The 52376-nt window shown below is 71.7% G+C and carries 51 protein-coding genes and 1 tRNA gene (1 of these 52 only partly in view); 31 read left to right on the forward strand and 21 right to left on the reverse strand.

What is annotated here, in order from left to right; all coding sequences use genetic code 11:
• From IEY73_RS20615 to IEY73_RS20625, 3 genes are all read left to right on the forward strand, one after another.
• Nucleotides 1–466: the 3' end of a GDSL-type esterase/lipase family protein gene (locus IEY73_RS20615; protein WP_189080903.1), read on the forward strand. The gene continues 2114 nt to the left of window position 1, outside the view; 466 of the gene's 2580 nt are visible here — the last part of the coding sequence; its start codon lies off the left edge, out of view; it ends in the stop codon at nt 464–466.
• A gap of 103 nt (nt 467–569) precedes the next feature.
• Nucleotides 570–863, forward strand: a complete 294-nt coding sequence (locus IEY73_RS20620; RefSeq protein WP_189080904.1) for a hypothetical protein — start codon at nt 570–572, stop codon at nt 861–863.
• Complete coding sequence (locus tag IEY73_RS20625) at nt 860–1255, forward strand: type II toxin-antitoxin system VapC family toxin (RefSeq protein ID WP_189080905.1); 396 nt, start codon at nt 860–862, stop codon at nt 1253–1255. Before IEY73_RS20620 ends, IEY73_RS20625 begins: the two co-directional genes overlap by 4 nt.
• Nucleotides 1256–1352: 97 nt before the next feature.
• Here the strand turns inward: IEY73_RS20625 and IEY73_RS20630 are convergent, their stop codons facing one another.
• The 8 genes from IEY73_RS20630 to IEY73_RS20665 all read right to left on the reverse strand — a co-directional run bounded on the left by IEY73_RS20630 (nt 1353) and on the right by IEY73_RS20665 (nt 8043).
• Nucleotides 1353–2015, reverse strand: a complete 663-nt coding sequence (locus IEY73_RS20630) for a response regulator (RefSeq protein WP_189080906.1) — start codon at nt 2013–2015, stop codon at nt 1353–1355.
• Nucleotides 2012–3259, reverse strand: a complete 1248-nt coding sequence (locus IEY73_RS20635; protein WP_189080907.1) for a sensor histidine kinase — start codon at nt 3257–3259, stop codon at nt 2012–2014. Before IEY73_RS20635 ends, IEY73_RS20630 begins: the two co-directional genes overlap by 4 nt.
• Nucleotides 3260–3348: 89 nt before the next feature.
• Nucleotides 3349–4293, reverse strand: a complete 945-nt coding sequence (locus IEY73_RS20640) for a D-alanine--D-alanine ligase family protein (RefSeq protein WP_189080908.1) — start codon at nt 4291–4293, stop codon at nt 3349–3351.
• The gene (alr, locus tag IEY73_RS20645; protein ID WP_189080909.1) at nt 4290–5402 is read right to left on the reverse strand and encodes an alanine racemase; all 1113 of its coding nucleotides are present in this window, start codon (nt 5400–5402) and stop codon (nt 4290–4292) included. The genes IEY73_RS20640 and alr overlap by 4 nt, the downstream gene beginning before the upstream one ends.
• An 86-nt stretch (nt 5403–5488) precedes the next feature.
• Complete coding sequence (locus tag IEY73_RS20650; protein WP_189080910.1) at nt 5489–6358, reverse strand: AraC family transcriptional regulator; 870 nt, start codon at nt 6356–6358, stop codon at nt 5489–5491.
• Between the two features lie 341 nt (nt 6359–6699).
• The gene (locus IEY73_RS20655; protein ID WP_189080911.1) at nt 6700–6843 is read right to left on the reverse strand and encodes a hypothetical protein; all 144 of its coding nucleotides are present in this window, start codon (nt 6841–6843) and stop codon (nt 6700–6702) included.
• Nucleotides 6844–6927: 84 nt separating this feature from the next.
• A tRNA-Arg gene (locus IEY73_RS20660) sits at nt 6928–7000 on the reverse strand.
• 23 nt (nt 7001–7023) lie between these two features.
• Nucleotides 7024–8043 carry an alpha/beta hydrolase gene (locus IEY73_RS20665; protein WP_189080912.1) on the reverse strand — a complete coding sequence of 340 codons (1020 nt, stop codon included), beginning with the start codon at nt 8041–8043 and terminating at the stop codon, nt 7024–7026.
• Between the two features lie 232 nt (nt 8044–8275).
• On the opposite strand from IEY73_RS20665, the gene ssb reads away from it, so the two are divergent.
• The 8 genes from ssb (at nt 8276) to IEY73_RS34155 (ending at nt 16739) form a co-directional block, all read left to right on the forward strand.
• Nucleotides 8276–8983 carry a single-stranded DNA-binding protein gene (gene ssb, locus IEY73_RS20670; protein WP_189080913.1) on the forward strand — a complete coding sequence of 236 codons (708 nt, stop codon included), beginning with the start codon at nt 8276–8278 and terminating at the stop codon, nt 8981–8983.
• Nucleotides 8984–9053: 70 nt separating this feature from the next.
• Nucleotides 9054–9521, forward strand: coding sequence for a hypothetical protein (locus tag IEY73_RS20675; RefSeq protein ID WP_229716005.1), 468 nt, complete (start codon nt 9054–9056; stop codon nt 9519–9521).
• Nucleotides 9514–10482 carry a cobalamin biosynthesis protein gene (locus tag IEY73_RS20680; RefSeq protein WP_306661516.1) on the forward strand — a complete coding sequence of 323 codons (969 nt, stop codon included), beginning with the start codon at nt 9514–9516 and terminating at the stop codon, nt 10480–10482. Before IEY73_RS20675 ends, IEY73_RS20680 begins: the two co-directional genes overlap by 8 nt.
• Nucleotides 10479–12029, forward strand: a complete 1551-nt coding sequence (locus tag IEY73_RS20685; RefSeq protein ID WP_189080915.1) for a cobyric acid synthase — start codon at nt 10479–10481, stop codon at nt 12027–12029. The genes IEY73_RS20680 and IEY73_RS20685 overlap by 4 nt, the downstream gene beginning before the upstream one ends.
• The gene (locus tag IEY73_RS20690) at nt 12019–12687 is read left to right on the forward strand and encodes a uridine kinase family protein (RefSeq protein WP_189080916.1); all 669 of its coding nucleotides are present in this window, start codon (nt 12019–12021) and stop codon (nt 12685–12687) included. The genes IEY73_RS20685 and IEY73_RS20690 overlap by 11 nt, the downstream gene beginning before the upstream one ends.
• A 61-nt stretch (nt 12688–12748) precedes the next feature.
• Nucleotides 12749–13825 (forward strand): M48 family metallopeptidase, encoded by a 1077-nt coding sequence (locus IEY73_RS20695; RefSeq protein ID WP_189080917.1) that lies wholly within the window; start codon nt 12749–12751, stop codon nt 13823–13825.
• Nucleotides 13826–13843: 18 nt separating this feature from the next.
• Nucleotides 13844–15196 carry a dipeptidase gene (locus tag IEY73_RS20700; protein ID WP_189080918.1) on the forward strand — a complete coding sequence of 451 codons (1353 nt, stop codon included), beginning with the start codon at nt 13844–13846 and terminating at the stop codon, nt 15194–15196.
• A gap of 1 nt (nt 15197) precedes the next feature.
• On the forward strand, nt 15198–16739 hold the full coding sequence (locus IEY73_RS34155) for an FAD-dependent monooxygenase (RefSeq protein ID WP_189080919.1): 1542 nt from the start codon (nt 15198–15200) through the stop codon (nt 16737–16739).
• 62 nt (nt 16740–16801) lie between these two features.
• Here the strand turns inward: IEY73_RS34155 and serS are convergent, their stop codons facing one another.
• The gene (gene serS / locus IEY73_RS20710; RefSeq protein ID WP_189080920.1) at nt 16802–18094 is read right to left on the reverse strand and encodes a serine--tRNA ligase; all 1293 of its coding nucleotides are present in this window, start codon (nt 18092–18094) and stop codon (nt 16802–16804) included.
• A 228-nt stretch (nt 18095–18322) separates the two neighbouring features.
• Between serS and IEY73_RS20715 the strand changes: the two genes are divergently transcribed.
• Complete coding sequence (locus IEY73_RS20715) at nt 18323–19906, forward strand: ATP-dependent DNA ligase (protein WP_189080921.1); 1584 nt, start codon at nt 18323–18325, stop codon at nt 19904–19906.
• A 748-nt stretch (nt 19907–20654) separates the two neighbouring features.
• On the opposite strand, the gene IEY73_RS20720 is transcribed toward IEY73_RS20715, so the two are convergent.
• Complete coding sequence (locus IEY73_RS20720; RefSeq protein WP_189080922.1) at nt 20655–21098, reverse strand: hypothetical protein; 444 nt, start codon at nt 21096–21098, stop codon at nt 20655–20657.
• Nucleotides 21099–21107: 9 nt separating this feature from the next.
• Complete coding sequence (locus IEY73_RS20725) at nt 21108–22010, reverse strand: SURF1 family cytochrome oxidase biogenesis protein (protein ID WP_189080923.1); 903 nt, start codon at nt 22008–22010, stop codon at nt 21108–21110.
• Nucleotides 22011–22204: 194 nt separating this feature from the next.
• Here IEY73_RS20725 and IEY73_RS20730 point away from each other — a divergent pair, with 194 nt between their 5' ends.
• Nucleotides 22205–23620 (forward strand): cobyrinic acid a,c-diamide synthase CobB, encoded by a 1416-nt coding sequence (locus tag IEY73_RS20730; RefSeq protein WP_189080924.1) that lies wholly within the window; start codon nt 22205–22207, stop codon nt 23618–23620.
• 52 nt (nt 23621–23672) lie between these two features.
• The gene (locus IEY73_RS20735) at nt 23673–24293 is read left to right on the forward strand and encodes a TIGR03086 family metal-binding protein (protein ID WP_189080925.1); all 621 of its coding nucleotides are present in this window, start codon (nt 23673–23675) and stop codon (nt 24291–24293) included.
• On the opposite strand, the gene IEY73_RS20740 is transcribed toward IEY73_RS20735, so the two are convergent.
• Nucleotides 24262–26406 (reverse strand): transglycosylase domain-containing protein, encoded by a 2145-nt coding sequence (locus tag IEY73_RS20740; protein WP_189080926.1) that lies wholly within the window; start codon nt 26404–26406, stop codon nt 24262–24264. The genes IEY73_RS20735 and IEY73_RS20740 overlap by 32 nt on opposite strands.
• 83 nt (nt 26407–26489) lie before the next feature.
• Between IEY73_RS20740 and cobC the strand changes: the two genes are divergently transcribed.
• From cobC to IEY73_RS20760, 4 genes are read left to right on the forward strand one after another with little or no spacing between them, the layout of a single operon-like run.
• Complete coding sequence (gene cobC, locus IEY73_RS20745) at nt 26490–27548, forward strand: Rv2231c family histidinol phosphate aminotransferase CobC (RefSeq protein WP_229716006.1); 1059 nt, start codon at nt 26490–26492, stop codon at nt 27546–27548.
• A gap of 10 nt (nt 27549–27558) precedes the next feature.
• Nucleotides 27559–28611, forward strand: a complete 1053-nt coding sequence (cobT, locus tag IEY73_RS20750) for a nicotinate-nucleotide--dimethylbenzimidazole phosphoribosyltransferase (RefSeq protein WP_189080928.1) — start codon at nt 27559–27561, stop codon at nt 28609–28611.
• Nucleotides 28608–29852, forward strand: coding sequence for a uroporphyrinogen-III C-methyltransferase (gene cobA, locus IEY73_RS20755; protein WP_189080929.1), 1245 nt, complete (start codon nt 28608–28610; stop codon nt 29850–29852). Before cobT ends, cobA begins: the two co-directional genes overlap by 4 nt.
• A 20-nt stretch (nt 29853–29872) precedes the next feature.
• Nucleotides 29873–30247 (forward strand): VOC family protein, encoded by a 375-nt coding sequence (locus tag IEY73_RS20760; protein WP_229716007.1) that lies wholly within the window; start codon nt 29873–29875, stop codon nt 30245–30247.
• Here the strand turns inward: IEY73_RS20760 and IEY73_RS20765 are convergent.
• Together IEY73_RS20765 and IEY73_RS20770 are read right to left on the reverse strand one after the other, a co-directional pair.
• Nucleotides 30205–32643 carry an ATP-binding protein gene (locus IEY73_RS20765; RefSeq protein WP_189080930.1) on the reverse strand — a complete coding sequence of 813 codons (2439 nt, stop codon included), beginning with the start codon at nt 32641–32643 and terminating at the stop codon, nt 30205–30207. The genes IEY73_RS20760 and IEY73_RS20765 overlap by 43 nt on opposite strands.
• 9 nt (nt 32644–32652) lie before the next feature.
• Complete coding sequence (locus IEY73_RS20770; RefSeq protein ID WP_189080931.1) at nt 32653–34050, reverse strand: alpha,alpha-trehalose-phosphate synthase (UDP-forming); 1398 nt, start codon at nt 34048–34050, stop codon at nt 32653–32655.
• A 107-nt stretch (nt 34051–34157) separates the two neighbouring features.
• Between IEY73_RS20770 and IEY73_RS20775 the strand changes: the two genes are divergently transcribed.
• The 5 genes from IEY73_RS20775 to IEY73_RS20795 all read left to right on the forward strand — a co-directional run bounded on the left by IEY73_RS20775 (nt 34158) and on the right by IEY73_RS20795 (nt 38262).
• Entirely contained in the window at nt 34158–34667 is a 510-nt protein-coding gene (locus IEY73_RS20775) for a hypothetical protein (RefSeq protein WP_189080932.1), read from the forward strand.
• Between the two features lie 120 nt (nt 34668–34787).
• On the forward strand, nt 34788–36464 hold the full coding sequence (ettA, locus tag IEY73_RS20780) for an energy-dependent translational throttle protein EttA (RefSeq protein WP_189080933.1): 1677 nt from the start codon (nt 34788–34790) through the stop codon (nt 36462–36464).
• A gap of 8 nt (nt 36465–36472) precedes the next feature.
• Nucleotides 36473–36892 (forward strand): acyl-CoA thioesterase, encoded by a 420-nt coding sequence (locus IEY73_RS20785; RefSeq protein WP_189080934.1) that lies wholly within the window; start codon nt 36473–36475, stop codon nt 36890–36892.
• Nucleotides 36892–37551, forward strand: coding sequence for a DUF8185 domain-containing protein (locus IEY73_RS20790; RefSeq protein ID WP_189080935.1), 660 nt, complete (start codon nt 36892–36894; stop codon nt 37549–37551). Before IEY73_RS20785 ends, IEY73_RS20790 begins: the two co-directional genes overlap by 1 nt.
• Before the next feature lie 129 nt (nt 37552–37680).
• Nucleotides 37681–38262 carry a type III secretion system chaperone family protein gene (locus tag IEY73_RS20795; RefSeq protein WP_189080936.1) on the forward strand — a complete coding sequence of 194 codons (582 nt, stop codon included), beginning with the start codon at nt 37681–37683 and terminating at the stop codon, nt 38260–38262.
• 80 nt (nt 38263–38342) lie between these two features.
• Here IEY73_RS20795 and IEY73_RS20800 read toward each other — a convergent pair whose 3' ends face one another.
• The 4 genes from IEY73_RS20800 to IEY73_RS20815 form a co-directional block, all read right to left on the reverse strand.
• Complete coding sequence (locus IEY73_RS20800) at nt 38343–39617, reverse strand: PKD domain containing protein (RefSeq protein WP_189080937.1); 1275 nt, start codon at nt 39615–39617, stop codon at nt 38343–38345.
• Between the two features lie 93 nt (nt 39618–39710).
• Nucleotides 39711–40148 (reverse strand): globin, encoded by a 438-nt coding sequence (locus IEY73_RS20805; protein WP_373292829.1) that lies wholly within the window; start codon nt 40146–40148, stop codon nt 39711–39713.
• Entirely contained in the window at nt 40148–41524 is a 1377-nt protein-coding gene (locus tag IEY73_RS20810; RefSeq protein WP_229716008.1) for an MFS transporter, read from the reverse strand. The genes IEY73_RS20805 and IEY73_RS20810 overlap by 1 nt, the downstream gene beginning before the upstream one ends.
• 201 nt (nt 41525–41725) lie before the next feature.
• A complete protein-coding gene (locus IEY73_RS20815) occupies nt 41726–42781 on the reverse strand; it encodes a mechanosensitive ion channel family protein (protein ID WP_189080940.1) in 1056 nt (351 codons plus the stop codon).
• A gap of 172 nt (nt 42782–42953) precedes the next feature.
• On the opposite strand from IEY73_RS20815, the gene IEY73_RS20820 reads away from it, so the two are divergent.
• The gene (locus tag IEY73_RS20820) at nt 42954–43499 is read left to right on the forward strand and encodes an HNH endonuclease (protein ID WP_189080941.1); all 546 of its coding nucleotides are present in this window, start codon (nt 42954–42956) and stop codon (nt 43497–43499) included.
• Here IEY73_RS20820 and IEY73_RS20825 read toward each other — a convergent pair.
• Nucleotides 43464–44324, reverse strand: coding sequence for a class F sortase (locus tag IEY73_RS20825; RefSeq protein WP_189080942.1), 861 nt, complete (start codon nt 44322–44324; stop codon nt 43464–43466). The genes IEY73_RS20820 and IEY73_RS20825 overlap by 36 nt on opposite strands.
• A complete protein-coding gene (locus IEY73_RS20830) occupies nt 44321–44809 on the reverse strand; it encodes a hypothetical protein (protein ID WP_189080943.1) in 489 nt (162 codons plus the stop codon). Before IEY73_RS20830 ends, IEY73_RS20825 begins: the two co-directional genes overlap by 4 nt.
• A 199-nt stretch (nt 44810–45008) precedes the next feature.
• On the opposite strand from IEY73_RS20830, the gene ctaJ reads away from it, so the two are divergent.
• The 3 genes from ctaJ (at nt 45009) to IEY73_RS20845 (ending at nt 46454) form a co-directional block, all read left to right on the forward strand.
• A complete protein-coding gene (gene ctaJ / locus IEY73_RS20835) occupies nt 45009–45305 on the forward strand; it encodes an aa3-type cytochrome oxidase subunit CtaJ (RefSeq protein ID WP_189080944.1) in 297 nt (98 codons plus the stop codon).
• Nucleotides 45292–45762: a DUF5130 family protein gene (locus IEY73_RS20840; RefSeq protein ID WP_229716009.1), complete on the forward strand. Its 471-nt coding sequence runs from the start codon at nt 45292–45294 to the stop codon at nt 45760–45762. Before ctaJ ends, IEY73_RS20840 begins: the two co-directional genes overlap by 14 nt.
• A 134-nt stretch (nt 45763–45896) precedes the next feature.
• Nucleotides 45897–46454, forward strand: a complete 558-nt coding sequence (locus IEY73_RS20845; protein ID WP_229716010.1) for a Uma2 family endonuclease — start codon at nt 45897–45899, stop codon at nt 46452–46454.
• 2 nt (nt 46455–46456) lie between these two features.
• Here the strand turns inward: IEY73_RS20845 and pepN are convergent, their stop codons facing one another.
• Nucleotides 46457–49024 carry an aminopeptidase N gene (pepN, locus tag IEY73_RS20850; protein WP_229716011.1) on the reverse strand — a complete coding sequence of 856 codons (2568 nt, stop codon included), beginning with the start codon at nt 49022–49024 and terminating at the stop codon, nt 46457–46459.
• A 135-nt stretch (nt 49025–49159) separates the two neighbouring features.
• Between pepN and IEY73_RS20855 the strand changes: the two genes are divergently transcribed.
• The 4 genes from IEY73_RS20855 (at nt 49160) to IEY73_RS20870 (ending at nt 52270) form a co-directional block, all read left to right on the forward strand.
• Nucleotides 49160–49786 (forward strand): DsbA family protein, encoded by a 627-nt coding sequence (locus IEY73_RS20855; protein ID WP_189080947.1) that lies wholly within the window; start codon nt 49160–49162, stop codon nt 49784–49786.
• A 111-nt stretch (nt 49787–49897) separates the two neighbouring features.
• The gene (locus IEY73_RS20860) at nt 49898–50155 is read left to right on the forward strand and encodes a hypothetical protein (RefSeq protein WP_189080948.1); all 258 of its coding nucleotides are present in this window, start codon (nt 49898–49900) and stop codon (nt 50153–50155) included.
• A gap of 10 nt (nt 50156–50165) precedes the next feature.
• Nucleotides 50166–51356 carry a DUF1015 family protein gene (locus tag IEY73_RS20865; protein WP_189080949.1) on the forward strand — a complete coding sequence of 397 codons (1191 nt, stop codon included), beginning with the start codon at nt 50166–50168 and terminating at the stop codon, nt 51354–51356.
• The gene (locus IEY73_RS20870) at nt 51356–52270 is read left to right on the forward strand and encodes an alpha/beta hydrolase (protein ID WP_189080950.1); all 915 of its coding nucleotides are present in this window, start codon (nt 51356–51358) and stop codon (nt 52268–52270) included. Before IEY73_RS20865 ends, IEY73_RS20870 begins: the two co-directional genes overlap by 1 nt.
• The last annotated feature ends 106 nt before the right edge of the window (nt 52271–52376 follow it).

Consider the following 52376-nt stretch of genomic DNA (forward strand, 5'->3'; position numbering starts at 1 on the left):
CCTGTTCGACGAAGCGGAGATCAAGCGCGGCCACATCCGGTTCGCGGACATCGACGGCGACGGGTGCGCCGACCTGCTGCAGGTCGGCGACGAGGGCAACGTGCACGCGTACTTCAACGTGCCCAACGACGATCCGTTCACGTTGCCCACGTGGCGCATGAAGAAGAACTGGGCGCCCGGCGCGCAGGGCGGAACCCTCACCTCGCTGCGCTTCGGCGACGTCAACGGCGATGGCGCGGCGGACTACCTCACGGTCGGTTCGGACGGGTCGGTGCACGCCTATTTCAACAACGGCGGCCTCGACGCGGGAGGCTTCACGCCGCACCTCAATTTCGCGTACGCCTCCGACTACCCGCGGGAGTATGTGCAGTTCCACGACATCAGCGGCGACGGCAAGGCCGACTACCTGGTGGTCTATAAGGGGGGTGCGATCCGGGCCTGGCTCAACCGCGGTGGCAACCAGTGAACCCGTCGCCGCGCGGCGAGTCCGGGGGTGACCAGGCGCGCCGGGAGGGGCGAGATTCGAGGCCGGCTTGACCATGCATTCATTATGCATGCATCATGAATGCATGACGGTGACACTCACGGTCCGCGACGTACCGGAGGAGGTCCGCGACCTCCTAGCCGACCAGGCGCGCGAACGCGGCCAATCGCTGCAAGGCTTTCTCTTGACGGTCCTCGGCCGTCAGGCGGGATTCGGTCGTAACCGACAGATTCTCGCCGAGGTCATTCGGGAACTCGATGGCTCCGGGGGAGCCGACGAGGACGCCCCGGATGCATCCGACTTCCTTGCGAGCGCGCGAGCCGAGCGCGGCCTGCCCGACTCGGGGCCTTCTCCGCGGCACGGCCGAGGCGTCGCGTGATCGTGGTGGATGCCTCCGCCGTCGCGAGCATGCTGGTCTACACCGATGACCGCGGACGGAAGGCCCGCGCCGCGATGGGGCGCGATCCGGAATGGACGGCACCGGAACACTGGAAAGTCGAGGTGTTCTCGGTGATGCGAGGGCTTGCACTCGGCGGGAAGCTCACCGACGAACAGGCTTCCCGAGCGGTGGCCCGCCTGCCGCGCTTGGGTGTCGAGACCGTCCAGGTCGATGAACTCCTTCCGCGCATGTGGCAGATGAAGGCGAACATCAGCGCCTACGATGCCGCATATGTGGCGTTGGCGGAGCGGCGTGGTCTCACCCTGGTGACGGCGGACGCCAGGCTGGCTCGAGCCTCGACGGCATTCTGCCGCGTTGAGCTCATCGCCTAGCGCCGAGCAGGCCGACGGCCCCGCGGGACCGCAAGTGTGCAGTGCCGTGGCCGCAGATCCCCGAGCGGCGGCGGCCGGGCAAGCGAAACCGGGGACACTAGACCAGGCCGTGTTCGTGCGCGAACACGACGATCTGGACCCGGTCGCGGAGTGCCAGCTTGCGCAGGATGGCGCCGACATGGGTCTTGACCGTCGACTCGCTGGCGTAGACGGTGCCGGCGATCTCCGCGTTGGACAGACCGCGGGACACGGCGGTGAACACCTCACGTTCCTTGTCGGTGAGCCCGAGGAAGGCCGCCGGTGGCGTCGCCGGGGCGGGGAACTGCCGGTCCAGCAGGGTGGCCAGGTCCTGCGGGGCGAGTACGGCGTTGCCGCCGTGCACGGCGCGGATCGCATCGCGCAGCATCAGCGGCGTGGTGTCCTTGAGGAGGAAGCCGCTGGCGCCGTGGCGGATCGCGGTGGCGGCCCGGTCATCGAGGTTGAACGTGGTCAGCACGATCACCCGGACCGGCTTGGCGCGCCGGGCGACCCGTTCGGGTGCGAGGATCTGCCGGGACGCCTCGACGCCGTCCATCTGCGGCATCCGGACGTCCATCAGCACAACGTCCGGCCGCAGTTCCTCAACCAGGCGGACCGCCTCCACCCCGTCGCCGACGGCGCCGACCACGCGCATGCCGTCCTGCGCGTCGACGATGACACGGACGCCCTCGCGGAAGAGCTCCTGATCGTCGACGAGCAGCACGGTGATCTCGTCGCTCATCGCGCGCCGCCCCGCACCGGCACGACGGCGGTCACCCGGAAGCTGGTGCCGGCGGGTTCCGCGCGGCGTCGTACGTCCAGGTGGCCGCCGATCGATGCGAGGCGGCGCCGCATGCCGTCCACGCCGCGCCCGGTGCCGGCCTGCCCGCGACCGAACGTCTCGGTCATGTTGGTCACCTCGATGCGCAGGACGTCGGCGTCGCCGGGCTGGTGCGCCGACGGCCAGTGCCGTTCGGCCGTGATGGGCCGGTCGCGACGACCGTGCTTGATGGCATTGGTGAGCATCTCCTGGAGAACCCGATAGGCCACCGCCCGGCTCTGCGGCGACAATTCGCAACCGGTCCCCCGATCGGTGGCGATGATCTCGTGGCCGCTGTCGCGCACGCCCGCGATGAGCTCGTCGAGCTCACCGGTGTCACCGTCGTCCACCGTCGACTCCCGGGTCGAGGACAGCACCTGGCGTACGTCCTGCAGGGAGGAACGCGCCGAGGTCGCGATGGTCTGCAGGGTCTTCTTCAGCTTCGCGTCGTCGTCGAGGTACTGCCCCGACTCGGCCTGCGCCAGGATCACCGCGAGCGAATGGCCGACGACGTCGTGCACGTCACGTGCCAGGCGTGTCTGCTGATCGCGCAGGTCCGCGACTTCCCGGGCGTGCTCGGTCTCGCGCCGGGCACCGGCGGCGACATCCTCCGCCACCAGCATCGCGGCCCGCGAGTTCCGCGCCCGGACGAGGAAGCGCATCACCAGACCCGCCGGCCAGGGCGCGGCGACGACCAGCAACGCGATGAGCGACAGGACCAGCAGCAGGGCCGGGTCCTGGCGGAGGATACCGCCCAGCGGCGAACCACCCAGGAGCAGGCCGGCCGTGCTGCTGCCGCTCAGCACGTACGCGACGACGACCGCCAGCGGCACCGAGAGAGCGCTCGTCAGCACGGTCGGCGGTCGTCCCCACCGCGCACCGCCGAAGAACACGGCGGTCAACGCGAACTCGGTCAGCATGATCGGGGCGCCGGTCATCACGTGGAGCAGGCCCAGCCCCCAGACCCCGGCGAGTGCCGCGCCGGGAGCCCGGCGGCACAATCCCACCGCGCCCGCGACGACCAGCACCTGCGGCACCTGGGTCAGGCCGAAGGCGAGGCTTCCCGCCACCGCCGACAGCAGGACGGCCTCGGTGACGCCGACCACGAGCACCATGAGCACCGCGATCGCCTCGGGCAGCCAGGGGCGCCAACTGGTTTCGCTCATCGGATCATCCAGGTGAGTAGGGGTCGTCTCCTCGCAGGAAAGCACCCCCCGTCACGCGTGCCGCGCGGGTGACGGCCACCGGGCCGAGGTCAGGACGGCACCGCATCGCGCACCAGCAGGTCCAGCAGAGCCTCGAAGGGCATGCCGCTCGCCGCGAACATCCGAGGCACCTGCGACTGCGCGGTGAGACCGGGCATCGTGTTGACCTCGTTGAGGACCGGCCCCCGAGCGGTGAGGAAGAAGTCGACGCGGGCGACCCCGGCGCAGCCCAACGCGTCGTACATGCGCACGGCCGCCTCGGCGAGCCGGTCGCGGGCCGCGTCGTCCAGCGCAGCCGGTACGCGGAAGTCGGGTTCGCCGCTGTACTTCGCGGCATGGTCGAAGATCGCGTCCGCGGGCACCACGATCTCCAGCGCCGGCGCCACGACCCGCGACCCGTCCGGCCGGCCGAGCACCGCCACGTCGATCTCCCGCCCGGTCACCAGGTCCTCGACGAGGACCCGATCGTCGTACCCGAACGCGGCGTCCAGGGCCGGGCCGAGACGAGCGGCGTGGCGTACCAGGGTGACACCGCGGCTGGATCCGGCGGCGACCGGCTTGACCACGACCGGGTGGGTGAAGGTGTACGTGTCGGTGCGGGTGAGCAGACGGCCGGGCGCGGTGGCGATGCCGAGCGCCCCGGCGACGAGTTTGGTCACCCACTTGTCCATCGCCAGCGCGCCGGCGCCCAGCGGCGACCCCACGCACGGCACGCCGGCCAGGTCGCACAGCGCCGCCAGGGTGCCGTCCTCACCGTGCGGACCGTGCAGCACCGGGAAGGCCACCGCGCAGGAACCCAGCGCGCCGACCGCCGCGGCGAGACCGATCGGGTCACCCGCGCGGTCGCGCCACGCGCCGGCGGGATCGATGGTCAGGCGTACGGCCTGATGGCCCGCCCGCTCCAGGGCGTCGGCGACGGCCGTCGCCGAGGCCAGGGAGACGTCGTGTTCGCAGTTGCGGCCGCCGCCGATCACGGCGACGCGGGTGACGGTCATGCGGCGTTCCTTCGGTGCAGCCGGGCGCTGAGGCCGGTGACGATTTCGTGTTCGAGGGTTTCCGCCCACCGCGCCCATTCCGCCGTGGTGGGTTCGCCGTGGTCGCCCGGACCGAAGACGGTGACGGGATCGCCGACGGAAACGGCGGCATCCGCGCTCAGATCGACCACGGTCATGTCCATGGAGATCCGGCCCGCCACCGGACGACGCATGCCGGCTGCCCAGACCTCGGCACGGCCGGAGGCCAACCGGGGAAGGCCATCGGCGTAGCCGACCGGGAGCAGACCCAGCCGGGTCGCGCGCCGGGCCGTCCACGTGTGCCCGTAACCCACCGCCGTGCCGGCCGCCACGCTGCGGATGGTGACCAGGGGCGCGGTCAGGGTCAGGGCGGGCCGCAGCCGCACCGTGCCGGACTCGTCGATGCCTACCAAGCCCGCGCCGATGCGGCTCATGGTGTGGTGCGACGCCGGATCGCTGAGCGTGGCGGCCGTCGCGGCGAGGTGATGGTCGGCCGGGCGCAGACCCGCCGCGCGGGCCACCCGCAGGCCCCAGACGAACCGGTCCCGGCCCCGCGCGTTGGCGGCATGGCCGGGCCGGTCCGCGCAGGGCAGATGGCCCATGATCCCGACGACGCGAACCCGGCCGTGCCGTTCGGCCTCCCGCGCCGCGCGGCACAACAGTTCCCACCCGGCGGGTTCCGCGCCGTCGCGGCCCATGCCGGTGTCCAGATGCAGATGGATGCGGGCTCCGGGAGCGGTGCGGGCGATCGCGTCCAGATGATCGCGCCCGGGCACGCCCAACTCGATGCCCAGCCGCACGGCCGCGGCGAAGTCGGCGCCGGGCGGGTTGAGCCAGCTCAGGATCCGCTCGGTCAGGCCCGACTCGCGCAGCGGCCGGGCCTCGTCGAGGCTGGTGACACCCAAGCGGGTCGCACCACCGGCGAGGGCGGCCCGCGCGACATCGACCTGACCATGGCCGAAACCGTCGGCCTTGACCACGGCCATCAGCTCTCCGGCCGTACGGGATCTGATGGTACGAACGTTGGCGGTGACCGCGCCCAGGTCGACCCGGAGGGTTGGCCGCGGTCGCAGCGCCAGCAGGTTGGTCATGCCATCACTGTGGTCGCCGTGGCGATGTGGGCGCCTCCGCCTGAGGTACCGATGATCGGTACTCCAGGCGGTCCCGGACGACGCCGTCACATCGCTTCGACCGGTAGCCACAGCTCGGTGGTCGCGGTGCTGAAGTCGGCGGCGCGGTCGAGCACCGCGACGATCTCCGGGCCCGGCCGCAGCCGCCACCGGTTGGAGGGGAACCACTGCGTCGCGGTCGCCGCCCAGGTCTGCTGCAGGGTCTCGGGATAAGGCCCCGAGGTGCGGAAGACCACCCACGAGCCGGTCGGCACCTCGATGGTGTCGAGCCCGTCCGGCGTCGGTGCCTCGCCGGTGACGGCAACCCCGTGCAGGTACGTCAACTCGCTGCCTTCGGTGCGATCGGGGTCGAGGTCGTCGCTGACCGCGAGCAGACCGGCCGGCTCGGTGTTGCCCAGGGCCTTCAGCCGGAGATGTTCCTCGTGCGGCAGCGCGGCGATGTGCCGCTGAATGTGCGGGTTGACGCCTTGATGGATCAGCGGAACGCGGGCTGCGTGTCCGACGAGCCGGAACGGCGGGTGGTCGACGATGCGGGTGTCCATGGGGATCGTCCCTTCGACGGTCAGGCGGAACCTGAGCTGTGGTTGTGCGCGCAGGGGGCCACCGTCGCGACGTACCTCGCCGGGGCCGGCGCCGTGCACGGCCCGGAACGCACGCCCGAACGCCTCGGTCGAGCCGTACCCGTACCGCACCGCGATGCTGAGCAGATCGTCGCGACCGCTGACGACGTCGGCGGCGGCAACGGTCATGCGGCGGCGGCGCACGTACTCCGAGAGGGGCATGCCGGCCAACGACGAGAACATCCGGCGCAGGTGATACTCGGTCGTGCCGAGCGCGCCGGCCCACCCGTCGACGTCCATCTCCGCACAGAGGTGCTCCTCCACGAGGCCGACAAGCCGGTTGAGTGCCGCGATCACGGGGCCTCCCTTCGACATCCACTCTGGCGGCCGGCGCGAGGTTCCCGCCCGATCATCGCGGTCCGATTCGATCCGGGCCCCGGTGCCCGCGCCGTCGATCCGTTCGCCACATGGTCAACCTGACCGAGAATCGCTGACCTGCGGTCCGGCGCTTCAGCCCACCTCGAACCTGCCGGGCAAGCCTCCGAAGATCTTGAGAAGTGCGGGTCGAGGGCGCTGCCCCAGGTGTAGTGGCCGTCGCCGGGCAGCCGGAAGTAGCGGCTGATCTTGTATGACCAGCCGCCGGTCTCCTCGGACAGGTAGCTGTCGTGTCGGTGGTACCCGTTCTGGTAGCTCCCGGGTCAGAGCCGGTCCGTCCACGTGTAGGTCCCGGCCAGGAGGTGTCCCGTGTAGTTGTCGCACGTGCCGATCGCGGACGGGGAGACGTACGTGTACCAGCCGTATGTACCGGCCGCGAGGGTGATGCCGCGGCTGACCAGGGACATCGGCATCCCGCTCGTCGGTGACGCCGTCAGCCACATGCGGCGGTGCGCTGCTCGAAATGGGGATTGAGCTGGAGTTTTGCCGAGCGCGCCCGGCAGGATTCGAACCTGCGACCGGTGGATTAGAAGTCCACTGCTCTATCCGCTGAGCTACGAGCGCCTAGGGGTGCTAGCCAGCACATCCTAGGCGGTCGTCCGGGACTTGTCGTCCGCGTCGTCTTCCGGCGCGGTCGGTACCGGCGTCTCCGGCGTTCCGGGCGGCGGCACGTAGGCGTCCATCCATTGTCCGAGCTCACGGAACACGTCGGCGCGGACGTCCTTGCCGGACAGCGTGAGGTCGTGGAGGCCGCCGTCGAACCGGGCGATCGTCACGTGACGGCCCAGCATCGGCGCCCACCGCACGATGTGGTCCACGTCGAGCACCGCGTCGGTCACCCGTACGTCCTCGGTCCATTCCTTGCCGTGGAAGGTCCGCGCCGAGCATGCGACGAGGGCCGGCGCCTTGATCGCGAGCCCGCGCCGCAGCCGGGCCTGACCGCGCCGGATGGCGTGCAACCACCCCGCGGTGACGGGGAATCCGAGGATCGGCTTCCACGCCAGGTCGTACGTCCATTCGCCGCGGTGGTCGCTGTGCAGGCTTTCGCCGTACAGCCCGAGCGTCGCGGCCGGGATCTGCCGGTACGGGTTGCGCGAGTTCATGCCGACGACGACCGACATCAGCGGCCGGCGCACCAGCCACGAGGTGTTGAAGTCGAAGAAGGGGCTGTTCAGGAACAGGCCGTCGACCCAGCCGTTGGTGCTGCGGGCGTGTGACCAGAGCGCGGTGATCAACCCACCGGTGGAGTGCCCGGCCACCAGCATCTGCTCGTGGCCGTCCTGCTCGCGGATGATCCGCGCGGCCTCGTCCAGCTCGGGGAAGTAGTCGGACAGGCTGCGGGCGAAGTTGGGCGTCTGATGCGGCAGCAGGCTGCGCCCGTACTTGCGCAGGTCGATGGCGTAGAAGTCCCAGCCGCGCTCGACGAAGAAGTCGGCGAGGTGCGTCTGGAAGAAGTAGTCCACGAAGCCGTGGACGTAGAGCACCGCACGGCGTGCCGGCCGGTCGGCGCGGCGGCGCACCAACGTGGCGATCACCGGGCCCTCGTCGTCGCTGCCGAGATCGATGGTGTGCCGCTCGTAGGGCGGCCCCAGGACGTCCGTCTCCACGGAAGTCAGATTACTCACGAGCGCGCCGTTCGCCACCGCAGTTCGCCAGGTCCGCTGCCCCGCTAGCACATTCCGGCGGCGGTCCGCGCCGTCGTCCCCAGCGGGCGCTCGTCCACAGGCCACGCCGGAAAACCGGGCACGCCGCAAGCGGGCCGGGCACGCTGCTGCGCACAGACGCGCCGCTTCCCGGGCATGCGGGTACCGGCGCACGGCACCGACGTGAGGAGACGCAGTGTTCGACACCAACATCGTGATCATCGGGAATGTGCTGACCGCGCCCGAGTGGCGGCGCACCGGCAGCGGCACCCTGGTCGCCAATTTCCGGGTCGCCTCGACCGCCCGGCGCATCGACCGGGAGAGCGGGCGCTGGATCGACGGCAACAGCCTGCGGGTGCGCGTCACCTGCTGGCGGCGGCTCGCCGAGGGCGTGGGCGCCTCGCTGACGGTGGGCGACCCGGTGATCGTCTCCGGTCGCCTCTACACCCGTGACTGGAGTGACGCGGACGGCAACCCGCGGGTGTCCTACGAGATGGAGGCGGTCGCCGTGGGGCACGACCTGGCCCGGGGCAAGGGCCGGTTCTATCGGCGAGCGGCGCAGCCGACAAGCGCGGTGGAGGACGAGCAGACCGACGGCCTGGTGCGCGGCGAGGCCGCCGCGCAGGTGAGCGACGAGGACGTTCCGGTGGCGTACGGCGACGGCGTGCCGGACGGCGAGGAACCGGTGCTTACCGCGCCGGTCGACGAGGAGGATGAGGAATCCGGCATCGAGATCTCGGTGGAGCCGCTGCACCCGGACCCGGCCGACGAGCAGAATCCCGCGCAGGTCGAGGCGCAGACCGCCGATGAACCCGCCGGTCAGCCCGACGACCGGCCCGCGGACCGGCCGGCCGGGCCGGGCCGTCGCAGCCGCCGCACCCGGCGGGAGCCGGTGCCCGCCTGACCCATGACCGCCGCCGCGCCGGTGTCCCCCTTCGATGCCCGGCGCGGCGGCACCCGGCAGACTGGGACGCGTGCTGCTACAGGAGATCCGGGAAGTGCCTCAAGGCTCGATCGTGCTGCGACCGGACGATCCGGACGCGGAATTCGAGAACACCTGGTGGCTGGGTGCCTCGCCGCAGGAGCGCTTGGGACTGTCGGTGGACGAGGTGGTCGCGGCGTTCGAGGAGACCGCCGGCATGGTGCGTCGGCAGGTCGACGCCATGGGCTACCGCGGCACCGCGACGTTCTATGTCTGGCATGACGGTGACGCGGGCCAGTTGCGGTGCTCGACCCGTTCCTGCCCGCCGACGAGGTTGCCCTTCGACGGCGACTACTTCACGACCCGTGACCTGGGCACGATCGTGACCGAGTTCCTCAGCGACGGGGAGCCCGGGTTCGTCCGGGATCTCAAGCCGGCCGACCTCGTGGCGCCGAGTCCGCAGGCCCCGCTGCCGGTGTGGACCGTCGACGTGAGCGTGGCGACAGCCGCCGGTGGCTGAGCGGGTGACGGCCGCCGGGCCGGACGCCGTGGGGCTGCTGGCCGGCTACGCACTGGACGCGGTGCTCGGCGACCCGGCGCGGTGGCATCCGGTCGCCGGATTCGGGGCGCTGGCCGCTCGGCTGGAGCGGCGGTGGTGGATGCCGTCACGGCTGCGGGGGGCCGTGTTCACCACGGTGGCGGTGGGTGCGCCGGTGCTGGGCGGGGTGGCCGTGGCGGTGGCGACCCGGCGCCGTCCGGTGGCACGAGCGGTGCTGACGGCCGCGACCACCTGGGCGGTGCTCGGCGGCCGCACGCTGCGCCGGGAGGCGACGCTCATGCACGGTCATCTGGACGGCGACGATCTCGCGGCGGCCCGCGGCCGGCTGAACCACCTGTGCGGGCGGGACCCGTCGGCGCTGGACGAGTCGGAACTGGCCCGAGCCGTGGTGGAGTCGGTCGCCGAGAACACCTCGGACGCGGTGGTCGCGCCCCTGTTCTGGGGCGGCGTGGCCGGGCTGCCGGGACTGCTCGGATATCGCGCGGCGAACACGCTGGACGCCATGGTCGGGCATCGTTCGCCGCGACACGCGCGGTTCGGCACGGCGGCGGCCCGGCTGGACGATCTGCTCAACCTGGTCCCGGCGCGGCTGACCGGGTTGCTCACGGTGGCCGCGGCACCGCTGGCCGGCGGGCGGCCCGCCGAGGCGCTGCGGGTGTTCCGGCGCGACCGCAACGACCATCCGTCGCCCAACGCCGGGCAGTGCGAGTCCGCGATGGCGGGGGCTCTGGGGGTGCGCCTGGGCGGCCGCAACCGTTACTTCGGACGGGTGGAGACGCGTCCCCTTCTGGGTGACGGTCCGCGCCCGACCGCCGGTCACCTGCGGCGCGCGGCCCGCATCTCCGGCGCGGTGGGGCTGGCCGCGGCGGCCGGTGCGGCCACGCTGGCAGCAGCGCGGCGGCGAGTGGGGGCGCGGCGGTGAGCGGGGGCCTGCTGGTGGCCGGCACCACGTCGGACGCCGGCAAGAGCGTGCTCACCGCGGGGATCTGCCGGTGGCTGCACCGGCGTGGAGTCCGGGTGGCGCCGTTCAAGGCGCAGAACATGTCCAACAACTCGATGGTGGTGCTGGGCGCCGACGGGCGGGCCGGCGAGATCGGTCGCGCGCAGGCGATGCAGGCGGCGGCGTGCGGGCTGGAGCCGGACACCCGTTTCAACCCGGTGCTGCTCAAACCGGGCAGCGACATGTCCAGCCAGGTCGTGGTGCGGGGCGTGGCGGTGGACACGGTGACCGCGGGCGGCTTTCGGGCCATGCGTCGCCGCCTGGCGGGGGAGGCGTTCGCGGCGCTGGCCGAGCTGCGCCGCGAGCACGACGTGGTGATCTGCGAGGGCGCGGGCAGTCCGGCCGAGATCAACCTGAGGGCGGGCGACTTCGTCAACATGGGACTGGCCCGGCACACCGGATGGCCCGCGATCGTGGTCGGTGACATCGACCGTGGCGGGGTGTTCGCCGCGTTGTTCGGCACCGTCGCGCTGCTCGATGCGAAGGACCAGGCCCTGATCAGCGCCTTCGTGATCAACAAGTTCCGTGGCGACCCCGGGTTGCTGCGGCCCGGCCTGGACATGATCACCGCCGCCACCGGGCGTCCGGTGCACGGGGTGCTGCCGTTCCGCCCGGACGTCTGGCTGGACGCGGAGGACTCCCTGGCGTACGGCTCGGTGCTGGGCCGGCCCGGCGCCCCGATCGGCGGTGAGTGGCTGCGCGTGGCGGTGATACGCCTCCCGCGCATCTCCAACGCGACGGACGCGGAGGCGCTGGCGGCCGAGCCGGGCGTGCGGGTGCGGCTGACCGCGGAGCCCGCCGAGGTGGCCGCCGCGGACCTGGTGGTGCTGCCCGGCTCCAAGGCCACCGTCAGCGACCTGACGTGGCTGCGGGAGACCGGGCTGGCCGACGCGGTGTGCGCGCATGCGGCGTCGGGCAAGCCGCTGCTGGGCATCTGCGGTGGTTTCCAGATGATGGCCACGACGCTGCACGACGAGGTGGAAAGCCGCCGCGGGACGGTGCCCGGGCTGGGCCTGCTGCCGGTGGAGATCGCCTTCCGGCCGGACAAGACGCTGGCGCGCTCGCGCGGGGTGGCGGGCGGGGTGGCGGAAGGCGTGCCGGTCTGCGGGTACGAGATTCATCACGGTTACGTGGCACGGGGCACGCCGGAGCCGCTGCTGCGGTACGCCGACGGGCGTCCCGAGGGTGCGGTGGCGGGGAACGTGTGCGGCACGCATTGGCACGGCGCGTTCGAATCGGACGAGTTCCGGCGCCGGTTCCTCACCGATGCGGCGCGCCGGGCGGGGCGGCACGGCTTCCGGGTGGCGCCGGACATCCGGTACGCGGCGCTGCGCGAGCACGCCTTGGACGCGCTGGGCGACCTGGTGGAGGAACATCTGGACACCGAGGCGCTGTGGCGCCTGATCGAGTCGGGGCCGACCCCGGGACTGCCGTTCCTGCCGCCGGGCGGTGACATCGGTGGGGAGTGACCCGGAACCCGGCCGCCGGACGGAGACGTTCGCGGCGCTGGCCGCGCGGATCCGGGACCGGCCGCCCCGGCTGGGCGGTGGCCGGCAGGGCGGCGGTGTGCGGCTGGTGGCCGTGGACGGGCCCAGCGGATCCGGCAAGACGTGGTTCGCCGGACGGCTCGCCGCGGCGCTCGCCGCGCCCGTGGTGCACACCGACGACCTGCTCGACGGCTGGGACGACCAGTTCACCTTCTGGCCGCGGCTGGAACGGCAGGTGCTCGAACCGATGCGGCGCGGAGAAACCGCCACGTATCGGCGATACCTGTGGCATCGCGGCGCGTTCGGCGGCGTACCGGTGGTCATCGAACCGCCCGCGACGCTGATCGTGGAGGGTGTCAGCGCCGCCCGCGCGGCGATCCGGCCGGAGCTGAGCATGTCCGTCTTCGTGCTCGCGCCGCCGGCCCTGCGCCTCTCACGCGGGCTCGCCCGCGACGACGGCGGTGACCCCGTTGCGTTCGCGGCGTACCTTGAGCGCTGGCGTGTCGCCGAGGACCGGCACTTCGCCGCGGACGACACGGCCGCCTACGCCGACCTGTTGGTCGACGGTGCGGCGGAGGCGCACGACGACCGGTACCTGCGGCTGGACCGGTCACCGGAGGCAGCCCGGACGGGCCGGTGAGGCGCGTGGTCCGGGCCCGCACCTGCGAGACGCCGCCGAGGCGGCGGGAACGGGACGAGCGATGACGACGGACGACAACCGGCCCGCGCGGCGCCGGACCACGCTGACGCAGATCAGCACCCGCGCATGGGAGCACCCGGCCGATCGCGGTGCGTTGACCGCGTTGCGCGAGCTGCGCGGGTTCGACGACGTCGTGAAGTCGTTCTTCGGCATGTGGAACGAGCGCGGCTTCCGGCTGTCCTTCCTGGCCGGCTCGATCCGAGTCGATCACCGGCAGTACCCCCGCGTCTACCAGATCTTCGCCGAGGCAGCGGCCACGCTCGACGTCGCCGAACTGCCGGAGCTCTACGTGCGGCAGTCCCCGGTGATCAACGGGCAGGCGATCGGCGTCGACAAGCCGTTCGTGGTGATCACCACAGCGGCGGTGGAACGGCTCGACGACGAGGAACTGCGCGCCCTGCTCGGGCACGAGATCGGTCACGTGCGCAGCGGCCACGCCGTCTACAAGACCATCATGATGATCCTGACCCGATGGGCGGCCAGCCTGAGCTGGCTGCCGGTGGGAGCGATCGCGTTGCGCGCGATCATCGCCGCGATGTTCGAGTGGTGGCGCAAGGCGGAACTGTCCGCGGACCGCGCCGGCCTGCTCGCCGGACAGGACCCGGCCGCCTCGCTGCGGCTGCTGATGAAGCTGGCGGGCGGCGGTGACCTGTCACAGATCGACACCGCGGCCTTCCTGGAGCAGGCCGCCGAATACGAGAGCGGTGGCGACCTGCGGGACAGCATCCACAAGATCGGTATGACGGCGTGGAGCACGCATCCCGTCCCGGTGGCCCGCGCCGCGGAACTGCGCCGGTGGGTGGACGACGGCGGATACGCCCGGATCCTGTCCGGTGACTATCCACGCCGCGACGGTGACGGCAACGCGTCTGTGACCGACGACGTGAAGGCCGCCGCCAACTCGTACCGGCAAGCCTTCACGCAATCCCAGGACCCCCTGGTGGGCTTGCTCCGCAAGCTCGGCGACGGCGCCGCCGACCTCGCCGGTTCGGCCGCGCGCGGCGCACGCTCGTGGATGTCCGGCACCGGCCGCAACCAACGCCCGGACGACTCGACGCCCCCGCCGCCGACGAGCTGAAGGCTTACCATCGGCGGCATGAGCCTGAGCGAGGAAGAGCTGCGCGCGGCGATCGCGCGCGAGATGCCCGGAGTCCGCGCCGACCTGGAACGGCTGGTACGCATTCCGGGCATCGCCTTCGACGGGTTCGACCACGCGCACGTCGAGCGGTCCGCCGAGGCTGTCGCCGAGCTGCTCCGCGGGTGCGGCCTCGCGGTGCAGATCGTGCGCGGCGACGGGCAGCCCGCGGTCATCGGCCGCCGTCCCGCCCCACCCGGCGCCCCGACCGTGCTGCTCTACGCGCATCACGACGTGCAGCCGGTGGGCGACCCCGCGCTGTGGCACAGCGAACCGTTCGAGCCGGTGGAGCGCGCCGGCCGGCTGTACGGGCGGGGAGCCGCCGACGACAAGGCCGGTGTGATGGCGCACGTGGCGGCGCTGCGGGCGTTCGGCGACGATCTGCCGGTGGGCGTGGTGGTGTTCGTCGAGGGGGAGGAGGAATACGGCTCCGACTCGCTGGACGGGATCATCGAGGCGCACCGGGACGAGTTGCGCTCCGACGTCATCGTGATCGCCGACTCCGGCAACTGGGACATCGGCGTGCCGGCCCTGACCACCTCGCTGCGCGGCCTGGTGAACTGCTTCGTCGAGGTGCGCACGCTGGACAGCCCGGTGCACAGCGGCATGGTGGGCGGCCCGGTGCCGGATGCGTTGACCGTGCTGGCCCGCCTGATCGCCACCCTGCACGACGAGAACGGCGACGTCGCGGTGGACGGCCTGGTGGGACGCGGCGGCGCCACCGTGGACTATCCGGAGGACCGCTTCCGGCGCGAGGCCGGGATGCTGGACGGGGTCCGGCTGATCGGCGCGGGCACCATCACCGACCGGGTCTGGACCAAGCCCGCGGTGGCGGTGCTGGGCATCGACGCGCCGCCCACCGCCGCCGCCCCCAACGCGGTGGTGCCGTCCGGGCGGGCGAAACTGAGCGTGCGGCTGGCCCCCGGCGACGACCCCACCTCGGCGTACGCCGCACTGCGCGCCCACCTGGAGAAGCACGTGCCGTGGGGCGCGCGGATCGAGGTGACCCTGGAGAGCGGCGGCGCGCCGTGCGTCATCGACGCGACCGGCCCGGCGTACGACGCGGCCCGCGCCGCCTTCCGCGACGCCTGGGACGGGGTGCCGCCGGTGGACATGGGCGTCGGCGGCTCCATCCCGTTCATCGCCACCTTCCAGGAACTGTTCCCGGACGCCGCCATCCTGGTCACCGGCGTCGAGGATCCGTACTCCGCGGCGCACGGCCCGAACGAGAGCCTGCACCTGGGCGAGTTCGCCCGGGTCTGCCTGGCCGAGGCGCTGCTGCTGCGCAACGTGGCCGCCACCCGGGAGAACTGACATGGCCGCCGACTCCTGCGACGTGCTCGTGGTCGGCGCCGGCCCGACCGGGCTGATGCTGGCCGACTGGCTGGTGCGGCTCGGCGTGCGGGTGGTCGTCGCGGACGGCAAGCCCGGACCCACCCGCGAGTCGCGCGCGCTGGTGGTGCAGGCGCGCAGCCTGGAGATCTATCGGCAGCTCGGCCTCGCCGACGAGGTGTTACCGGCCGCCCAGCGTGCCGTCGCGCTCGCGCCCGGCTTCGGCGCGCGGGTGTTCGGCCGGATCCCGCTCGGGCCGATCGGCGCCGGCCACACCCCCTACCCGTACATCGAAGTCCTGGAGCAGAGCCGCAACGAGGAGATCCTCTACGCCGCGCTGCGCAAGCAGGGCGGCGACGTGCGCTGGCAGACCCCGGTGACCACGCTGGAGGAGACGCCGGACGGGGTGCGCGCACGGCTGGCCGACGGCGACACGGTCACCGCGCGGTTCTGCGTCGGCGCGGACGGCGCGAATTCGGTCGTACGCCGCAGCCGGGACATCCCCTTCGACGGCGTGACCAACCCGCACCGGTTCTACGTGATCGACGCGACCGCCGCCGCGGGGCTCGTGGCGAACGCGATAAACGTGCGGCTCGGCGCCGATGAGTTCCTGATCGCCTTCCCGATGGCAGGACGCGGCAACTGGCGGCTGATCGGGGTGGCCCGCAGAGCCGACGACGACGGCGAGATCGGCGAGGAGGACGCGCGGGCGCGGATGAGGGACGCCTTCGCGGTCACGTACGACCAGGCGCGCTGGTACGCCACCTACAACGTGCATCACCGGGTGGCGCGCCGGTTCCGCGACGGGCCGTTCTTCCTGGCCGGCGACGCGGGACATGTGCACTCCCCGGTCGGCGGCCAGGGCATGAACACCGGCCTGCAGGATGCGCACAATCTCGCGTTCAAGCTCGCCGATGTGCTGCACGACCGGGCGTCCGACGTCTGGCTGGACCGTTACGAGGCCGAACGTCGGCCGGTGGCGCAGACCCTGGTGGCCACCACCGACCGGTTGTTCGGCCTGGTCACCTCGCAGCGGTTCGGCCGGCCGGCGGTGCGCCGCGCGCTGGTGCCGCTGGTGGCGCCCCTGGTGGTGCGCGCGCTTCCGGGCACCGGCGCCGGGTCGCGCTTCTTCCAGTACGTGTCGCAGACCCGCATCCACTACCGGATGGGCGCGGACGCGTGGCACCGCTCGGAGGACCGCCGGGGCAGGCCGGGCCGCTCCGGTGGCCGCCGGGACGCGGTGGTCGGCCGCCGGTTGCCGTGGGCCGACGACAACTACGACGTGCTCTCGATGGACGGAATCGCCGGGCCCGGGTGGCAGGTGCACGCGTACGGCGGGGTGGATGCCGGCGACCTGCCGGACCTGGGACTGCCGGTGCACGTCTTCCCCGAGGCGGCGGGTTCGCGGCTGCGGGCGGGTGAGCTCTACCTGGTGCGGCCGGACGGTTTCGTCGCGGCGCGAGCGTGGCCGGGGCAGGCCGCGGACGTGTTCGCGCGTGTCCGCCGGGAACAGTTGGGCCGCTGAGCGCGGGCGCCCGGCTCGCCGAACGAGCCGGGAGCCGGCGAACGGATGCGACGGCCGGAGGGTCAGACCTGCGGGGTGCCGTCTGCGGCGATGGTGTGGAAGCCCAGATACGGCACGAGGGCCGGCGGCATGACCACCGAACCATCCGCGCGCTGGTTGTTCTCCAGGATCGCCGCGACAGTCCGGCCGATGGGCAGCCCGGAACCGTTCAGGGTGGCCACGAGGCCCCGCTTGCCGTCCTTGTCGCGGGACCGGATGCGGGCCCGGCGGGCCTGGAACGTACCGCAGTCCGAGCAGGACGAGATCTCCCGATAGCGGCCCTGACCGGGCAGGTAGACCTCGATGTCGTAGGTCAACTGGGCGGAGAAACCCATGTCGCCGGCCGCCAGGGTGACCACCCGGTAGGGCAGGCCCAGACCGGCCAGGCACGCCTCCGCGTGCCCGACCATCGTCTCCAGCTCCCGCTGCGACTCTTCCGGCGCGCAGAACCGCACCATCTCCACCTTGGCGAACTGGTGCAGTCGGATCAGGCCGCGGGTGTCCTTGCCGTACGACCCGGCTTCGGAACGGAAACACGGCGTGTACGCGGTGTACGCCAGCGGCAGGTCACCGGCGTCCAGGATCTCCTCGGCGTGCAGGTTGGCCAGCGGCACCTCGGCCGTCGGGATCAGGTAGAGATCGCGGTTGTTGGTGCCCGTCTTGAACAGGTCCTCCTCGAACTTCGGCAACTGCCCGGTGCCGGTCATGGTGGCCGGCGTGACCAGGAACGGCACCGAATGCTCGACATATCCGTGCCGGCGGGTGTGCAGATCGAGGAAATAGGCGGCAAGTCCCCGTTCCAGCCGCGCGCCCGCGCCACGCGCCACCGAGAACCGCGGCCCGGACAGCTTGGTGGCCCGGCCGAAGTCCAGAATGCCCAGCGCCTCACCCAGATCGACGTGATCCTTGGGCGGGAACGCGAAGGTGGGCGGGTCACCGTGCCGGCGGACCTCGACCGCGAAGTCCTCCGAGTCGCCGTCCGGTGCCGTGTCCAACGGCAGGTTCGGAATGCCCAGCATCAGCTCGTTGAGCCGGCCGGCGAGCTGTTCCTGCTCGGCCTCGACGTCGCGGATCTCGTCCTTGATGTCGCGGGCGCGTTGCTTGAGCTCACCGGTGTCGGCACCCTGCCGGGCGGCGGACTGCACCTCCTGCGCAACCCGCTTGGACTCCGCGCGCAGTTCGTCGGCGCGGTGGATGCTCTTGTTGCGCCGGGACAGCAGGTCCTCCAGCCCTTCGAGATCCAGGGTGTAGCCGCGACGAGCGAGACGGCGGACGGCGTCGGCGCCCATGTCCACCAGGGCGCGAGGGTCATGCATGGCGGTTGTCTTCCTCTGTCGGAGTGTGCGGTCGTGCCCGAACCTAGCAAGACGGCGGCCGTTCGTCGGCAGAGATACCGCCCGTTGGGCCGGAACGGACCCGTTCGCGGGAGGCGGCCGCTCTTGTCGTGCCCGGCCGCCCTTGTCGTGCCCGGCCGCCCTTGTCGAACCCGGCCGCCCTTGTCGAACCCGGCCGCTCTTGTCGTACCCGGCTGCCAGGATGGGTCCGTGCTGTTCCAGGACCTGGCCGCCACCTCGGGCGCGGTCGCCGCCACCTCGGGCCGCAAGGCCAAGATCGAGTTGCTGGCGGCGGCGCTGCGCAGGCTCGCGCCGGAGGAGATCGCGGCCGGCTCGGCCTACCTGGCCGGCGAGTTGCGGCAGCGGCAGACCGGCGTGGGCTACGCCGCCTTGCGGGAGCGGCCGGCACCGGCCGAGACGTCCACCCTGACGGTGGCCGGGGTGGACGCGGCGGTGGCGGAGATCGCGGTGGTCGCGGGTCCGGGGTCGCAGGCGCGGCGGCGGTCTCTGCTGGGGGCCCTGTTCGCGGCGGCCACCGCGGACGAGCAGCGTCTGCTGGTCGGCTTGTTCGGCGGTGAGCTGCGGCAGGGCGCGCAGGCCGGGCTGCTGGCCGACGCGGTGGCCCGTGCCGCGCAGGTGCCGGCAGCAGCGGTGCGGCGGGCGCTGTTGCTGTGCGGCGATCTCAAGACGGTGGCGGTGGCGGCGCTCACCGGTGGCGCCGACGCCTTGGCCGCGATCAGTCTGCGCGTCGGCACGCCGCTGGCGCCGATGCTCGCCGCCAGCGCGCCCGATGTGGCAGCGGCCCTGGCGGTCACCGGGGCCCCGGCGACCGCCGACGTGAAGCTCGACGGCATCCGCATCCAGGTGCACCGGTCCGGCGACGACGTGGCGGTCTTCACTCGCAGCCTGGACGACATCACCGCCCGGCTGCCCGGGGTGGTGGCCGCGGCACGCACCCTGCCGGTGCGCGACGCGGTGCTGGACGGCGAGGCCATGATGCTGGACAACGCAGGCCGGCCACGCCCGTTCCAGGAGACGTCCAGCCGTGCGGCCACCCGTGGCCGGCAAGCCGGGCCGACGTCTGACGGACGCCCCGGCGCCGAGGCTGGGCTGGTGCCCTACTTCTTCGACCTGCTGCACCTGGACGGCACCGACCTTCTCGACGAGCCGGGCCGGGTCCGCTGGGCCGCCCTGGCCGACGCATCACCGCCGGAGCTGATCGTGGGCCGCACCACCGTGCAGACGGACGAGCGGGCGGCGGAGGCGTTCGCGGCGGCCGTGGCGGCGGGACAGGAGGGCCTGGTGATCAAGGCGCCCGAGGCGCCCTATGACGTGGGGCGGCGCGGCGGCGCGTGGGTCAAGGTCAAGCCGCGTCACACGCTGGACCTGGTGGTGCTCGCGGTGGAGTGGGGGCATGGGCGCCGCCGGGGCTGGCTGTCCAACCTGCATCTGGGTGCCCGCGATCCGCGTACGGGTGGCTTCGTGATGTTGGGTAAGACGTTCAAGGGGCTGACCGATGAGCTGTTGCGGTGGCAGACCGCCCGCTTCACCGAGCTGGCCGTCGAGGACAACGGGTGGGTGGTGACCGTGCGTCCGGAGCAGGTGGTGGAGATCGCGTTCGACGGGGTGCAGAGGTCGCCGCGCTATCCGGGCGGGGTGGCGCTGCGGTTCGCCCGAGTGTTGCGCTACCGCGAGGACAAACGTGCGGCGGAGGCGGACACCATCGACGCCGTCCGGCAGATCGGCGCCGTCCGGCAGATCGGCGCCGTCCGGCAGGCCGGCGGCACGCCGTGACCTGACGGTCGGGACGTCCGCGACCCCCCACACGCGCACCCGTCACCACCCCTCCGCGACGATCTTGGATTTGACCCCCGCCACCCGTGAGTTGTGCCTGTCCGCGTCGAGTGGCCCCGCGTCGCGTCCCGCTGCGTCGCGTCGTGTGGCGTCCCGTCGCGTCGCCCCGCGTGGCGTGGCGTGGCGTCGCGTCGCGTGGCCCCGCGTCCCGCTGCGTCGCGTGGCCCCGCGTCCCGCTGCGTGGCGTCGTGTGGTGTCGCGTCCCATGCGGCGTCCCGTCGCCCCGCGTCCCGTCCCGTGCCGTGCCGTCGTGTCCCGTCGCCCCGCGTCGCGTCCCGTGCCGTCCCGTCGCGTCCCGTCCCGTCCCGTGCCGTCCCGTCGCGTCCCGTCGCGTGGCGCCTTCGGGCTACGGCGATCTTGGACTTTCGGGTGGCCAGGATCCCCGCGAAAGCCGCATTCCTCCCCACAAAGTCCAAGATCGACGATCGGGGCGGATTGATCTTGGGCTTTGTGGGGCCGAGATTGCCACTAATGCGACATTTGGCTGTGGAAACCTCAAGATCGCGCGGGTGGGTGCGGTGCGGTGCGGGCGGGTGCGGCGTGGGCGGGGGTGGTGCGGGCGCGGGGTGGTGCGGGCGCGGGGTGGTGCGGGCGCGGGGTGGTGCGGGCGCGGGGCGGCGTGGGCGCGGGGCGGTGCGGGCGCGGGGCGGTGCGGGGCGGGGCGGGTGGGGGCTGCGGGCGGCGTGGGTTATAGGGCGGCCAGTGACCTGACGTAGTTGACCTGCTGGTGGATCTGGGTGACCTGGTTCTGGTCGGCGACCGGGATGCGGCTGACGTACTGCTGGGTGCCGTTGGTCACGGTGACCTGCACGGTGCCGCGGTAGGTCGTCTGCTTCACCAGCAAGAAGAGGAGGCTGAACACGGTGAGCACGCAGAATCCCGCGACCGCCGCGACGATCGCCCAGGTGGGGATCTTCTGCTCGGTGTGCCAATAGTCGTTGACCTGCCAGGCCGACCCGGCCAGTGGGATGTCGCCGGCCGGGGTGTGCACCACGGTGGAGGTGACGCCCATGTCGCCGACCACGATGATCACCGGCCCCGGAGCGGGCGGAACCGGCGTCGCTTCCGGCGGCGGGGCGGGAGCCGGCACGGCCCACGGGTCTCGGGGACTGGAGTCCGGTGTGGAAGGCACCTTCGTACCCTACGTGGCCGCCGACCGGTCGGCCTGGGCCGCGTCGGCGTGGGCCACGCGATCACCGCGGGCGGGGTCGGCCCGAGCGGCGTCGGCCCGAGCGGCGTCGGCCCGAGCGGCGTCGGCTTGGGCTACGCGATCCGGCGGGGGTGTCGCGCCGGTGTCGCCGCGCGCTTCCTTGCGGGCCTGCCATCCGAACACCAGCAGGGCCATCACCGAGAACATCCACCACTGCACCGCGTAACCGCCGTTTTGCCAGGCGTTCTCGTGGTCGATCGGAATCCGCACGAATGCCGGGTCGGCGGCTGGGCGCTGCTCGGTGAGCAGCACGTAGGCGCCGTAGACCGGATAGGGGAGCTGAGCCGCCAAGCGTGGCACGGCGATCCGCCGCGTGTCGATGCGCCCGTCGCGGTGCTCGATCGGCGCCGGGCGGCTCTCCGAGAGGTGCACCTGACCGACCACGGTCACCGGTCCGGTCGGCGCCGCCGGCACCTGCGGCGCGGCGATGGCGCCACCCGCCGCGGGCGGCACCCAGCCCCGGTCGATCAGCACCGCCGCCCCGTCGTCCAGCACCAGCGGCGTGACGATCTCGAATCCCACCGAGCCGTCGACGGTCCGGCCGCGCGCTTGGATCTCGTGCGTGCGGTCGTACCGTCCGGTGACGGCGACCTTGGTCCATGCCGTGTCCACACCCGGTGCGCGACCGACCCCGGAGCTGGCCGCCGGCGCCGGGAGCACGGTGTCGAGCGGCGCCGGCGCGGCCGTCGCGGCGGCGTCGATGCGCTGGTTGATCGCGCTGCGCTCGTGGTAGCGGTGCAACTGCCAATTGCCGAGGAACACCATCGTGACCGAGGCGGCGACGGTCAGCGCGGCGGCGGCGAGCCAGCGCGGCGTCAGCAGGAACCGGTACACGACTCACGAGGCTACCCGCACCGGGAGAGGCCCGGGCGGGCGCGGGCCGCGGTCGGGAGACGGCCGTGACCTTCGCGGTGGCGGGCTGTCGCCGCCTGGCGGGGGTGCGGGCATCCGGCGGGTAGTGTGCCGACAGTCGGCGGCCCTCAATCGGGTGAACGCCGACGTTCGTGGAGAACCGGGGGAGACCTGTCATGACCGCCCAATCCCGCCTCGTGGTGAGCGCACCGTCCTCCGGGCACGGCAAGACCGCGATCGCGGTCGGCCTTCTCGCGGCGTGCGCCGCCCGGGGCATGCCGGTGTCCGGGTTCAAGGTGGGACCGGATCACACCGACGCGGCCTACCTCGGGCTGGCCGCCGGCCGCATCGGACGCAACCTGGACCCGCGACTGGTCGGCGCGCAGCGACTCGGCCCGCTGTTCGCGCACGGGGCGGAGGGCACCCGGCTCGCCGTGGTCGAGGGCGCGATGGGCCTGTTCGACAGTCTGACCGGACAGCCGGAGGTGGACGGCACGGCCGCCGTGGCATCCGCGCTGCATGCCCCGGTCGTGTTGGTCGTCGATGTCGCGTCCATGGGTCATTCGGTGGCCGCCCTGGTGCACGGGTTCCGGATGTTCGACGAAATGGTTCATCTGGGCGCGGTGATCCTCAACCGGGTGGCGTCACCCCGGCACGAGGAGATGCTGCGCGCGGCGATGGACGACATCGGCGTGCCGGTGCTCGGCGCGTTCCGCCGCGGGGATCTGCCCGCGGTGCTGCCGGGGCGGGGGCACGGGCCGGTGCCGGTCGCCCAGCAGTCCGTGGACGCGGCGCGGGCGGTGCGACGGCTGGGTGAGGCGGTGGCCCACGGCGTCGACATGGATCGGCTGCTCGCACTCGCCGACTCGGCTCCGTCGCTGCCCGGCCCGATCTGGTCGGCCGCCGAGGCGCTGGGCGGCGAGCCGTGCGCGCCACGGCCGGTGGTCGCGCTGGCCGGTGGTCCGGGCGGCGGTTACACGTACGTGGAGAACGCGGAACTGCTCGACGCGGCCGGCGCGGACGTGGCGATCGTCGACCCGTTGCGGGACGAGACACTGCCGGCCGGCACGCGGGCGCTGGTGGTCGGCGCCGGGCTGCCCGAGGGGTACGCCGAGGAGCTGTCCGCCAACCGCGGGCTGTGCGAGGCGGTCGCCCGCCTGGCGCGGGACGGCGGCGCGGTGATCGCGGAGGGTGTCGGCCTGCCGTGGCTGTCGCGTGACCTTGACGAACGCCCGATGTGCGGGGTGCTGGACGCCTCCTGCCGCACCGGGGACCGGACGGTGGCGGGGTACCGCGAGGCGATCGCGCCGTCCGCTTCGCCGCTGGCTCCAGCCGGCGCCCGGATCACCGGCTATAAGCAGCACCGGGCGATCGTCATGCCCCGGGCCGGGCAGGTGCCGGCGTGGACGTGGTCCGGCGGCAAGCCGGAGGGGTTCGTCCACCAGCGGGTGCATGCCTCGCAGTTGGGTCTGCACTGGGCCGCCGCACCGGAGATCGCCCGCCGCCTGGTGCTGGCCGCGACGAACGGAAACGCGGGGTTGGCCGCGGCACTGCCCGATGGGGGGTCGGCGAATGTCGTAGCACAGCCGTAACGTGAAGGGAACGTGGCAGGTCTGCGGAGACCGGCCGAGGTGAGGAGCAGCCGTGGCTGACCGTGTTCCCCTTGACTTCGATCCTGCCGTTCACGGATTGCGCTCGTTGTTGCTGGGCATCACGGACGATGCCCTGACCGGTCCCACACCCTGCGCCCAGTGGTCGGTCGGCGACCTGCTCGACCACATCGTCCGCCTGTCCCTGGAGTTCACCCAGGCGGCGCGCAAGCTGGGCGAGGCGCGCCCGCCGGAGCAGCCGTCCGCGGCGAGCCTGCCGCGGCACTGGCGCAGCCGGTTGCCGGTCCTGTTGGAGGAGCTGGCCGTGGCCTGGCGCGACCCGGACGCGTGGACCGGCACCGCCGCCGCCGGCGGCGTCACCTTGCCCGCGGCCGAGATGGGCCGGGTCGCCATGACCGAGGTCATCATGCATAGCTGGGATCTGGCCCGGGCCACCGGACAGGAGTTCATCGCCGATCCGCGGGTGCTGGAGGCGCTTGCCGAGTTCCTCTCGCAGGCGGCGCTGACGGACGCGCCCGGCCTGTTCGGCCCGCGCGTCGCGGTGAGCGAGGACGCGCCGCTGCTGGACCAGGTGCTCGGCCTGGCTGGCCGGGACCCGCGATGGCATCCCGGCCATCCCGGCGTCAGCGCACGATCCAGCTCGGCGGCGAGCTGAAGGTCTTCTTCGGCTGCCCCTTCAGCGCATCGCGCAGGGTCTGCGCCACGGTGTATTTGGAGATCGTGCCGCGGCTGGTCCCGACGTAATCCTTCGGGTTGTCCGGGTCGGCTACGAACGCCGCCGCCGCGAGCTGCGGGGTGAAGCCGACGAACCAGGCGGTCCGGTTCCCGTCGGTGGTGCCGCTCTTGCCGGCCACCGGTCGCCGCATGATGGCGTGCACCATCGGCGAGGTCGACCAGCCGCCGCAGCCGCCCTTCGCGGCTCCATATCCGGTCACGCACCGGGCGGCGTCGGTCGCCGCCCGCGCCACCGCGGGACGCAGCGCCTGCTTGCACCGCGGTGCCGCGACGCGGGTGCCCTGATAGGTGACCGGCTTGCCGTCCGGCTGGGCGATCGAGCGGACCGGGATCGGTTCGCAGTGCTTGCCGTCTGCGGCCACGGTGGCGAAAACGTTCGCCATCTCGACCGGGGTGGCGTCGCTGACGCCGAGGGTGAAGGCGCCCCACTGCTCGGCGTTGCCCGGCTGCGCCAGGGTGCGGTCCACGTCGGTGCGCCACCGCAGGCCGAGCCGTTCGGCCATGCGTACCGCCCGCTCCGCGCCGACCTTCTGCTCCAACTGGACGAAGTACGTGTTGACCGATTTGCCGAATCCACTCCACATGGTCTGCCGCCCGGTCATCGACTTGCTCGCGTTCTTCGGGCACCAGTAATTGCCGCAGGTCGCCGGTCCCGGCGCGGTGATGTATTTGGACGTGTACCGCTCGGGTGAGTTGAAGGCGGTGGACAGCGGCATGCCGCGGTCCAGGGCGGCCAGCATGGTGAAGATCTTGAACGTGGACCCGGCCTGATAACCGGCCATGTCACCGCCACCGAGCAGCGGGTTCACGGTGTTCGGGTAATTGCCCTTCTGCGTCTTGCGCAGTGCGGGATCGCTGTGCTTGCCGTTGTCCGACTGGTCCAGGGAGTAGCTGCGGTTCACCGCCATTGCCCGGATCCATCCGGTGCCGGGCTGGATCACCACCTCGCCGTGGGCGTACTTGCTGCGCTTCTTCTCCTTGTCCAGCACGTGTTCCATGGCGAATGACTGGATCTTGGGGTCGATGGTGGTGACCACCCGGTATCCGCCCCGGCGCAGGCTCTCCTCGCGTTCGCTGGGCGTGGCGCCGAACGCCGGCTGCTGCAGCCACCAGGTGCGGAAGTAGTCGCAGAAGAAACCCCAGTCGTTGTGCGCGGCGGGCACGGACACGCAGTCGTTGGGCGGCGAGGACAGCTTCAGCGCGATCTTGGCATGCTTGGCGGTGGACGTCTGTGCGCTCGTGATGGTGCCCATCTTGGCCATCTGGTCGATCACGTAGTTGCGCCGGCCGGTTGCCGCCTCCAGGTTGCCGCGCGCCGGATCGTACGCGGTGGGGGCCTTGACCAGCCCGGCGAGCAGGGCGGCCTCGGTGAGGGTGAGCTTGTCCGGCGTCTTGGAGAAGAAGACCTGGGACGCGGCGAACACCCCGTACGCCCGGTGCCCGAAGTACGCCGAGTTCAGGTAGCGCTCCAGGATCTCCTGCTTGGAGAGCCGCTTCTCCAGTTCCACCGCCAGGCGCATCTCCCGGATCTTGCGGGCGGCGGTCTGTTCGGTGGCGGCCAGCGCCTGCCGCGGTGTCTTGGCGCCGTCTCGCAGGGCCATCCGCACGTACTGCATGGTCAGCGTCGAGGCCCCCTGGGAGACCCCGCCCGCCTGGTGGTTGGCCACGAAGGCGCGCGCCACCCCCTTGGCGTCCACCCCGTTGTGCTCGTAGAAGCGGGTGTCTTCGCTGGCCACGATCGCCTGAGTGAGGTATGGCGACATGTCTTCGATCTTGGTGGGCTTGCGGTGCTCCTCGTAGAACATCGTGAGCAGGGTGCGCCCGTCGCTCGCGTACACGTACGTGGTCTGCGCCGATGGCACCACGGTGAGTTCCTCGGGCATGTTCTGCCAGGCGTCCGAGCCCGCCTTGACCCCGATGCCGGCGAGCGCCGCGAGCGGGTACGCCAAACCGGCGACGACCACGCCCACGATCAGGCCGGCGCGGATGAGTGGGGCGACGCGGCCGGCGGCGGCGAGGGGGATCTTCTTCACGCCTTGAAGGTATGACAAAAACTCTCACATACGGACGGAACGGCCGAAGTGGGAGCGGGAAAGCGGTCCGGCATGCTGGAGGCGTGACGACCGACCACGACCTCGCCCACCACGGCGATGCCGAGCTGACGAGGGGCCTTGTCGATCTGGCGGTCAATGTGCGGCGGGCGCCGATGCCGGACTGGCTCGCCGACCCGGTCCGGGCGTCGCTGGACACGCTCGCGGCGTACCCGGACGCGGGCGAGGCCACCGCGGCGATCGCCGCGCGGCACCGCCGGGATCCCGCCGAGGTGCTGCTCACCGCGGGAGCGGCGCAGGCTTTCGTGCTGATCGCGCAGGCCATGCGCGGCGCACGCCACCCGGTGGTGGTGCATCCGCAGTTCACCGAGCCGGAGGCGGCGCTGCGGCACGCCGGCCATCGGCCGCACCGCGTGGTGCTCCCGGCCGCGCGCGGGTTCCGCCTCGACCCCACGCTCGTGCCCGGCGACGCCGACCTGGTGATGCTGGGCAACCCGACGAACCCGACCTCGGCGCTGCATCCGGCCGGCGAGGTGGCCCGGCTGGCCGCCCCGGGCCGGATGCTCGTGGTCGACGAGGCGTTCAGCGACACCACGCACCGCGACGGCGAGCCGGGCGAGCCGGAGTCCCTGGCGGCCCGGTCCGACCTGCCGGGCCTGGTGGTGGTGCGCAGCCTGACCAAGACCTGGGGTCTGGCCGGGTTGCGCATCGGATATGTCCTCGCGGCACCGGACGTGGTGCGGCGGCTCGCCGCGACGCAACCGCTCTGGCCGGTTTCCTCGCCGGCGCTGGCCGCCGCCGTGGCATGCGCGTCACCCCGCGCGGTGGGTGCCGAACGGGAGATCGCGCGCGCCCTGGCCGCGGACCGGGCGCACCTGGTCCGCGGGCTGCGGGCGGTTCCCGGGGTGACCGTGGCCGGCGATCCGCAGAGCGCCTTCGTCGCCGTGCGTCTGGCGTCCGCCGACAAGATCCGCCTACGGTTGCGGGAACGCGGCTACGCCGTGCGCCGCGGCGACACCTTTCCCGGCCTGGGCCCGGAATGGCTGCGCATCGCGGTGCGCGAGACCGCGACCACCAACGCCTTCCTGAACGTCCTTGCCGACGTTGTGGAACCGAGAAGATGAAGAGGCGACCGTGACCCTGGAATCGACCCTCGCGGCTATCCGACCGGCCGACGCCGGTGCCGCCGCCGCGGCCCGGGACCTGCAGACCCGCCTGACGAAACCGGCCGGGTCACTCGGCGATCTGGAAGAGCTGTCGATCCGCCTGGCCGGTCTGGCCGGCGTGTGCCCGCCCCCGATGCCGGAACCGGCCACCGTGGCGGTGTTCGCCGGCGACCACGGCGTGCACGCGCAGGGCGTCACGCCCTGGCCGCAGGAGGTCACCGGCCAGATGGTGGCCAACTTCCTGGCCGGTGGCGCGGTGGTCAACGCGTTCGCCCGCCAGGCCGGCGCCGGCGTGCTCGTGGTCGACGTCGGCGTGGCCGCACCCACCGTCGAGGGCGCGAACCTGCTCGCCGCCAACGTCCGGCGCGGCACCGCGGACATGACCGAGGAAGCCGCCATGACCGTCGCTGAGGCGCGCGCGGCGATCGAGGTCGGCATCGGCGTGGCCGAAGCACAGGCCGCGGCCGGGGTGCGGTGCCTGCTCACCGGCGACATGGGCATCGCGAACACCACACCCGCCGCGGCGCTGATCGCGGCGTTCACCGGCGCCGACCCGGCGGAGGTGACCGGGCGCGGCACCGGCGTCGATGACGACACCCTCGCCCACAAGGTGTCGGTGGTGGCCGCGGCGCTGCGGCGGCACGCGCCGGATCCGGCGCAACCGCTGGCCACCCTGGCGGCGGTGGGCGGCCTGGAACACGCCGCGCTGGCCGGGTTCATCCTGGGCGCGGCGGCGCACCGGCTGCCGGTCGTGGTCGACGGCGTGATCGCGGCGTCCGCCGCGCTTGTCGCGGCGGCCCTGGCCCCCGACGCGGTGGACGCCATGGTGGCCGGCCACCGGTCGGCCGAGCCCGGCGCCACCGTCGCCCTCGCGCACCTCGGTCTCACCCCGCTCATCGACTTGGGCATGCGGCTGGGCGAGGGCAGCGGAGCGGTGCTCGCCCAGCCCATCGTGGCCGCCGCGGTGCGGGTGCTGCACGACGTGGCCACCTTCGACGCCGCCGGAGTGTCCGAGAAGTGACTCTCTACCCGCTTGCGCTGCGGCTGGACGGCCGTCGGGTGCTGGTGGTCGGTGGCGGAGCGGTGGCCACGCGTCGTGTCCCCGCCCTGCTCGCCGCGGGTGCCGTCGTGCACGTCGTCTCGCCCGAGCTCACCCCCGCGCTGCGGGCGCAGCTCGACGCGGGCCGCATCGAATGGACGGCACGCCGGTTCCGTCCGGCCGACCTGGACGACTGCTGGCTGGTGCAGGTCGCGGTGAACGATCCGGGCGCGGCGGGCGACGTCAGCGCGGCGGCGCAGGACAGGCGCATCTTCTGCGTACGCGCGGATGACCGGGAGGCCGCCACGGCTTGGACCCCGGCGGTGACCCGGCACGGGCCGGTGACCGTCGCGGTGACCGACGGGGGTGAACGCCGGCGCGCGATGGCGGTGCGCGACCTGATCGCCGAGGCTCTGCAGGAGACCCTGCCCACCGAGCCCGGATACGCCGGAGTCGCGCTTGTCGGATCGGGACCCGGCGATCCGGAGCTGATCACCGTCAAGGGGCGCCGGATGCTCGCCGCCGCCGATGTCGTGGTGGTCGACCGGCTCGCTCCCGGAGTGCTGCTCGGCGACCTGCGCCACGACGCGGAAGTCGTCGATGCGGCGAAGATCCCGTACGGGCCGTCCGCCACCCAGGACGAGATCAACCGCATTCTGGTGGACCGCGCCCGGGCCGGCAAGTTCGTGGTCCGCCTCAAGGGCGGCGACCCGTACGTGTTCGGCCGCGGCGGCGAGGAGGCGCTCGCCTGCGCACAGGCCGGCGTGCCGGTCACCGTGGTGCCCGGCGTGACCAGTTCGATCGCCGTCCCGGCGCTGGCCGGCATCCCGGTGACGCACCGCGGCGTCGCCCACGAGTTCACCGTGGTCTCCGGCCACCTGCCGCCGGACCACCCGGACTCCCTTGTGGACTGGCCGGCGTTGGCCCGGCTGCGCGGCACCGTCGTGGTGCTGATGGGGCTGAAGAATCTGGCCCGGATCGCCAAGACGCTGATCGGTGACGGGCGCGCCGCGGACGCCCCGGTGGCGCTGGTGCAGGAGGGGTCCACGGAGCGTCAGCGCCTGCTGCGCAGCACGCTCGCCTCGGTCGCCCGGGACGCCGAGCAGGCGGGCATTCGCCCGCCTGCCGTGGTGGTCATCGGTGACGTCGTGACGGCACTGGACCACGATGCCGGAAACGGCGCACCGCGCGTGACCGCCCCCGTCGATGGCATGGATGAGTGACCGGTGGGTAACCGAGTGGCATGGACGGACGACCGAGGATGACGGTGGAGGGCATCGTTCTGGATGCCCCCGACGCGAACGAGTTGGCTGCCTTCTATCAACGGCTGCTCGGCTGGACCGTGGTGGAGGACAAGCCGGATTGGGTCAAGCTGGGCGCACCGGACGGCGGGCCGGGACTGTCCTTCCAGACCGAGCAGAACTACGCCCGTCCGGTGTGGCCCTCCACACCGGACCGGCCGCAGATGAGCGTGCACCTCGACATCCAGGTGGACGATCTGGACGTCGCCGGGACGCATGCCGAAAAGGCCGGCGCCACGCTCGCGGAATTCCAGCCGCAAGCGCATGTGCGGGTCTATCTCGACCCGGTGGGCCATCCGTTCTGCCTGTTCCTCTGATCCGGCGTGCGAGCCGGGACCAGCCGGGCGCCCAGCGCCGACGTCAGCTCGCGCGCCGCTGCGAGGTGCACCCCGCGCAGCCGGCCGGAAGCGTGCATCTCGCCCAGCGCCCGGTGGGCGAGCATCTGTTGTCGGGGATGCCCCACCGAAGTGGCGATGGCCAGCGCCATCTCCGCGTCGGCGATGCCCGCCTCGGTTTCGCCCGTCTCGTGCCGCTGCAAGGCGCGTTCGGTCAGCACGGCCGCGCGGAGCTCCGGGTCGTCCACCGAGCCCGCCACCTCCAGGGCCGCGCCCAGGTGCGGCGCGGCGGCGTGCGGCGCGCCCTCCAAGCGGGTCAGCCGGGCGAGGTACATCAGGGTCCATCCCAGCGTGCCGCCGAGCTGTCCGGCCGCCCGCAGCCGGGACTGTGCCCGCAGCAGGTCGCTGCGGGCCAGGCCCAGCTCACCGCGGCGCAGGTGCACGGTGCCGCGCACCATGAACAGCTCGGCCCGGACCTGCTCCACGGTGTGCGGAGTGAACACCTCCAGGGCCGTGCGGGCGTGCGTCAGCGCCCCGTCCAGATCGCCGCGTTCCCGGTGCTGCACCGCCAGGCGCATCCGGGCCAGCGCCTCCATGAACGAGTCCTGCAGCACGTCGGCGAGCCGCAGGGCCTCCTCCGCCGACTGGCGTGCCCGCCGCACGTCACCGACCACGAAGTACACCTCGGCCAGATTGCCGAGCATGCGAGCCTCGTCGCGGGTCGCGCCGGCCGCGCGCAGCAGGCGCAACGACTCCTCGCCGCGTTCCAGTGTCTCGGCGTACCGGCCGAATCGCATCAGCGTGCCGGCCAGATCCCCGATGGCGATCGCCTGCGCGAGCACGTCACCGTCCGCGCGGGCCGCCTGCACGGCGGCGGCGGTGACCGCGAGACAGTCCGCGCTCAACCCGCGCGTGTTCAGCCAGGCCGAGAACGGGGCGGCGGTGACATGCGCGTACCGGAAACGGCCGTGCCCGGCGGCATAGGTGATGGTGGCCACCAGGTTGGCGCGCTCCGCCTGCGCCCACACGACGGCCGGTGTCGACTCCGGCACCGGGACGCGGGGTGGCGCGCACCCGCGGCGGGTCTCCACCCGGCCGATGAAGTAATCGCCGTACGTGACGGTCACCGTGTGCTGATAGAAGTCCAGCAGCCGATCGACGGCGGCGTCCACCTGTGTCGGTGACAGCGCCTCGCGGGCGGTCTCCGCGGCGTAGGTGCGCAGCAGATCGTGCATCCCGAACCGGTGTCCCGGCCGTGGCTGCACCAGGTGCAGCCGCGCGAGTTCGCCCAACGCTCGCCGGGTCTCCGCGGCCGACATGCCGGCCATGTTGGCGAGCGCGTAGACGTCGACGCTGGCACCCGGGTGCAGACCGATCATCTGGAAGACGGACCGGGCGGCCTGCGGCAGCGAGCGGTACGACCAGAACAGCACCGACCGCACGTTGGCCGCCGCGTCGCCGGCGTCCAGGGCGTCCAGCGGGTCGCGAAGCTCCTCGGCCAGGTCGGCGAGGGCGGTGCCGGGCTCGGCGCGGGCCCGCGCGGCCACCACCGCCAACGCGAGTGGCAGCCGGTCGCAGCGCTCCACGATGTGCGCCACCGCACCCGGCTCGACCGCCAGCCGTCCGGCACCCAGCCGCCTGCTGAGCAGCTCGCGCGCGTCATCGGGGCTGAGCACGTCGAGCGGGACCGGGGTGGCCGCCTCGGTGGCGACCAGACCGGTCAGCCGGTCCCGGCTGGTGACGATGGCCCGGCATCCGTCGCCGGCCGGCAGCAGCGGGCGGACCTGCGCGGCGTCGCGGGCGTTGTCGAGCACCACCAGGACCCGGCGTCCGGCGAGCCGGCTGCGGTAGAGCGCGATCCGTCCCGCGGTGGCGCCCGGCACGCCGTCGCGCGGCTCGCCCAGCGCCACGAGGAAGTCGGCGAGCACGTCCTCCGGGGCGAGCGCCGCGTCCGCCGGCCCGAACCCGTGCAGATCGACGTAGAGCTGACCGTCCGGGAACCGCTCCTGAATGTCGTGCGCGAGGCGCACCGCCAGGGTGGTCTTGCCGACCCCGCCGGCTCCGGTGATCACCGCGACGGCGTCGGTGGTGAGCAGCGTGCGCAACCGGTCCAGCGTCCCGGCTCGCCCGGCGAACGCCGCGGGAGGCCGCGGGAGCTGAGACGGCGCGGCGGCGGTCCCGACGAAGCCGACCCGGTCCGCCCCGGTCAGCCCGAACGCGTCGGCGAGCAGGCGCACCGTGCTCTGCCGGGGATGGTCCACCCGGCCGGACTCCAGGTTGCGGATGCTGCGGGTGGCGATGCCGGTCGCCGCGGCCAGGTCGGCCTGACTCAGGCCGAGCCGACGGCGGTGATCACGGACCACGTCCCCGAAGGTCACCCGTCGATTTTATTCATCCTCGTCGACTCCCAGCTCGCGCAGGAACGCGCGAGCCCAGGCCGCGACGTCGTGCGTACGCAGGTGGCGTTGCATCACCCGCATGCGCCGGCGCAGCTCGGCCGGCTCGGCGGCGACGGCACGCAGCAACGCCTCCTTGACCCCTTCCGGATCGTGCGGGTTGCACAGGAACGACTGGCGCAGTTCGGTCGCCGCTCCGGCGAACTCGCTGAGCACCAGCGCGCCACCCTGATCCGAGCGGCACGCCACGTATTCCTTGGCGACCAGGTTCATGCCGTCGCGCAGCGGGGTCACCATCATCACGTCGGCCGCGACGTACAGCGCCGCCAGTTCGTTCTTCGGCATCGACTGGTGCAGGTAGTGCACGGCCGGCACCCCGACACGGGAGAATTCGCCGTTGATCCGGCCGACTTCCCGCTCCACCCGTACGCGCAGGGTCTGGTAGTGCTCGACCCGTTCCCGGCTGGGGGTGGCCACCTGGACCATCACCGCGTCGCCGACCTCCAGCCGGCCGTCGGCGAGCAGCTCGCGGAACGCCTTGAGGCGCAGCTCGATGCCCTTGGTGTAGTCCAGCCGGTCGACGCCCAGGATGATCGTCTTGGGATCACCGAGCTCGGCGCGGATCTGCTTGGCCCGGGCCTGCACACCCGGGTCGGCGGCGAGCCGTTCCATGTCCGCGGTGTCGATGCTGATCGGGAACGCGCCGGCTTTGACCTTGCGACCGTCCACCTGGATGGAGTGGCCCTCGTATCGCAGGCCCAGCAGGTGCCGGGCGAGGCGGACGAAGTTCTGCGCGGCCAGGCGTTGCTGGAATCCCACCAGGTCGGAACCGAGCAGGCCGCGCAGCACCTCGGCGCGGAACGGCATCTGCATGAACAGCTCGATGGGCGGGAACGGGATGTGCAGGAAGAAGCCGATGCGCAGGTCGGGCCGCAGCTCGCGGAGCATCGCGGGCACCTGTTGCAACTGGTAGTCCTGCACCCAGACGGTCGCCCCCTCGGCGGCGACCTCCGCAGCCGCCCGCGCGAACCGCTGGTTGACCAGCCGGTACGCCTCACGCCAGCGGCGCTTGTAAACCGGCGTCTCCACGGCGTCGTGATAGAGCGGCCAGATGGTGGCGTTCGACTGGCCCTCGTAGTACCGCTCCAGTTCCTGGGCGCTCAGCGGCACCGGATGGATATTGATGCCTTCGAGCTCGAACGGTTCCGGCGCTTCGCCGTCGCCTCCCGCCCATCCGATCCAGGTGCCCCGGTGCTCGACCAGCACGGGGTGCAGGGCGGTGACGAGTCCGCCGGGGCTGGGCCGCCACTGGCGCTCGCCGTCCTCGGATATCACCTCGTCGACGGGCAGGCGATTGGCGACGACGACGAAGGAACTGCGTTCGACCACGCTGAGTGCACCTCCGGGTGGGGTATGAAGTTCCCGCCCACCGAGCCTACTGTGGGTAGCCGGTCGTAGCTTGCCGAGGGATGGAGACCGGATGACATCCTGGGCCGGTGGACCTGTCGGATGATCTTCCCCCGCCGCGGCGGCCACTACTGATACCTGTGGTCATCGCCACCATTTTGCTCACCGTGCTCGGCGTCGGGCTGGGGTTGATCCTGAACGCGCAGCAGGCCGCCCGGGGTTTCCCCGCGTCCGGCGGGCAGGACACCGCACCGGTGGACGCGGGGGAGTCCCGGACGCCGTGCCGTCCGGAGACGCAGCAGGCCGCCGCCCGCGCGGGAGTGCCGGGAGTGCTGGTGCAGGTGCTCAAGGTGGTGACCAAGAGCTCCACAGTCTGGATTTGCGAGGACTCGCGGGGCCGGTACTACTATCACGCCAATCGCGGTGGAGAGGATGCCCCGTGGGTGGAGAACAAGACCGCACTGTTCCTCAACGGGGTGCAGCGCAACGGTGACACTTACACGGTGACCGTCGCGGACGGCACCCAGTTCTCCGTCAACCGGCAGCGGCTGCTCATCCTGCACGCGGACGGCCGCCGAGAGGAACAACCGGCGGTGTGAACGCCGCCGCGGGTGCGTGCCGCGGGGAATCCGGGCGGGGCGCGCGAGGTTGCACACGGAACGCCTGGGAGGATGAGGCGTTCGGCACGATAATCAACGATCACGGAGGTAGGGCGCACCGTGGCCCAGTTCATCTACGTCCTGGAGAAGGCGCGCAAGGCGCACGGCGACAAGGTCGTGCTCGACAACGTGACGCTGAACTTCCTGCCCGGCGCGAAGATCGGTGTGGTCGGCCCGAACGGGGCCGGTAAGTCCAGCCTGCTCAAGATCATGGCGGGTGTGGACATGGTGAGCAACGGTGAGGCGCGGCTGATGCCCGGCTACACCGTGGGCATGCTCGCCCAGGAACCGCCGCTGAACGACGCCAAGACGGTCCTCGGCAACATCGAGGAGGCCGTCTCGGAGACCAAGGCCAAGCTGGAGCGGTTCAACAAGATCGCCGAGCAGATGGCCACCGACTACTCCGACGCGCTGATGGAGGAGATGGGCAAGCTCCAGGAGGAGCTGGACCACGCCGACGCGTGGGACATCGACTCGCAGCTCGAACTCGCGATGGACGCGCTGCGATGCCCGCCGGCGGACGCCGACGTCAGCCAGTTGTCCGGTGGTGAGCGCCGCCGGGTGGCGCTGTGCAAGCTGCTGCTGGAGGCGCCGGACCTGCTGCTGCTCGACGAGCCCACCAACCATCTGGACGCGGAGAGCGTGCACTGGCTGGAGCAGCACCTCGCCAAGTACGCGGGCACCGTCATCGCGATCACCCACGACCGGTACTTCCTGGACAACGTGGCCACCTGGATCCTGGAGCTGGACCGCGGCCGGGCATACCCGTACGAAGGTAACTACTCCACATACCTGGACAAGAAGGCCGCGCGTCTGGGCGTCGAGGGCCGCAAGGACGCCAAGCTCAAGAAGCGGCTCTCCGACGAGCTGGAGTGGGTGCGCTCCAACGCCAAGGCCCGGCAGACCAAGAGCAAGGCCCGGCTGGAGCGGTACGAGGAGATGGCCACCGCCGCGGAGAAGACCCGCAAGCTGGACTTCGAGGAGATCCAGATCCCGCCGGGCCCGCGTCTGGGTAACACCGTCATCGAGGTCAACGAGCTGGTCAAGGGCTTCGACGGCCGCACGCTCATCGACCACCTGTCGTTCTCGCTGCCGCGCAACGGCATCGTCGGCATCATCGGCCCCAACGGCGTCGGCAAGACCACGCTGTTCAAGACCATCGTGGGCTTGGAGAGTCCGGACGAGGGCGCGGTGCGCGTCGGCGAGACCGTTCAACTGTCCTACGTGGACCAGAACCGTTCGGGGCTGAACGGCGACGAGACGGTGTGGGAGGTCGTCTCGGACGGCCTGGATCACCTGATGGTCGGCAAGGTCGAGATGCCGTCCCGGGCGTACGTGGCGGCGTTCGGATTCAAGGGCCCCGACCAGCAGAAGCCGGTGAAGGTGCTGTCCGGCGGCGAGCGCAACCGGCTGAACCTGGCGCTCACTCTGAAGATCGGCGGCAACGTCATCCTGCTCGACGAGCCGACCAACGACCTCGACGTGGAGACGCTGTCCAGTCTGGAGAACGCCTTGCTGGAGTTCCCCGGCTGCGCCGTGGTGATCTCCCACGACCGGATGTTCCTGGACCGGGTCGCCACCCACATGCTCGCGTGGGAGGGCACCGACGAGGACCCGGACCGCTGGTTCTGGTTCGAGGGCAACTTCGAGGCGTACGAGAAGAACAAGATCGACCGGCTGGGTGCGGAGGCGGCGCGTCCACATCGGGTCACCTATCGCAAGCTCACCCGGGACTGACCCCTCCGGTGGCACAGCGGTTCGTGCATGACGTGGTCCTGCGCTGGTCCGACATGGACGCGTACGGCCACGTCAACAACGCGCGGTTCCTCACGCTCTACGAGGAGGCCCGGGTGGCGATGTTCTTCGTCGGTGCTCGGGCCGCCGGCCTCGCCTCGTTCGAGGAGGGCATCGTGATCGCGCGGCACGAGGTCGACTATCTGCGACCAGTGGATTACGGCGACCCGGTGCGCATCGAGATGTGGGTCTCGTCGTTGCGGGCCGCCGCGTTCACCGTCGACTACGAGATGTTCGACGGCGCGGTGCTGGCCAGCCGTGCCCGTTCGGTGTGTGTGCCGTACAACCTGGCGAACGCGCACCCGCGCCGGTTGACGGCGCCGGAACGGGATTTCCTCTCGCCCTACCTCGCGGAGACGGAGAGCATGTGATGGCCGTCCACGGCCTGGAGGGGGTCGCCGACGCGGGTGCGTTCCTCGCGCGGCTCACCCGGCTGGATCCGGGCGCGGTGGTGCGGTTGCGCTCCTCCGGGACGCGGACCGTGCTGTGGGCTATGCTGCCGTGGAAGGTGTTGGTCACCCGCGCTGTCGCGAGCAGCGCCACGGGTGATGTCACGGTGCGCGCGGCCGAGTTGCTCGGCTCGCTCGCGCACGGAAGCGACGAACTGCCCGCGGCGCGCGACGAGATGTGGCGCTGGCCGCTGCCGCCGGCCGGCGGGCATGTGGTGGAGACCGTGGCCGGCGCCGAAGTCACCCGTCTCGCCGAGGCCGCGGCCGGGACGCTGCGGCAGGTGCGCGACGGGGGACTGTCCGGGCGTGCGGTGGGGCAGCGGGTGTTGCGCGACGCGCTGCTCGACCATGTCGCGCTCGTGGTCACGCGCGAGGACGGGCCGCCGGTGGAGGTGTCCCAGCGGCTCGTGCAGGCCGTCTCGCGGATGGGATTCCTCGGGTCGGGCGGCGCGGAGGGCGCTGCCGCTCGCGTATGCGTGACGGGACAATGGGTGGGCCTTTCCGCACCATATGGAGTTGCGTGGCTACAAATTGTCAAAGATTTGGCCGTAAGTCCCCTGCGCAATCATCCGAACGGGTGATGCTGCCTCGGTCGTCCGGTCGCGCCCTCCCGTTGGGGGGATGACCTGTGCGAGCTGTCCGGGTAGCGTCGGCGCGGGTCCATTGCTACGTCCGGCGCCGGGCCTGCTGGGGAGTGAGGTGCATCAACGATGCCGTGGTGGTCATGGCGTCCCGGGTCGACCCGTGAGCGCGGGACGGACACCGGTGGCGAGGTGGCGCTGCAGAGTGGCGTACGCGTCGGAGTCCCGGCGCAGCGCGAACCGGGGCGCCCCGGCGTTCCGGCCGAAGTGTCCAGCCTGGACGACAGTGATCACATATCACCGGTGACGCTGGAGCGCATCGGCAAGGCGCTCGATCTGCTCGACATCCGCTTCCTCGCCGACGGCGGCGGGAGTCTGCTGGCGATGTGGGAGCGGCACGCCGTGCTGTTCACTCTGGAGGGCCCGGACGACGAAATCCTGGTGATGCGGGCGCGTCCGCATTCGACGGTGCCACCCGACTGGGCCGACCGCGCCTATCGGGTGGTCAACGAGTGGAACCACACCCGCCGGTTCTGCCTGGCCTACATCGGCGATCCCACCGAGCGGGGCCAGTTGCCCATCTACGCCGAGCTGCAGGTGCCGCTGAACTCGGGCGCGCACGACGCGCTGCTGGTGGAGCTGCTCGACTGCGGCGCCGCGGTGGCGACGTCGTTCGTGGACTGGCTGCACGACGAAGGCGCACTGCTCTAGCACAGTGACACCGGGCTGCGCCCAAATGACACCGGGCCGCCGCACGCGTTGCGCACGGCGGCCCGACGTCATTTCATGACTCAACTGATCGGGAACATTCCCACCCGGCCGTGGTACTCCTTGCCGAGCTTGTCCGTGTCGGAGCCGACGATCAGGCCGCTCGTGGTGGTCAGGAAGGCGCGCACCCCGACGCCACGGGACCTCGTCGGATTCCACGACAGCGCCCGTCCGGTGGTCGCGCTGACCGCGCCGATGCCGACCCGCGACTTCGCGCCCGGCCCCGGTCCCTTCGCGTCCGTGCCGTACGGGTTGTCCAGGTAGCGCTGGTGGCCGCCCAGGTAGACCGCGGACCCGGTGACCGCCACCGCGTACAGGGAGTCGCCGCCGGTGCGCTGCACCCAGGTCGGGTTCACACGGCCCGAGCGGTACGTCTCGAATCGTGCCGCCGCGTCGCACAGCCGTGTCGGCGACGACATGCGCCCGGTGGAGACCACCACGAAGTATCTGCCGTCCGGGGAGAACTTGACCTGACGCAGGTAGGTGTCGAAGCCCTTCATACAGGACGGCTGGAACGCCGTGGTGTACCAGCTCGCGAGGGCGGCGGTGCCGCGCGCGGTGTTGAGCACGACGATCTGCGTCCGCGTGGCGCTGCCGGACTTCAGGAGGGCGCCGACCGCGACCAGCCGCCGTCCGTCGGGGGAGACGTCGAAGTGCTCGACCCGGGTGCGGGCCAGGCCCGGCGCGGACAGCCGGGCGTCGAAGGACCGGATCACGTTGCCGGTGGCCGGGTCGAGGCGGGCGAGGGCGACGCGACGCACGCCGCGGATCGCGGAGAAGGCGCCGCCGAGGTACATCCGGCCACCCTGCACGTGCAGGGTGCGCACGTCACCCCAGTTGATGTACGCGCGGAAGGTGGACATCCGCGCCCCGTCGGACAGCCGTAGCTGAGCCACCCCGCGCTGCGCCGCGCCGTTCACCCGGCGGAACGAGCCGCCGATGTAGACGGTCCCGCCGCGGCCGGTCGCCAGGGCGTACACCGAACCGTCCACGGACGGGGCGAACGATCGGATGGCGCCGTCGCGCAGCCCGTACGCGAAAATGTTCCGCCGCGCGTAGGTCCGCTTCCCGCTGGCGTCGGTGACCTTGGTGAAGCTGCCGCCCACGACGATGGTGTCGCCCACCTGGGTGAGGGCCCAGACCGTGCCGTTGAGCACATGCGGCGTGTTGTTGACCGGGTTGGCGGAGACCACCGCCCGGTAGGCGCGGTCGGTGGCCGCGGCTGGTGTCGCGACGCTTGCCGCGCTGGCAGACAGGGACAGGGAGAGCAGGATTGCGGCCAATGATCGGCGGCGCATCAGATCGGCTCCTGGGATCGGGGTCATGGATGCCGTAAACCGGACTTAGGTGTATCTCCGGTTTCCAACGAGTCGACCCGATCCGGGAAACGATCAACTCGGATGGGCGGGATCCATCGTGTTGACCATGAAGTACGCCGCCCGTTCCAGGTAGTCCCACAGCGTGGAGCGGTGCGGCTCGGGCAGCTCCAGCGCATCCACGGCCGTACGCATGTGCCGCAGCCAGGCATCCCGCTCGGCCGGACCGACGCGGAACGGGGCGTGACGCATGCGCAGCCGGGGATGCCCGCGGTTCTCCGAATAGGTGGTGGGACCGCCCCAGTACTGCATGAGGAACAGGGTGAGCCGTTCCGCGGCCGGACCGAGGTCCTCCTCCGGGTACAGCGGGCGCAACAGCGGGTCGTCCGCAACGCCCGCATAGAAGACGTCTACCAGCTGGCGGAAGGTCGGCTCACCACCGACCGCGACGAAGAAATTGGCCTCTTCGGGAACAGGTGCACTCACCTGTCCATCCTGCCAGAGAAGGCGGATTACCCGCTTTCGGAGGTGACCGCGGGCGTCGCCGTGCCGAGGGCCGACCGGGCCTTCGCCGGCACGGTCACCGCCGTGGCCTCGCCCGGCGCCGGTGGCGGCGCGCCGCCGCGGGCGGCGGCCTCGATCGCGTGGTGGAACGCCCGTGCGCTGGGCCAGCGTCCGACCATCGCGAGCATCGCCAGCACGCCGCCGATGCTCCACACTCCGACGACGAGCGGGACCGGAGCGCGGTCGGCGATCAGTCCGGTGATCATCACGGCCCCGCCTTGGCTCAACTGCAGCCCCTGCTGGATCACGCCGAAGGCGCGGGCGCGGTAGCCGTGCGGCAACGCCAGGACGAATCGAGCGTTCAGGTTGGGCAGCAGGCCGCCCACCGCGGCGCCGGAGAGCAGCACGAGGCCGGCGACGACCGGTGGTGGCGGCGCGGCGAGTGCGGGCACCAGCACCAACGGCGCGGCGACCGCGAGGGGGCGGGTCAGCCGTTCGCGACGCGCGGCGGTGAGGAACCGGTTGAGCAGGATGCCGCCGATGACGAAGCCGACCGGGTTGGCCGCCATGATCATGCCCTGGTCGAGACCGCGGGTCGCTTCGTCCGGATTGCTCTGTGCGGCCCAGGCGGCGGCCAGGCCCTCGGGGACGATCGCGAATGCCGAAGCGGCGTAGACCATCAACGCGATGGCGCGCAACACGTGCGAGCCGAACACCATGCGGAAGCCCTCGCCGGCCTCGCGCAGCAGATGCTGACGAGGCCGCCCGGTCTCGGCCGGAGGCCGGGAACGCACGCCCAGGACGATCAGCAGGGCGGAGATCGCGAAGGTGACCGCGTCGATGCCGATGGCCAGCCGGGGGTCGATGGCGATGGCCAGCGCGGCGCCGGCCAGATAGCCGACGACCTGCGCCGCCTGCAACGTCGTGGCGTTCAGCGTCAACGCCACCGGCAACTGTTCGCGGTCGAGCACCTGCGGCAGCATCGCCGACCGCGCGGCCTGGGTCGGCGGCGTGCCGAGGGTGGCCAGGAACGCGATGGTGAGGACCAGGGTCCAATGCTGACCCGGGATGATCAGCAGCAGCACCAGGCCCATCCGGGCCAGGTCGCACAGGATCATCACCCTGCGATAGGAGTGGCGCTCGGCCAGCGTGGCCAGCAGCGGACCGCCGATGATCCAGGGCAGATAGGTGATCGCGAAGGCGGCCGCGGACAGGAAGGCCGAGTCGGTCTGCTGATAGACCAGCACGGTGATGGCGGCGCGGGCCAGGTAGTCGCCCAGCCAGCTCACCAGGAACGCCAGATAGATGGCGCGGTATTCATCCCGGGCGAGGATCTCGCGGAAGGTGACCTTGCGGTCGCTCTTTCCCTCGAGTTCGTCGGACACCAGGCCCTCCATCGTTCACGGCCGTCACCGGATCGCGGACGATCGGCCTGTGCACGCTCTGGGCGAACGTGACGCTGCAAGTGCATATGCTCTGTGCGCGATTCTGCCCGATCGTCCGAGCGGTGGCTAGGGCGTACGAAACAATTGTCGGCCGTTCGGTGGAGGTGGCCTATCCACTGATTGGCCTTTCCGCAGCTCAGCTCATTCTTCTGTGGGGCGGTCACGATTGCCGTACGCGAGCGGATATCCCGGCCGGGGGCCCATCCGCGACGCGGCGATGCGCTCCGAGAGGCCGGAGGTGTCCAACGCGTCGGTCATCGCGCGCCGGAGCGCGCGCTGGAGGGTGATCCGGGAGTCGGACGTGGTCTTGGCGATGGTCCGGATCACCGCACCGTCCACGGTCAACTGTTCGACGCCCACCACGTTCGGCGGTTCGAGGAACTCGGCGGCGTGTTCGCTGTCCGCCGCCAGCGCCTCGGCGGCCTGACGCAGGACCGTGGTGGCCTGCTCCGCGCTCACGAACCCGATCGGGGTATCGATGACCACCATCGCCCAGCCCTGGCTCTTGTTCCCCACCCGGATGATTTCCCCGTTGCGGATATACCAGAGCACGCCCTGCGCGTCGCGGACCGTGGTGATCCGCAATCCGACGGTTTCCACCACGCCGATCGCTTCACCAAGATCGACTGTGTCCCCGACGCCGTATTGATCCTCTAATAGCATGAAAAGACCAGCTATAAGATCTTTGACCAGGCTTTGCGAGCCGAAGCCCAGGGCCACCCCGACGATTCCCGCGCTGGCCAGCAGCGGGCCGAGATTGAATCCGAATTCCCCCAGGACGAGCAGGGCGGCCAGGGAGAACACGGTGGCCGTCACGAAACTGCGTAGCACCGACCCGATCGCCTCGGCGCGCTGGCGTCGTCGTTCCGGAATGAACTGCTTCTCCGCAGCGGTGTCCGCCGGCCGCTCCTTCAACGGCCGTAGCAGCGACGGCATGCTGGCCCGCGACGTGGTGGTGGTCAGCCGGCGCAGGGCCCGGTGCAGCAGCCATCGGATGAGGATCGCGGCCACGATGATCCCGATGATCCGCAGCGGCTTCACGATCACCACGTAGCTGCTGCTGGCCAGCCACTGGTTGCCGGTCCAGTCGAGGACCCGGGTGCACAGGGCGTCGGTCTGGCAGATTTTTTCCACGTCCGGTGAGGTATAGAGGTCGCCCGGCGTGGTCGGTTCTGGAGTGGGGGCTTGCAGAATCACGAGTCCGTACCGTACCCGTGCACGACCGTGTGGTGCCGCGGACCTCAGACGTTTACGTCGTGGCCACAGATAGTGCTCGCAATTCCCTCGCTAATCGGGGACTATTGGCGCACGTACTCCAGAAGTCAAGGGCAACGGGAGCGGTTACCGGACCTCAAGAAGGGCGATCACGATGCCTGACATACGACCCTCAGTGGGCTCTTCCGCGTTAGTACTGAACGCCACCTACGAGCCGCTGTGCGTCGTATCGGTGCGTCGAGCGACCATCCTCGTCCTGACCACCAAGGCCGAATGCGTCTCAGACGGCGACGGCCTGCTGCACTCCGCGCACCACGTCCTCCCCGTGCCCTCCGTGGTGCGGCTGACCCGGTACGTGAAGGTGCCGTACCGCACACACGTCGGCCTGTCCCGCCGGGCCATCTTCGCGCGCGACGGTGGACGCTGCGCCTATTGCCGGGGTTCCGCCGAGACCATCGACCATGTCTTCCCGCGCAGCCGAGGCGGCCTGCACGCCTGGGAGAACGTGGTGGCGGCCTGCGCCAAGTGCAACCACAGCAAGGGCGACCGCACGCCGGCCGAGCTGGGGTGGCGGCTGCACGAGCCGCCGGCGGCGCCGCGCGGGGTTGCCTGGCGGGTGCTCGGCCATCGCACACCCGACCCGAGGTGGGCGGACTGGCTCGGCCTACCGAAGCCGAAGTTGATCGCCGAGGCGGCCTGAACCCCCAGCCGCTCCGACCAGGTCGTCCTTCGTGCCGATCAGTGACGCGAAGACCACCACGTTGTCGCTGTACCCCTGCGCGCCGCCCAGCCAGGTGCCGCCGCACGTCATCAGGCGCAGGGACGGCCGGCTGTAGTCGCCGTACACCCGCTGCACGGGCAGCGCCGACTTGCCGAAGTGCTCGACCGAGTTGACCTCGAAGACCGCCGTCTCGCGGTCCTCCCGCTGGACCTCGATGAGCTGGCCCGGCTTCATCGCCCGCAGCCGGTGGAAGATCGACGGGCCGGTGCGGGTGTCCGCGTGCCCGACGATCAGGGCCGGGCCGAACTGGCCGGGTGTGGGACCGCCGCGGTACCAGCCCGCCTCGTTGTGGCGGTTCAACGGCGGCACGTCGACCGAACCGTCCCGGGCCAGGCCCACGGCGAGCACCGGCGCTTCCACCTTGATCGCCGGGATAGCGAGGCGGACCGGAGCGCTCGGATCGAGCACCGGAAACGCCCGCGGCGGTGGTTCATCGGGCCCACGGAACAGGTCCGCGAGGTCGAACCGGGTGGCGTTGCCCAGCCCCGCCGCGACCGCGAACAGCCCGACCACGACCAGCACGGCGGCGACGAGCTTGAGCGGCCCCCGGTCGATCTCGATCACCAGGCGGGGGCGGGGCGGGCGCGCGCCGGGTCGTCGGGCGGGCGCCCGCGAGGGCGCGCCGGTGGCACCGGGCCGCCGGGCCGGCGCCTGCGGCCGTGCGCCGGTGGCACCCCGGGGTCGGGGCGCGGTCTGCGCCGGCCTGCGGCGCAGCACGGACTCCGGCATGCGGGGGCCGGTCATCCCAGGCGTCGCCGCCGCGCGGACAGGACGGCGAGGATCAGCCCCGCCGCGATGGCGGTGACGCCGCCCCCGATCAGCATCGGCGCGGACCGTCCCGGTGCAGTCCCGCCGCCCCCGGTCGCCGGGCCGCGGGCCGGGGAGATCCGCACCACCACGTGCAGCGTGCTGGTGGCGGTGGCGCCGTCCGGGCATCGCAACGTGACCTGGTAATCGCCCGCCTTGGTGTCCTTGGGCACGCGGGCGGTGCTGGTGAGGAAGCCGTACCGGGGCGAAACCGTCACCTTTCCGGTGGGCGCGGAGGTCACCGTGGCGGCGGTCAGATTGTCGTCACAACTGGCGCGGAACCCGACCTCGTCGCCGACCGGAACGGTGCTGGGGTTCGTCTCGACGAAGACGCCGGCGGCTCGCGCCGGTGCCGGGCCGGTGAACAGGACACACAGGCCCAGCGCGATCGCAGCCTGGACGGCGCGGACGGACATGCGCATGAGACCCCCTTCTGCCGCCTGGTGGAGGAACATCTCGTACGGCGCGTGAAGGTGATTTTCGCATCCGCGAGCGGATTCCGCGAAGATCGGCGACCGGATGGGTGGTCGGGTGCGACCCGACGCTCCGGGAAGACCCGGCCTCCGCTACCGTGATTGAGGTTCGGATCATTGGAACACCGGCGCCTGGGGGCGTGTACATATGTCGGTACTGAGCACCGTTCTGGTCTTCGTGATCATTCCGGTGGTGGCCATCGCGGTGGTGGGCTCGCTGGTCGCCGCGGGCACCTCGTCGAAGGTTCATTCGAGGCGCTACCGCCCCGGGCGGCCGTACGACTTCCGGCCGATCTGGTTCCTGGCCGCGCCCGAGCAGATCGGCACCACCGCGGGGGGACCGGCGGACAACCACGCGCCCGTGCTGGAGGCGCGCAGCACCGAGGACAGCTCCGGACGGCGCGTGCTGCCCGGCCCGGTAGGAGGCGCAAGTGACCGCTGGTGAAACCGACGAGCAGCCGATGACCGCGCTGGACAAGCCGGGCGGCGCGACGCTGACCGAGGATCCCCGCTCGGCGGTGGGTGCCGAGGGCGCCGCGGTGCTCGACGGCCCGTTCACCACCCGGCAGCTACTCCGGCTGGACCAGGCGCTGCGCCTGGCCGATCAGCAGACCGGCCTGACGTTCAGCGTCTATGTCGGTGAGCTCACCGAGCCGGTGCGCGAGGCGTCGGAGCGGCTGCACGAGCAGATCGAGAACGCGGCGCACGCGGTGCTGCTCGCGGTCTCGCCCAACCAGCGTGTGCTGGAGATCGTCACCGGCAACGAGGCGCGCAAGCGCATCTCCGACCGGGACGCGAAGCTGGCCGCGTTGTCCATGGCTGCGGCGTTCGCGGGGGGCGACCTGGCGGGCGGCGTGCTCGCCGGGATCGACCAGTTGGCCACCCACGCCGGCCGGCACTGACCCCGCTCGCCAGCGCCCTGCTCCCCGCCATGTGAAAAAGCGGCCCCCATCGGGGCCGCTTTTTTCGTTCCGGTTACCGCGCCGAAACAACCGCCTCACTCGTAGTCTGTGGTCCCGGGATGACGGAGGTCGGCATGAGCCAAGGCTCGCTGGTGCGCTGGGGCGCTCCGACAGGCGTTTGGACCGAACCGGATCTGCATCTGTTCGCGCAGGACGGCCACCGATACGAGATCATCGACGGCAGCCTGCATGTGACTCCACCGCCGGACGAGCGGCACGAGTCGGCGGTCCGCGCGCTGGTCGCGACGCTGCGTGCCGCCGCCCCGCCAGGCTGGTGGGTGTGCGCCCGCCTCGGGGTGCAGTTCGCCCGCACCAACCTCGTTCCTGACGTGGCGGTGCTGCGTCCCGGTTCGTCCGGTGCGGCCTGGGCCGACCCCGCGGATGTGGCGCTGGTCGTCGAAGTGGAGTCGGCGGCCAGTCGCCGCTACGACAGGTTGCTGAAGCCGATGCTCTACGCGGACGCCGGCATCGCGCACTTCTGGCGTGTCGAATGGGGGCCCACGCCGTGCCTGCGGCTCCACGAGCTGACCGAGGACGGCCGGCACACGCCGCGCCGAACCGTGCGGGGTGCCGAGCCGGTGCGGCTCGACACCCCGTATCCGGTCCGGGTCGCCCCGGCGACCTGGGCCTGAGGCTATTCCCCGCGGCCCGCGGCGGTGTCCCGGGCGCGGGCGCGCAGCGCGCGGGACACCCCGTCGCGGCCCTCCGCGACCAGCCGTCGCAACGAGGCCGGGTGGCCGTCGCGGGCCAGCCAGGCGTCGGTCAGCGCGATGGTCTGGTCGCTGACCTGGTAGGTCGGGTACGCCAAGGTGACGAACTCCTGCGCCGGCTCGCTGTCCGAGCGGGACCACACCGGGCCCACCTCGTCGAAGAACTTCGCCGCGTACGGCGCGGTCAGCTCCACCTGGGTGGAGGTCTGGAAGCCCTGCAACAGGGACCGGCTGAGCCAGTTGGGCAGCTTCTCGTCGCCGGTGAGCTGCGCCCAGACGCGGGCCTTGTTCTCCGGCGTCGGCATCAGCGCCCGAGCCAGTGCCGCTTCGCGTTCCCCGCTGGCCGTGCGGTCGCCGTGCAGCTCGGCTTCGATCTCCTCCTCGGTCGCGCCGCCCTGCGCGGACAACTGCTGCAACAGCGTCCACCGCAGCTCGGTGTCCACCACCAGGCCGTCCGGCGTCGCCGTGCCGTCCAGCCAGCCGCGCAGCACGGCCAGTTCCTCGGTGCCGCGCGCGGTGGCCGCGTACGCCCGTGCCCAGGCGAGCTGGAATCCGCTGCCCGGCGCGGCCGCCGCCACCGCCGCTCGCGCGGTGGCCGCCAGCATCGCGAAGCCGGTCGGCGCCCACTGCGGATCCGCGTACAGCACCAGCGCGCTCTGCGCCTGGCGCAGGGTCGCGGTGACCAGGTTGATGTCCTTCTCGGCGGGCAGCCCGGCGGCGACCAGGGCGATGTAGTCGCGGGCGGCCAGCTCCGCATCCCGGACCATGTCCCAGGCCGCGGCCCAGCACAGCGCGCGGGCCAGCGACGAGTCGAAGCCGGCGATGTGCTGCACCACGGTGGCCATCGAGGACTCGTCCAGCCGCAGCTTCGCATAGGTCAGGTCGTCGTCGTTGAGCAGCAGCACGTCCGCGGCGCGGGTCCCGGTCAGGGCCGGGACCGGTGTCTGGTCGCCCGCGATGTCGATGCCGACCAGCTCACGCCGGACCAGCCGGTCGCCGTCCAGGTCGTACAGTCCGACCCCGACGCGGTGGGTACGCATGGTGGGGTAGCCAGCCGGTGCGTCCTGCCGCACCACGACGCTGCGGTACGTGCCGTCGGCCCCGATCTCGACCACCGGGCGCAGGGTGTTGACCTGAGCCGTCTCCAGCCACTGCGCGGCGAACTTGCGCAGTTCCCGCCCGGACGCGGCCTCCAGTTCGGTGAGCAGATCGTCGAAGGTGGCGTTGCCCCAGGCGTGCTTGCCGAAGTAGGCCCGCAGACCGGCCAGGAACGGCTCCTCGCCCACGTAGGCGACCAGTTGCTTGAGCACGCTCGCGCCCTTGGCGTACGTGATGCCGTCGAAGTTGACCTCCACCGCTTCCAGATCCGGCATCTCGGTGTACACCGGGTGGGTCGAGGAGAGTTGGTCCTGCCGGTAACCCCAGTTCTTGCGGACGGACAGGAACGTGGTCCAGGCGTCGGTGAACCGGGTCGCCCGGCTGTTGCACCAGTGGCTGGCCCACTCGGCGAACGACTCGTTCAGCCACAGGTCGTTCCACCAGCGCATGGTGACCAGGTCCCCGAACCACATGTGCGCGAGTTCGTGCAGGATCGTGTTGGCCCGCTGCTCGTACTCGAAGTCGGTGACCGCCGAGCGGAACACGTAGTGCGCCTCGGCATGGGTGACGCAGCCGAAGTTCTCCATCGCGCCGGCGTTGAAGTCCGGCACCCACAACTGGTCGTACTTGGGCAGCGGGTAGCGCACCCCGAACTGGTCGTGGAAGAAGTCGAAGCCCTGCTTGGTGATCAGGAACAGGTCGTCCGAGTCCAGGTAACGGGCCATCGACGCGCGGCAGAACACCCCCAGCTCGATGCCGTCATGGCTGTCGCGTACCTCGTGGTAGGGCCCGGCGCACAGCGCGGTGATATAGGTGCTCATCCGTGGCGACGTCGCGAAGTGCACGGTCTTCCCGCCGCTCGGGGCATCGGCCGTGTGCTCGGCCGGCATGTTGGAGATCACCTTCCAGTGCTTCGGCACCGTCGCATGCCAGGTGAACACGCTTTTCAGGTCGGGCTGGTCGAAGCACGCGTAAACCCGCTGCGCGTCCGCGGTCTCGAACTGGCTGTAGAGGTAGATCTCCTTGTCCACCGGATCCGGGCTGCGCTGCAGTCCCTGACCGCTCGCGGAGTAGTAGAAGTCGCCGTCCACCTCCAACGTGTTCTCCGCACGCAGGCCGGTCAGCACAAGGCCACTCTCGGCCGACCAGCCGGAGACGTCCACGGCCTCGCCGTTGAGCACCGCCGAGCGCAGCGAGGCCGCGGCGACCTCGATGAACGTCTGCGCGCCCGGCTCGGTGCAGGAGAAGGAGACGCGGGTGACCGACCGGAAGGTGGACTCGCCGGGGTTGCCCGCGCCGTCGGTCAGGTCCAGGGCGATGTCGTACCCCGTCACCTCCAGCAGGCGGGCCCGCTCGGCGGCCTCGACCTGGGTCAGGTTACGAACTCCGGCCACGATCACTCTCCTGTTCCGACAACACGGGGGAGCGCGGACCGGCCCCCGTGACGAGTTTTCCATGTCAGCCTATGCGTACCAGGCGTGTCCGAGGTCACCCCTGGCGGCCCGGTTCGCGGGTGGGACCATGCAGAGATGAGTGAGCGTGGCATGGTCGACATGTGGTTCGACCCGATTTGTCCTTGGGCGTGGATGACCTCCCGATGGCTGCTGGAGGTCGAGCAAGTGCGTCCGCTGGACGTGCGCTTCAACGTGATGAGCCTGTCGGTGCTGAACGAGGGCCGTGACCTGCCGGAGCATTACCAGGCGCTGATGACGCACGGCTGGGGTCCGGTGCGGGTGTGCATGGCCGCGGCCGAAGCGGCCGGTCCGGGCGTCCTGCGCGACCTGTACACCGCCCTGGGCACCCGGATCCACCTGCAGAAGTACGAGCTCGACGAGAAGTTGTACCGGGAAGCGCTGACCGAGTGCGGGCTCGACCCGGCACTCGCCGACGCGGCTGGCAGCGACGCCTGGGACGAGGCGCTGCGGGCCAGCCACGATGCGGGAATGAAGCCGGTCGGCACCGATGTCGGCACGCCGGTGATCCACGCGCCGGGGCCGCAGGAGGGGCAGACGGTGGCGTTCTTCGGGCCGGTGGTGACGCCGGCGCCCAAGGGTGAGGCCGCGGGCAAGCTCTGGGACGGCGTGGTGCTGGTCTCCGCAACGCCGGGTTTCTACGAGCTCAAGCGGTCCCGCGAGGTGGGGCCGATCTTCGACTGATCCCCGGGCAACGAGGGCTCCGTCGCCGGCAACGAGGCCGCATCCCTAGCAACGAGGGCTGCGCGGCGGTCGTTGGCATGGGTGAGAGCCCATCACGACGGGGGAGCGGCCATGCCCGACAGCGAAACCAGCGCCCTGCACACCATCGCGGTGCACAGCCAGACCTGGCCCGATCCGGCGTTGGCGGGCATGGTCGCGCCCCCGGTGGTGGTGACCAGCGTGCCCGTCGTCGTTCCCGGACCGCCGGCCGCCGGAACCGCCACCGCAACCACGGCCACGGACGGCCCGGCGGCCCGGTGGCGGCGGCAGCAGATGGCCTGGGCCCGGGGCAACATGCCCGTCGGACGGCACCGTCGTGCCACCCGGTAGGTTTCCCGGCATGACGGTCGTGCACCCGATAACCCGAGCCTGGATCACCACGGGCGGCACCGGCGCCCAGAACTACGACGAGTTCGCCGACGACGCGGAGATCACCGCCATCATCGAGGCCAATCCGCGCAGCGCATTGGCGATCGAGATGCCGCACCGGGCGCCCGGCTCCGCCGGCAAGTCCTTCCTCGACGCGCTTCCGGACGCCGTCGCGCGGCTGGCCGATGCGCGGGCCGACGGCAGTTACACCCCGGCCGACCAGGTGGTGGTGCTCTACCGCATCACCGCCCCGGGGGAACCCGCCGCGTACGGCCTGTGGGCGATGGTGGACACCGACCAGATCTCCGCGCAGGCCGGAGAGCCAGGTCTGGTGATCCGCAACGAGGACGTGTTCATCGCCAAGGTGCGCGAGCGGGTGGCGCTGGCCGACTCGTTGGGCGCCCTGCTGTCTCCGGTGCTGCTGCTGCAGACCGGCCGCGGCGACGACCTGCACGCCGCCTTGGCGGAGGCCGCCGACGCGGCGGGCGCTCCGGCAGCCACCGACCTCGACCAGAGTGGCCGCACGCACGCCGTGTGGGTGGTCGGCCCGGGGCCGCTGCAGGACCGGCTCACCGAGCTGGCGGGCGGCGGCGAACTGGTGGTGGCCGACGGCAACCACCGCAGCCTGGCCGCGCAGACCGGGAACCTGCCGCGCTTCCTGGCGGTGGTGACCACGCCCGGGTCGATCGCGATCCAGCCGTACAACCGCCTGGTCAGTGAGGTTCCGGTGGCCGACCTGGCCGCGGCGATGACCGCGGCGGGCGCGCAGGTCGAGGAACTGGACCGTCCCGCGGAAGTGCCGACCAAGGGCACCGTCGAGCTGTACGCGGCGGGCCGCTCGTACGCGGTGCGTCTGCCCCACGCCGAGGGTGCGCCGGCCGTGGAGAACCTCGACCACGCCCTGGTCGAGCGGGTGTTGCTGGGCGCCGCGCTGGACCTGGATCCCGGTGACAAACGGATCGCCTACGTGGGCGGCGACTACCCGGCGTCCTGGTTGCGTGGCGAGGTCGACGCCGGCCGGGCGGAACTGGCCGTGCTTGTCGCGCCGGTGACCGTGGACGATTTCGTGACGGTGAACCTGGAACGCCAGAAGCTGCCCCGCAAGAGCACCTGGTTCACCCCCAAGGCCCGGGCCGGACTGGTCCTGGCCGAGCTGGCCTGATGCTGCATCCGCAGGTGACGGCCGCCGCGGGCATCCGGCGGCGGCCGTCCGGGGAGACGCTCGCCGCGGACCCGCTCACCCAGTTGCGGTTCGTGCGCGAGGCCATGGAGGAGGCCAACGAGGCGGAGAGCGGCCCGGCGCTCCCCCTGCCGGTGGTGGCCGACGTGGAGGCCGACGGCGTGCCGTGCCGGCTGTACGCCAAGTCGGTGAACGCCCCGGTCTTCGTCTACGCGCACGGCGGCGGCTGGTGTTACGGCAGCATCGAGACCGTCGACCGGTTCTGCCGCCGGGTGGCCGATCGTTCCGGGTGCGCGGTGCTGTCGGTCGGATATCGCCTCGCTCCCGAGCATCCGTTTCCGGCCCCGCTGGAGGACGTCGAGACCGTGCTCCGGTACGTGCGCAGGGAGGGCGCAGCGCTGGGCGTGGACCCGGCGCGGCTGGCGATCGGCGGGGACAGCGCGGGCGCGCATCTGGCCACCATCGCGGCGCGGCGGCAGCGCGACGCCGTCACGCCGGTGGACTACCAGGTGCTGATCTATCCGGTGATCGATCCGATGCTCGCCTCCGAGTCGTACGCCGAACTGGGCGAATACGGCCTGGACCGGGCGTCGATGAAGCTGGCCTGGGACGCCTTCGTGCCCGACGCGAGCCTGCGGTTCAGCCCCGATGTGGCGCCGCTGGCGGCCGACCTGTCCGGCATGCCGGCCACGCTGATCATCACCGCGGAGTACGACGTGCTGCGGGACGAGGGCGCGGACTACGCCGACGCGCTGCTGTCCGCCGGGGTGCCGGTCGTGCATGTGCGGTACGCCGGGGTCAATCACGGCTTCGCGCGCAAACTGGCCGTGATCGACGCCGCCCGCACGGCGACCGACCAGGTGGCGTCGGCCCTTCGCGGCGCGCTCACGTTCTGATCACTCGTGCGACACAAGCACACCGATAGCTGAGAGACATCCCAGGAGCTTGAATGTCAAGCAGCGGCCTCGATGAGGTGAGACGACCAGGCGGTCGCCTCGTCGT

Source organism: Mangrovihabitans endophyticus, from assembly GCF_014646155.1.
Lineage (GTDB): Bacteria > Actinomycetota > Actinomycetes > Mycobacteriales > Micromonosporaceae > Actinoplanes > Actinoplanes endophyticus.

Bases quoted from the DNA above. Each gene is read 5' to 3' on its own strand.
- IEY73_RS20620 (WP_189080904.1), top strand. From the start codon at position 570: ATGACGGTGACACTCACGGTCCGCGACGTACCGGAGGAGGTCCGCGAC.
- IEY73_RS20630 (WP_189080906.1), bottom strand. From the start codon at position 2,015: ATGAGCGACGAGATCACCGTGCTGCTCGTCGACGATCAGGAGCTCTTC.
- IEY73_RS20635 (WP_189080907.1), bottom strand. From the start codon at position 3,259: ATGAGCGAAACCAGTTGGCGCCCCTGGCTGCCCGAGGCGATCGCGGTG.
- IEY73_RS20640 (WP_189080908.1), bottom strand. From the start codon at position 4,293: ATGACCGTCACCCGCGTCGCCGTGATCGGCGGCGGCCGCAACTGCGAA.
- alr (WP_189080909.1), bottom strand. From the start codon at position 5,402: ATGACCAACCTGCTGGCGCTGCGACCGCGGCCAACCCTCCGGGTCGAC.
- IEY73_RS20655 (WP_189080911.1), bottom strand. From the start codon at position 6,843: ATGTCCCTGGTCAGCCGCGGCATCACCCTCGCGGCCGGTACATACGGC.
- IEY73_RS20695 (WP_189080917.1), top strand. From the start codon at position 12,749: ATGACGACGGACGACAACCGGCCCGCGCGGCGCCGGACCACGCTGACG.
- IEY73_RS20700 (WP_189080918.1), top strand. From the start codon at position 13,844: ATGAGCCTGAGCGAGGAAGAGCTGCGCGCGGCGATCGCGCGCGAGATG.
- IEY73_RS34155 (WP_189080919.1), top strand. From the start codon at position 15,198: ATGGCCGCCGACTCCTGCGACGTGCTCGTGGTCGGCGCCGGCCCGACC.
- serS (WP_189080920.1), bottom strand. From the start codon at position 18,094: ATGCATGACCCTCGCGCCCTGGTGGACATGGGCGCCGACGCCGTCCGC.
- IEY73_RS20730 (WP_189080924.1), top strand. From the start codon at position 22,205: ATGACCGCCCAATCCCGCCTCGTGGTGAGCGCACCGTCCTCCGGGCAC.
- IEY73_RS20760 (WP_229716007.1), top strand. From the start codon at position 29,873: ATGGACGGACGACCGAGGATGACGGTGGAGGGCATCGTTCTGGATGCC.
- IEY73_RS20790 (WP_189080935.1), top strand. From the start codon at position 36,892: ATGGCCGTCCACGGCCTGGAGGGGGTCGCCGACGCGGGTGCGTTCCTC.
- IEY73_RS20795 (WP_189080936.1), top strand. From the start codon at position 37,681: ATGCCGTGGTGGTCATGGCGTCCCGGGTCGACCCGTGAGCGCGGGACG.
- IEY73_RS20800 (WP_189080937.1), bottom strand. From the start codon at position 39,617: ATGCGCCGCCGATCATTGGCCGCAATCCTGCTCTCCCTGTCCCTGTCT.
- IEY73_RS20820 (WP_189080941.1), top strand. From the start codon at position 42,954: ATGCCTGACATACGACCCTCAGTGGGCTCTTCCGCGTTAGTACTGAAC.
- IEY73_RS20825 (WP_189080942.1), bottom strand. From the start codon at position 44,324: ATGACCGGCCCCCGCATGCCGGAGTCCGTGCTGCGCCGCAGGCCGGCG.
- IEY73_RS20830 (WP_189080943.1), bottom strand. From the start codon at position 44,809: ATGCGCATGTCCGTCCGCGCCGTCCAGGCTGCGATCGCGCTGGGCCTG.
- ctaJ (WP_189080944.1), top strand. From the start codon at position 45,009: ATGTCGGTACTGAGCACCGTTCTGGTCTTCGTGATCATTCCGGTGGTG.
- IEY73_RS20845 (WP_229716010.1), top strand. From the start codon at position 45,897: ATGAGCCAAGGCTCGCTGGTGCGCTGGGGCGCTCCGACAGGCGTTTGG.
- IEY73_RS20855 (WP_189080947.1), top strand. From the start codon at position 49,160: ATGAGTGAGCGTGGCATGGTCGACATGTGGTTCGACCCGATTTGTCCT.
- IEY73_RS20860 (WP_189080948.1), top strand. From the start codon at position 49,898: ATGCCCGACAGCGAAACCAGCGCCCTGCACACCATCGCGGTGCACAGC.
- IEY73_RS20865 (WP_189080949.1), top strand. From the start codon at position 50,166: ATGACGGTCGTGCACCCGATAACCCGAGCCTGGATCACCACGGGCGGC.
- IEY73_RS20870 (WP_189080950.1), top strand. From the start codon at position 51,356: ATGCTGCATCCGCAGGTGACGGCCGCCGCGGGCATCCGGCGGCGGCCG.